Below are 41,825 nucleotides of genomic sequence, written 5' to 3'. Positions count from 1 at the left end.
GCGCGGCGGCGCCCGCCGCGCCGCGCCCCCCCCGGCCCGCCGCGCCGTCCCCCCCCCCCCCGCGGGCTGCCCCCCGCCCCCCCCCCCCGCCCCCCCGCGACTTTGCTGTGTGAGTGAGGAGACCCGGTGACCGACGCCGCACCCTGGCTGGTCGTGGGGCTGGGCAACCCCGGCCCCGAGTACGCGCGAAACCGCCACAACGTCGGCTTCATGGTCGCCGACCTGCTCGCCCAGCGGGCCGGGCTGCGCTTCGGCAAGCACCGCCGGGTCGTCGCCGACGTGGCCGAGGGCCGGCTGCGCGTCGGCGGGCCGCGCCTGGTGCTCGTGAAGCCGCTGACCTTCATGAACCTCTCCGGCGGCCCGGTGGCCGGGCTGGCCCAGTTCTACAAGGTGCCGCGCGAGCAGGTGATCGCCGTGCACGACGAGCTCGACATCCCGTGGACCCAGCTGCGGCTGAAGCAGGGCGGCGGCGAGGGCGGGCACAACGGCCTGCGCTCGATGTCGAGCTCGCTGGGGGGCAAGGACTACCTGCGGGTCCGCTTCGGCATCGGCCGCCCGCCGGGCCGGCAGAACCCGGCCGACTTCGTGCTGTCCGACTTCTCCGCGGTCGAGCGCAAGGAGCTGGACTACTTCGTGGACCGCACCGCGGACGCGGTCGAGATGATAGTCGACCAGGGTCTCGAGGCGGCCCAGAATCGTTATCACGCTGAATAGTCGCGCTGTTCGGCTATTTGATCCGGACCGTCACGATAACCCGTCGGCGTGACGAATGTCCGACTTGCACGTTGTACTCCAGGTTGCACCGTTTGATGGAAACGGTCCTTCTGAAGGAGGCAGCGTGGCGATCGACAGCGGACGAACGCGGGACGGGTTGCACCGCCCGGCCCATCTCCGCCGCGAGGATCGCCCGGCCGGCCTGCGCCGCCCCGACCGGACGGCTGAGGCCCGCCCCGAGCCCGAGGCCGCGCCCGTCCCGCCCCCCGTGTACGGCCGCCCGGCCGCCCCGGCGCGCGGCCGCCGCCCCAGCCCGGTGCGCAACCAGATCCGTCAGGTCTCCGCGAGGAAGCCGCGCCCGGTGACCGCCGGGGTGGCCGCGCCCGTCTCGCCCGCCCCCGCGCCCGGCGCCGCCGCGACCGCCGAGGTCGACCCGGCCCTGGCCGCCGAGGTCGAGGCGGCCGTTCGTGGTACGACCCCCTTCACCCGCACGCCGGTGCGCATCGCCGCGCCGGACATGTCCGCCGGGGCCGGCCGCACCTCCCGCCACCGCGCCCGGTGGGCGTGGGAGGGCCGCTACCTGCGCACCCTGCTCGTGCTCGATTTCGCCATCGGGCTCATGGCCGGCGCGGTGGCGTTCGAGGCCCGCTTCTCCGGCGGCCTCACGCTGTACAACGCCCGCTACGTCCTGCTGTCGGTCCTGCTGCCGATCGCGTTCACGGCCAGCCTCGCGGCCAACCGCGCCTACGAGAAGCGCTACCTGTTCGTCGGCACCGACGAGTACCAGCGCGTCCTGCGGGCGGGCCTGGCGCTGACGGCCGCGACCGTCTTCGTGGCGTACACCACCGAGACCCGCATCGCCCGCGTCTGGTTCTTCGTCGCGCTGCCGCTGGTCACCTTCGGCTGCCTGCTCGCCCGGTTCCTGCTCCGCCAGCTGCTGCACCGGGCCCGCAAGCGGCGCGGCGCGTGCATGCGCCGGGTCGTGGTCGTCGGCCACGAGCTCGCGGTCGAGGCCATGGCGCGGCAGCTGCGCCGCGAGCGGTACCACGGCCTGAAGGTCGTCGGCGCCTGCCTGCCCGGCGACGGCGAGGTCGCGGACGTGCCGATCCTGGGCCGCTTCGACGAGGTCGCGGGGGCGGTGCGCCGGGCCCGGGCCGACACCGTGCTGGTGCTGTCCTGCCCGGAGCTGGACGGCCACGCGCTGCGCCGGCTGGCCTGGCACCTCGAGCGCGACGACATCGACCTGATCGTCGCGAGCACCCTCATCGACGTGGCCGGCAGCCGCACCACCATCCGCCCGGTGGACGGCCTGCCGATGCTGCACGTCGAACACCCGACCCTGAACGGGGCCCGCCGACTCGTCAAGGCGCTCGTTGACCGGGCGGGCGCGGTCGCCCTGCTGGTGCTCGCCAGCCCCCTTCTGGCGGTTCTCGCCATTGCGGTTCGCATGGACTCCACCGGACCGGTACTGTTCCGACAGACGAGAGTGGGCAAGGACGGTCACGAGTTCGTGATCTTCAAGTTCCGTACGATGCACATCGATGCCGAGGCCCGCCTGGCGGAGCTACGGCACCTCAACGAAGTCGACGGCGCGCTGTTCAAACTGCGCAATGACCCGCGGGTGACCCGTGTCGGGCGGCTTCTGCGCAAGTTTTCGCTCGACGAGCTGCCGCAGCTGCTCAACGTGATCGGCGGCAGCATGTCGCTGGTCGGGCCGCGCCCGCCGCTGCCGGAGGAGGTCGCCGTGTATCCGGACGACGCCCGGCGCCGGCTGGCCGTGCGGCCCGGGATGACCGGCCTGTGGCAGGTGTCCGGCCGGTCGGACCTATCGTGGGACGAAGCGGTCCGCCTCGACCTGCAGTACGTGGAGAACTGGTCGCTCTCGCTCGACCTGGTCATCCTGCTGCGGACGTTGAGCGCTGTGACCCGAGGGGCTGGAGCGTACTGATGACCGACCTACCACCCGCCACCGACGGCGGATTCGCGCGCTGGCTGGCCCAGCGGGCCGGAGACATGCTGCTGAAGCTGCGCGAGGAGATGGGCTACTCGGACCCCGCCGCGCTGCGCAAGGCCGGCGACCGCCTCTCGCACGAGCTGCTGGTGGAGCAGCTCACGCGCTGGCGCCCGGCCGACGCGATCCTGTCCGAGGAGGGCGCCGACAGCGCGGCCCGGCTGCGGGCGGAGCGCGTCTGGATCGTCGACCCGCTCGACGGCACCCGCGAGTTCGGCGAGGAGGGGCGGGCCGACTGGGCCGTGCACGTGGCGCTGTACAGCCAGGCGACCCGTGATTCCCAGATGGCCCAGGACTCGTCGTCCGGGACCGAGCCGGCCCGCGGCGGCTCCGGCCGCCTGGTCGCCGGGGCGGTGGCCCTGCCCGCCCAGCACTGTGTGCTCGGCACCGACGTCCCGCCGCCGTTCCCGCCGATGCCCGGGGTGCAGGGCGAGCCGATCCGGATGGCCGCCAGCCGCACCCGCCCGCCGGCCTTGCTCGGCGCGCTCGCCGAGAAACTTCCCATCGAGCTGGTGCCGATGGGCTCGGCCGGGGCGAAGATCGCCGCGGTGATCGACGGGGCGGTTGACGCCTACGTTCACGCGGGCGGGCAGTACGAGTGGGACTCCGCCGCTCCGGTCGCTGTGGCTCTCGCCACGGGCCTGCACGCTTCCCGTATCGACGGGACTACGTTGGAATACAACCAGCCCGATCCCCGCCTGCCCGACCTGGTGGTGTGTCGGAAAGCATTGGCACCGTCACTGCTCGCCGCCATCAACGGCTGAAAGGTCCCGCCTACTCATGAGCCGGCCGCCCTACCGGGTCTCTCACCTGGATGCTCTCGAGGCCGAGAGCCTGTTCATCATGCGCGAGGTGGTCGCGGAGTTCGAGCGGCCGGTGCTGCTGTTCTCCGGCGGCAAGGACTCGATCGTGATGCTGCGGCTGGCCGAGAAGGCCTTCGCGCCCGCCCGCATCCCGTTCCCCGTGATGCACGTGGACACCGGGCACAACTTCGCCGAGGTGCTGCAGTATCGCGACCGGCGGGTGGCGGAGCTCAACGTGCAGCTGATCGTGGCCAGTGTGCAGGAGGCGATCGACGCGGGCACGGTCCGCGAGTCCGCCGACGGGATGCGCAACCGGATTCAGACGCCGGTGCTGCTCGACGCGGTGGAGAAGTATCGCTTCGACTCGCTGTTCGGCGGTGCCCGGCGCGACGAGGAGAAGGCGCGCGCGAAGGAGCGGGTGTTCTCGTTCCGCGACGACTTCGGCCAGTGGGACCCGCGCAACCAGCGGCCGGAGCTCTGGGCGCTGTACAACGCCCGGATCGCCCCGGGCGAGTCGATCCGCGTGTTCCCGCTGTCCAACTGGACCGAGCTGGACGTCTGGCACTACATCGCCCGCGAGGGCATCGAGCTGCCGAGCATCTACTACGCGCACGACCGCGAGGTCGTCGACCGCGGCGGGATGCTCTATGCGATCAACGAGTTCCTGCCGCTCAAGGCCGGCGAGACGCCGTTCACCGAGCGCGTGCGCTACCGCACGGTCGGGGACGCGTCCTGCACCGCCGCCGTCCGCAGCGACGCGGACACGATCGACAAGGTCATCGACGAGGTCGCGGCCACCCGCATCACCGAGCGCGGGGCGACCCGCGGCGACGACAAGGTGAGCGAGGCGGCCATGGAAGACCGCAAGCGTGAGGGGTACTTCTAAGCCATGACCTCCGTGCTGGAGACGCCGCAGCAGCGGCAGATGGACCTCCTGCGCTTCGCGACCGCGGGTTCGGTCGACGACGGCAAGTCGACGCTCATCGGGCGCCTGCTCTACGACTCGAAGGCGATCTTCGAGGACCAGCTGGAGGCGGTCGAGGCGACCTCGCGCTCGCGCGGCGACGAGTACACGAACCTGGCGCTGCTCACCGACGGCCTGCGGGCCGAGCGGGAGCAGGGGATCACGATCGATGTGGCGTACCGCTACTTCGCCACCCCCCGGCGCAAGTTCATCATCGCCGACACCCCGGGCCACATTCAGTACACGCGGAACATGGTCACCGGCGCCTCGACCGCCGACCTGGCGCTGATCCTGGTCGACGCGCGCAAGGGCCTGGTCGAGCAGTCCCGCCGGCACGCGTTCCTGTGCTCGCTGCTGCGCGTGCCGCACCTGGTGCTGTGCGTGAACAAGATGGACCTGGTCGACTACTCGCAGGAGGTCTTCGAGCGCATCGCCGACGAGTTCACCTCGTTCGCGGCCAAGCTCGAGGCGCCCGACCTCACGGTCATCCCGATCTCGGCCCTGCACGGCGACAACCTCGTCTCCCGCAGCGACAAGATGCCGTGGTACGAGGGCCCGTCGCTGCTGCACCACCTCGAGCACGTGCACATCGCCTCCGACCGCAACCTGGTCGACGTGCGGTTCCCGGTGCAGTACGTGATCCGCCCGCAGTCCACCACCGTGTCGGACTACCGCGGCTACGCCGGCCAGATCGCCTCCGGCGTGATGAAGCCCGGCGACGAGGTCATGGTGCTGCCGTCGGGCTTCACCACGAAGATCACGCACATCGAGACGGCCGACGGCGAGCTGTCCGAGGCGTACCCCCCGATGTCGGTCACGATCCGCCTGGCCGACGAGATCGACATCGCCCGCGGCGACCTCATCTGCCGGCCCAACAACGCCCCCCAGGTCGCCCAGGACATCGAGGCGATGATCTGCTGGATGGACGAGACCCGGCCGCTGACGGTCGGCGGGAAGTACGCCATCAAGCACACGACCCGCTCGGCCCGCGCCGTGGTGCGCGGGCTGCAGTACCGCCTCGACGTCAACACCCTGCACCGGGACGAGTCGGCGAACCAGCTCGCGCTCAACGAGATCGGCCGGGTCCGGCTGCGCACGACGGTGCCGCTGCTGGCGGACGAGTACCGCCGCAACCGCACCACGGGCGGGTTCGTCATCATCGACGAGCAGAGCAACCGGACGGTCGGCGCCGGGATGATCATCGAGGCCGGCTGACCGAGATGCGCGCCACGCGGCGGCCCTCCACGGTGCTCACCCGGAGGTGCCAGCCGTCGTGGCGTACCTGGTCGCCGACCTCGGGCACCCGCCCGAGCCGGGCCATGAGGAAGCCGGCCACGGTCTCGTAGGGGCCGCTGGGCAGCCGGAGCCCCATCCGCTCGGCGAGGTCGGCCAGGTTGAGCCGGCCGTCGACCTCGTCCACCCGGGCCGGGGCGGGCGGGGCGTCGTACTCGTCGTGGATCTCCCCGACGAGCTCCTCGATCAGGTCCTCCAGCGTGACGATCCCGGCCGTGCCGCCGTACTCGTCCACGACCACCGCGAGGTGATGGCCCTCGCGCCGCATCTCCGACAGCGCGGCCAGCACCCGCTTGCTGGCCGGCAGCCGCTTGACCTCGCGGGTCAGGCCGCGCAGCGACGCCGCCGGCTCGGGGTTCCCAGCCGCGGGCGTGAGCAGCAGGTCGCGCAGGTGCACGAAGCCGAGCACGTCGTCCGGGTCGGCGTCGATCACCGGGAAGCGGGAGTGCCGGGCCCCGCGCACGGCCAGGACGGCGTCGGCGACGGAGAGCGCGGCGTCGAGGAACACGACCTCGGTGCGCGGCACCATGACCTCGCGGACGTGCCCGGTGCCGGCCGTCACCGCGATGAGGGTGCGCAGCTGAGCCTCGGAGATGCGGGCCGGGGTCGCGGTAGCGTGAAGGCGCTCCGCCCAGCGGGTCAGCAGGGCGGCCGCAGCCTGCCGTAGGGTTCCGGGGCCACTCTGATGGCCGGGCTCCGGCATGGATGACAGTGTAGGCGCTTTTTCCATACCACTTTCGACGTGTAAATTTGTTGGAACGCGTCGACTTTTGGGAGGTTGTAGTGAAGCTACTCGTCACCGGTGGTGCCGGGTACATCGGCAGCATCGTGACCGCGCTGCTGCTCGACGCCGGGCACGAGGTGGTGGTGCTCGACGATCTCTCCACCGGCCACGAGGACGCGGTGCCCGCGGGCGCGGCCTTCGTGCGCGGGCGGGTCCACGACGCGATCGGCGACCTGCTGACGCCCGAGTTCGACGGGGTGCTGCACTTCGCGGCCTTCATCGCCGCGGGGGAGAGCGTGCAGAAGCCGGAGAAGTACTGGGAGAACAACGCGGTCGGCACGCTGCGGCTGCTCGACGCGATGCGGTCGGCCGGCGTCCGGCGGCTGGTGTTCTCGTCCACCGCGAACGTCTACGGCGACCCCGACACCGTGCCGATCCCGGAGACGGCGGCGGTGCGCCCGCCGAACCCGTACGCGACCTCCAAGCTCGCCGCCGACCACGCGCTGACCGGATTCGCCGTCGCGCACGGGCTCTCCGCGGTCAGCCTGCGGTACTTCAACGTCGCCGGAGCCCTGCGCCGGCCCGACGGCGGCATGATCGGCGAGCGCCACGACCCGGAGACGCACCTGATCCCGATCGCGCTGCAGGTCGCCGCGGGCAGGCGGGAGAAGCTGCAGATCTTCGGCGACGACTACGACACCCCCGACGGCACCAACATCCGCGACTACATCCACGTGGCCGACCTCGGCGCGGCCCACCTGCTCGCGCTCGGCACGATGGACGGGCCCGGTCACCGCGTCTTCAACCTGGGCAACGGCACCGGCTTCTCCAACCGGCAGGTCGTCGACGTCGTGCGCCAGGTCACCGGGCACCCGATCCCGGTCGAGATGGCGCCGCGGCGCCCCGGCGACCCGGCCCAGCTCGTCGCGTCCTCGGACAAGGCCAAGCGCGAGCTCGCCTGGACGCCGCAGTACGCCGACCTCGCCACGATGGTCGCCGACGCCTGGGCGTTCATGAACCGCTGAGGATCAGGCCCGCGGGGTCACTGCGCGTCGAGCTTCTGCCAGGTGACGCCGTCGACGGAGAACGCGGTGTAGATGGTCGTCATCTGGTAGGCGACGTAGCCGGCCTCGGTGCGCGCCAGCCGCATCGTCTGGTGCAGCCCCTCCAGCCGTACCCAGGACGCACCCCCGTCCTCCGAGACCAGCCAGTGGCCGTAGCCGTCGACGATGAGCAGGCGGCCGTCGGACAACGGGACCAGGTCGCCGCCGATGGTGGCCTGGCCCGCGGTCGGGTGGGGCGCCTCGAACGACGCCCCGCCGTCCGTCGAGGTCGCCACGGCGAGCAGGCGCTCCGGGGTCGCGGCCGCCTCCTGGGGGGCGACGATCGCGGCGAACACCGTGCGCCCGAGCATCGCCGCGCGGGCCGACGCGTTCGCCGGGAAGCCCGGGAACACGTGCGGTTCCCAGCTCACGCCGCCGTCGCGGGAGACCGCCACGGCCGGCGACCCGTCGGCGGCGCGCCCGCCGACCCACCACGAGCCGTCGCCGGCCTGGACGCGGGAGCGCCAGCACACGGCCAGGGGCGGCTGCTGCGGTACCGGGGCCAGGTCGGTCTTGGTGATCGAGCCCGTCGGTGCGCCGCACGCGTCGCCGGCCAGGGCGATCAGCCGGGAGTTGCCGGTCAGCGGCGCGGCCGGTCCCACCGGCGCGTTGTCGGTGTTCCACTGCACCCCGTCCGAGGTGGCCGCGCGCGGGTGCGCCGGGCCGGGGCCGACGAGCACGGCCCCGCCGGGGATCGTGATCAGCTCCGGGCGCCCGGCGATCGGCGAGCGGACGGTGCTCCAGGACCGGCCCCCGTCCGCGGTGCGGCTGATCCACGTGCCGGACCCGTCCGCGGTGAGCAGGAAGCCGTGGTCGGCGTCGAGGAACTCGGCGTCGCGCACGGTGCCCGGCAGGTCGGCCGGCAGGTGCGGCAGCCCGGTGATCGTGATGCCGTCCGCGCTCCACACCGCCGCCGGGTCGGACGCGGCCGCCGTCGGGGCCGGGTGGTCCCGGCGATCGAGCGCGACGGCGCCGACCCCGGCCGCGACCAGCGCGGCGATCGCGGCGGCCCCGGTCCGGGCGGCGAGCCGGCGCCGGCGCAGGGCGGCGGCCCGGGCCGCGATGACCTCCATCGGCGGTTGTTCGATATCGAGCCGGTCGCGCTCGGCCCGCAGCCGCGACGCCAGCTCGTCGCGCACGGGTTGCTCAGGCACGCGCCACCTCGTATCCGGGCAGCCGCGCGGCCAGGGCGGCGCGGCCGCGCGAGAGGCGCGACTTGACGGTGCCGGTGGGCACGTCCAGCGCGGCGGCGATCTCCTCCACGCTGAGGTCGGCGTAGTAGTGCAGCACGATGACCTCCCGGTAGCTGCGGGGGATGGCGTCGAGGGCGTCGGTCAGGTCGGTGCGGGTGGCGTCGGGCTGGTCCGCGTGCTGCTGCAGCGGCCGTTCCCGCAGCAGGACCCGGTCGAGGACGCCACGGCGGCGCCAGCGGCGGCGGACGACGTTGATCGCCACCGTGCGCAGCCAGGCCTCGGGGTTGTCGATGCCGGTGAAGCCGCGCGGGCGGGCGACGGCCCGCGCGAACGCCTCCTGCACCGCGTCGTGCGCCTCCTGCAGGTCCGTGGTGAACGCGTAGAGCTGCACCACGAGCCTGCCGTAACAGGCGTGGTACACCTCGCCGATGTCCCCCACGCTGACAACGATCCCCTGCGAACCCCGCGGGTTCCCAGAACTTTCCCGGACTTCAGTTGGGCTGGACGGTGCCGGACAGCACGGCGTCCTGCCAGGCCTTCGCGTCCTGTGACACCTTGGGCGGGTCGCCGAGCGCCGCGTAGCCGTTGTCGACCGTGGCGATCACCCCGCCCGGCCCCGGTACGACCGCGAAATGCTCGCCGTCGTTGCTGCCGAAGAAGAACGTCTCGGTGTCCGAGTGCACCCACATGAGCACCGAGCGGTCCGCGCGCACCAGCGCCCCGAGCGAGCGGTTGTCCAGCGTCTTGAGCTGCGCCGGCAGCTCGACCGCGCCGCGCACCTCGCGCCAGTTGAACCCGCCGTCGGTCGTGCGGAACACCCTGATCGCGTGGCTGTACGGCACGAAGGCCCACGCGCTGTGCCCGTCCGCCGAGGCCACCGCCGGCACGTCGCTGCCGGCCGGGGCGTCGAGGGTCCGCGCGAGCCAGCTCCCGCCCTGGTCGGCGCTGACGCTCACGGCCGGCGCCCCGGAGTGCAGGTCGGCGCCGGTGACCCACCAGCCGGCCTTGGCGGGCAGCCCCTGGGCGATCGTGCGCCGGGCCATGGGCGGCTGGCCGACGATGCTCAGCGTGCCGTCGCTCTCGCGAACGCCGAACAGGTCGCCGTACTGCACCAGCTGCACGCTGCGGTCGCCCGGCCCGAGCACGAGCCGGTCGCCGGGCCCCATCACCGGCGGGGTGTCCTGCGGGTTGAGCTGGGTCTGGGTGTCGGGCGTGAGCGCGAAGCGCACGCTGGCCCGCGACCCGGCGCCGACCTCGCCGCTGAGGATGAACGTGGACGCGGCGATCCGCAGCAGCTGGACGTTGGTGACCCGCTCCAGCGGGCTGGTGCGCAGCGCGTCCACGACGTAGGGGCTCGGCCGCTGGGTGGCGCCGCCGAGCCCGGTCACCTGCAGGCTGCAGCGGCGGGCCTGGGGGATCTCCACGCAGACGTCGACGGCGGCCACGAGGTTGGTCAGGTCCCCGGCGGCGGCCAGCACGGTGGTCGTGGACGGATACTTGCCCGGGGCCGTCGGCGTGTCCGAGACCGACGGGCTCCAGGCCTCGCCCAGGTCCGGGTTGGGGCCGAGCACCATCGGGCCGGGGCGGCCGTATACCCCGGCCAGCGCGACCGGGGCGAGCACCCCGAGCGTGCCCAGCAGCGCGCCCAGCACGGTCAGCCGGTCCCGCAGGCGCACGCGGCCGGCGCGGCGGTACAAGGTCACGAAGTCCGGCACCCAGGTGGCCGACTCGATCTGCTGCCGCAGGGTGCGGAAGTCCAGCTCAGGGCGCATCTCGCACCTCCTGGGGCTGGATCGGGCTCGGGGCGGGAGACGGGGCCGGGCGGCGGCGCGGGGCGCTCTGGTCGGACTCGACGTCGCTTAAGAGCTGCGCGAGCATGGCGCGGCCGCGCGACAGCCGCGCCTTGACCGTGCCCACCGGCACGCCCAGGGCGTCGGCGACCTCGTGGACCGACATGTCGGCCAGGTGGTGCAGCACGATCGTCTCCCGCGTGGCCTGCGACAGCTGTTGCAGGGCGGCGACCAGGGCGACCCGGTTGGGGTCGATGCCCGGCACGCTCTCCACCGGGCGGGCGACCCGGCCGCTGCGCACCAGTGTGTCGAACAGACGCCGCCGCCGCCAGCGCGTGCGTGCAAGGTTCATGGCGACGGTGCGCAGCCAGGCCTCGGGGTCGGCGACGTCGAGGAACTGCCGGGGCCGGGCCAGCGCCCGGGCGTAGGCCTCCTGCACGAGGTCCTGTGCCTCGGCGTGGTCGCCCGTCAGCGCGTAGAGGGCGGCCACGAGGCGGCGGTAGTGCGCCTGGTACGCATCGCGCACGGCCTCACGGGCCTCAAGCTCGTCGCCCACTCGTACACCTCCCTCTCCGACCGGCGCGGACTAGCACGCTATCCAGACAGACGCCTGTGTGAAGCATCCGGTTGCGCCTGACAGAATGGCGTCATGTCGTCTCCCGCCCGGCCCCGGGTCCTCTCCGGGATTCAGCCCACCGCCGACTCGTACCACCTGGGCAACTACCTCGGTGCCCTGCGTAACTGGGTGCCGATGCAGGAGACGCACGACACCTTCTACTGCGTGGTCGATCTGCACGCGATCACGATGGGCCACGACCCGGCGCTGCTGCGCAAGCGCACCCGGGTCGGCGTCGCCCAGCTGCTGGCCATCGGGCTCGACCCGGAGCGCTGCACCCTGTTCGTGCAGAGCCACGTGCCCGAGCACGCGCAGCTCGCCTGGGTGATGAACTGCCTGACCGGCATGGGCGAGGCCGCCCGGATGACCCAGTACAAGGACAAGTCGGCCAAGCAGGGGGCGGACCGCACCAGCGTCGGGCTCTTCACCTACCCGATCCTGCAGGCGGCCGACATCCTGCTCTACCAGGCCGACGCCGTCCCGGTCGGCGAGGACCAGCGTCAGCACCTGGAGCTGACCCGCGACCTGGCCCAGCGGTTCAACACCACGTTCGGCCAGACGTTCACGCTCCCGTCGCCGTTCATCATCAAGGACACCGCCAAGATCACGGATCTTCAGGAGCCGACGGCGAAGATGTCCAAGTCGGCCTCCACCCCCAACGGCCTCATCGAGCTGCTGGAGGACCCGGCCCGCGCGGCCAAGAAGATCCGCTCGGCGGTCACCGACACCGGCCGCGAGATCATCTTCGACCAGGAGAACAAGCCGGGCGTGTCCAACCTGCTCACCATCTACTCGGCGCTGAGCGGCCGGACGGTGCCGGAGCTCGTCGCGGCCTACGACGGCAAGGGCTACGGCGACCTCAAGAAGGACCTCGCCGAGGTCGTGGCCGAGTTCATCAAGCCGATCCAGCAGCGCACGAACGCCTACCTCGACGACCCGGGCCAGCTCGACAAGCTGCTCGCGATCGGGGCCGAGAAGGCGCGGGCGGTCGCGGTGCCGACACTGAAGACGGTGTACGACCGCATCGGCTTCCTCGCTGCCGGCGCGGCCTCGCACTGAGGTGCCCAAGACCACCATCGGCGTCGCGATCGACATCCCGCAGCCCTGGGGCGGCGAGCTCACCGCCGCCCGCCTGGCCGCCGGGGACCTGGTCGCGGAGCACGTGCCGGCCCACGTCACCCTGCTCGGCCCGACCGAGATCGACGCCGCCCGGCTGCCGGCGATCGACCGGCACCTGGGCGAGGTCGCCCGGGCGCACCGGCCCTTCGCCGTGCGGCTGCGCGGCACCGGCACGTTCCGGCCCGTCACCCAGGTCGTGTTCGTCGCGGTCGCGGCCGGGATAGCTTCGTGCGAGTCCCTGCACGCTGCGGTGCTGGACGGCTTCTTTCCGCCGACGCGCTATCCCTACCACCCGCACGTGACCATCGCGCACGACGTGCCGCCGGAGCAGCTCGACGCGGCGTTCGCGGACCTGGCCGGCTACGAGGCCTCGTTCACGGTCGGCGGATTCACGCTGTTCGAACACGAGGACGGCGGCCGGTGGCGTCCCCATGCGGAGTACCGCCTGACAGCGGACGATTGACGTGAGCGGTCCGGAGCGGAGCTTGCGGAGGTGACGGCGTGAGCGCTCTCGATCGGCTTGAGGCCGGTTTTGACCGCATGATCGCGGCGGCCCGGAGTCGCTCGCGGGTGTTCGACCACGTGTGGCGGGCCCAGGAGCGGTACTTCGACGTCGACGCCGTCCGCCTGGCCGCCGCGACCGCGTACTACGGCTTCTTCGCGGTGTTCGCGATGGTCGTCGTGCTGTTCTTCATCCTCGGCCGGGTGCTGGGCGGCAACAAGCTCGTCGTCGAGCGCGTGCAGATCTACCTGCAGGCCAACCTGCCGCAGCTGCAGAGCGACCAGATCTTCGCGGGCAGCCAGCAGATCGGCATCATCGCCCTGGTCGGCCTGGTCATCGCCGGGGTCGGCTGGGTGGAGAACCTGCGCTCGTCGCAGCGGGCGCTGTGGCAGCTGCAGGAGCACCCCGGCAACGCGGTGGTCCGCTGGCTGCTCGACCTCGCGGTGCTGGTCGGGCTCGGCCTGCTGCTGCTCGTCTCGATCGGCATCTTCGCCGGGATGCAGGAGCTGATCTACTGGCTCGCCGGGGACGTGGACCAGGACCCGGTGCGCGTCGCGCTGCGCGGCTTCTCGACCCTGCTCTCCGGGGTCGTGGACGTGTTCCTGGGCGCGGCCCTGCTCGTCGGCGTGCCCCGGCTGCGCATGTCGCTGCGGCGGCTGTGGCCCTCGGCGCTGCTCTTCGCGATCGGGCTGGGCCTGCTCAAGACGGTCGGGAAGTGGTACATCACCCGCACCGAACACAATCCCGCCTACCAGCTCGTGGCGGGCACGATCGGGTTGCTGCTGTACATGTACCTGCTGCACCAGCTCCTGCTCTTCGCGGCGGCGCTCTCGGCGACCAGCCCGCACGGGCGGATGCGCGACCTGGCCGGCGGGGCGCCCCGGGCCGATGTGCAGGCGGCCCGGCGGGCGGCGGAGCTGGTGGAGAAGGCGGCGGTGGCGACCGAGCACGCGGCGGAGGTGGCCGCTCACGTTGCGCCACCGGTGGCACCCCCGGTCGTGCCGTCCGGCGGTTCGGCGGGTGCGGAGCGCTCGGAACCGTCATGATGGGCGCCGTGGGTGCACTCGTGACTTTGGACCTGCCGGCCGACGCGCCGGCGCTGACCCTGCCGTGGATCATCACCTTCGGCCCGATGAACGACGAGGAGGAGTGGGAGCCGGTCGTGTGCGGCCCCTACGAGCGCGCGCACGCGCTCGCGCTCGCCGAGGCCGTGGTGGCCGACGAGGACCTGATGGCGGTCGTCGAGCCGCTCCAGCCGCACGTGACGGTGGCCCAGATCCAGGGCGACATCGCGGCGTCCCGGCTGGCGGCGGAGAACGAGGACGTGGAGACGGCGGCCCTGGACGCCGAGCTGGCCGGCTACGAGGAGTCGTTCCACGACCACGAGCACGGCGACGAAGACCACACGCACGAGCCGCCGTCGGTCGACGAGATCCGGGCGGGCTTCGCCAGGATCGCCGCCAAGCTGAACAGCTGACTACGCTTCGCAGTATCTGATTCGCCCTGGGTGAGATCGCAAGATCCAACTTTTTCGGGTTGTGTATGGTGCCAATAAGCGGAACGGGCACACACACCCGGTCGCCCTCTGTTCTCAGCTCTTCCTCGCGCGTCCTGTAATTCCCCCGTCGCCCTCGCCGCCAGGTTCCCTTCGCGGCGGTGGCGGCGGGGCTCGTCAGCCCGGTTCCATCCAGACCGTCGTGTCGGGCGGCAGCGTGCCGCCGACCGGCGAGCTGGCCAGCACCGGCTCCCGCGGCAGCGTGAACGCCGACCCGCCGAGGTTGGCCGCGACCAGGAAGCCCTCGGTCTCGAAGCACAGCACGTCCTCCGGGGCCGGCCGCCAGGTCAGCGAGGTGGCGGGCCGGCGGAGGCGGATCGCGTCGCGGTAGAGGTTGAGGATCGAGTCGGGATCGGCGCGCTGGGCGGCGACCGTGCGCCCGGCCCAGTCCGGCGGCATCGGCAGCCAGGCGCGCTCGCCCGGTCCGAACCCGAACGGCGGCTCGTCGCCCTCCCACGGCAGCGGCACCCGGCAGCCCTCGCGGCCCGGCTCGGCGCCGCCGGACCGGACCCACTGCGGGTCGGTGCGGACCTCGTCGGGCAGGTCGAGCACCTCGGGCAGGCCGAGCTCCTCGCCCTGGTAGAGGTACGCGGAGCCGGGCAGCGCGAGCATGAGCAGCGCGGCGGCGCGAGCCCGGCGCAGGCCGGCGACGCCGTCGCCGAAGCGGGTGACGGGCCGGCGCCGGTCGTGGTTGGAGATCACCCAGGTCGGCGGCGCCCCGACGCCGGCGGCCGCGGCGAGCGAGGCGTCGATGATCCGCCGCAGCTCGCCGGGGTCCCAGGGGGCCTCGAGGAAGTCGAAGTTGAAGGCCTGGTGCAGCTCGTCCGCGGCCACGTACCGCGCGACCCGCGCCGGCTCGGTGTCGAAGACCTCGGCCACGGCCATGCGCTCGCCCGGGTACTCGTCGAGGATCTTGCGCCAGCCGCGGTAGATCTCGTGGACGCGATCCTGGTCAAATACCGAAATAGGCGAAATGTCGGAAATGTCGGGCTTTATGAGGCCGTGGGCGACGTCTATCCGGAAGCCGTCCACGCCGCGAGCCAGCCAGAAGTGCAGGATGTCCTCGAACTCCGCCCGCACCTCCGGATTTTCCCAGTTCAGGTCGGGCTGCGACGGGTCGAAGAAGTGCAGGTACCAGGAGCCGTCCGGCAACTGGCTCCAGGCCGGGCCGCCGAAGAGGGACTGCCAGTCGTTCGGCGGGCCGGCGCCCCGGCCCTGGGCGAACATGTACCGGTCCCGCAGGCCCTCGGCGAACCAGGGGTGGGCCGAGGACGTGTGGTTCGGCACGATGTCGACGATCACCCGGAGGTTGAGGCGGTGCGCCTCGGCCAGCAGGGCGTCGAAGTCCGCCAGGGTGCCGAAGGCCGGGTCGACGTCCCGGTAGTCCGACACGTCGTAACCGCCGTCGATCATGGGGGAGCGGTAGAAGGGGGACAGCCACAGGGCGTCCACCCCCAGATCGGCCAGGTGCGGCAGGCGTGACGTGATCCCCGGCAGATCGCCGACGCCGTCGCCGTCGGAGTCGGCGAAGCTGCGGGGGTAGATCTGATAGATGACCGCGGTACGCCACCACTCCACGTGATCAACGCTACCGACGCTCCGGGGCGGGGGAGGGCGAAACCGGACCGGTGCTCAGGCCGGGAGCGTCGCTCGCAGTGCGGCCAGGAACCACGCCCAGCGGTGCATCGTCGCGGGGATCGGGGGCCAGCCGTTGATCACCGCCATCAGCTGCCAGTACCGCTCCGCCCGGGGCTCGACCGACAGTTCGATCGCGTCCGCCACCTCGCGGCGCAGCTCCTCGCCGTCGGTCCGGCCCGAGGCGGCGGCCCAGCGCGCCATCACCTGGTCCACCGTCGCGCCCGGGGACGGGGTGCCGCGCTCCTGGGCGTCCGTCACCAGGCCGATGAACCACTCCAGGCCGGCCGGGTCCGTCGGCACGACGCGGCGCGCGTCCGGGGCGAAGCTGCGCCGGCCCATCTCCCGCAGGCGCTCGCGGAAGTCCGGCGCCCGCAGCATCTCGGCCAGCTCGATCCACGCGTCCACCTGCTCGTCCGTCGGCTCGTCCGGCAGGTCCGCGGACACGCTGCGCAGGCCGGCGGTGAACTCGCGGGACTCCGACGAGTCCGCGATGCCGGAGAAGATGCTGTCGAAGAACTCGTCGATGATGCGCTGTCGTTCGTCCGCGCTCGCCTGGGCGATCCTGGCCAGGCGCTCCAGGTCGGCCGGGGTCGCGTCGCGGTCGGCCACCGCGCGCAGGGCCGCCCGGCGCAGGCGCAGGACCCGGATCTGGGTGCCCAGGGCCGCCGCGTGGGCCGCGGCCACCTCGCCCAGGTCCGCCCCCCGGTCGAGCACCCGGCGGATGGTGGCCAGGTCCAGGCCCAGCTCGCGCAGCGTGCGCACGAACTCCAGGCGCATGATCGAGCCGTGGTCGTAGCGACGGTACCCGGCGTTGGACCGTTCGGACTCGGGGACCAGGCCGACGTCGGAGTAGTACCGAATCGTCTTGACCGGCAGGCCCGTGAGGCGCGACAGCTCGCCGATGTTCATAGTGCGGATCCTCGACCCTCCAGCTGCGGGAGAGTCAAGGGGTCGCTAGGTTGCGCGGGTGGAACCTTTGCGGCTCATCCTCCTGTTCCTGCACCTGATCGGCTTCGCGATGCTGCTGGGCGGCTCGATCGCGCAGTACCTCACCGGGAAGCTCCGGATCAACCCGGCCATGCTCTGGGGCGCGACCATCCAGGTGGTGACCGGTCTCGGGCTCGCGGCTCCGCTGCGCGGCGGCGGGGATCACGAGCCGCCGAGCGCCAAGCTCGCCGTCAAGCTGGTGATCGGACTGATGATCTTCGTGATGGCCTTCTTCTCCCGCAAGCGGGACGAGGTCAACCGGGGTCATTTTCTCGCATTGGGCGGGTTAACGATCGTTAACGCCGCGGTTGCCGTGTTTTGGCGGTAACGGGGGTGTTACAAGATCGATCCCACGGGGCGGGAGCGCGCCCGGCACGTCACGGCCCTATAACGCACTCCTCCCAACCCGGCAGCAAACGGTGGTTCAGGACCGTCGAGGGCGTACGCTCCCGCCGTTGGGTTCACCGCGTTCGGGCGGTGCATTGGGAAGGGAGACCGTCTTGCGCCGAGTGCGTGGGATGAAGGTTCTCGCGGCCGCCGCGGTGGCGTTTGTCGCGTTGGGCAGCACTGCCGCTTGCGGTGACAGCAAGGACAGTGGCACTGGAGACAGCGGCAGCGCGCCGCCCGCGAAGAAGAGCGTCAAGGTCGGCCTCGCGTTCGACATCGGCGGCCGTGGCGACAAGTCGTTCAACGACTCCGCCGCCGCCGGTCTCGACCGGGTCAAGAGCGACCTCAACCTCGAGGTCAAGGACCTGGCCGCGGTCGCCGGGGAGAGCGAGAACGACAAGTACTCGCGCCTGAAGCTGCTCTGCACCAGCGGCTTCAACCCGGTCATCGCCGTGGGCTTCGTCTACGACGGCGCCGACGCCGCGAACGGGCCGCTCGCCCGCGCCGCCAAGGACTGCCCGAACACGAAGTTCGCGATCGTGGACGGCGGGACCCAGGCCGCCAACGTGGCGGACCTGACCTTCGCTGAGGAGCAGGGCTCCTACCTGGTCGGCGTCGCCGCCGCCCTGAAGACCAAGAAGGGCACCGTCGGCTTCATCGGCGGCTGCCAGGTCGACCTGATCAAGAAGTTCGAGGCGGGCTTCACCGCCGGCGCCAAGGCCACCAAGGCCGACATCAAGGTGCTGACGAACTACCTGTCGACCCCGGCCGACGCCTGCAAGGGCTTCAACGACCCGGCCGGTGGCAAGACGGCCGCCAGCGGCATGTTCGACCAGGGTGCGGACATCGTCTACGCGGCCGCCGGTGGCTCCGGCACCGGCGTCTTCGAGGCCGCCAAGGACAAGAAGGCCCTGGCCATCGGCGTCGACTCGGACCAGTACAACACCGTCTCCGACGCCTCGCTCAAGCCGGTCATCATGACCTCGATGCTCAAGCGGGTCGACAACGCGGTGTTCAACTTCGTCAAGGACTACGCCGACGGCAAGTTCACGGCCGGCGCGACCGTCTTCGACCTCAAGGTCGACGGCGTGGGCTACGCCACCTCCGGTGGTCAGGTCGACGACATCAAGGACAAGCTGGACGCGGCCAAGGCCGACATCGCCTCTGGCAAGATCACGGTGCCGTCCAAGTAACAAGTAGTACGTCCCGGTAGTAGACATCGGGTGTTCGGCGGGGGACTGTGATCCGGTCCCCCGCCTCATCTGTTAGGAGCCTGGATGACCGCGGAACCACCCGCCGTCGAACTGAAGGGGATCACCAAGCGGTTCCCCGGCGTTGTGGCCAACTCCGACGTCAACCTCACCGTGCGCAAGGGCACGATCCACGCGATCGTCGGTGAGAACGGTGCCGGCAAGTCGACCCTGATGAAGATCCTCTACGGCATGCAGCCCCCCGACGAGGGCGAGATCATCGTCGACGGGGGCGCGGTCAGGTTCTCCTCGCCGCAGGGCGCGATCGCGGCCGGCATCGGCATGGTGCACCAGCACTTCATGCTCGCCGACAACTTCACCGTGACCGAGAACGTGGTGCTCGGGGCGGAGAAGCTCTACGGCATCGGGTCGCGGGCCAAGGCCAAGATCACCGAGATCTCCCAGCGGTACGGCCTGGGCGTGCGCCCGGACGAGCTGGTCGAGAACCTCGGGGTCGGCGACCGCCAGCGCGTCGAGATCCTCAAGGTGCTCTACCGCGGCGCCCGGATCCTCATCCTGGACGAGCCGACCGCGGTGCTCGTCCCGCAGGAGGTCGACGAGCTCTTCGGCAACCTGCGCGAGCTCATCCGCGAGGGCCTGACCGTCCTGTTCATCTCGCACAAGCTCGACGAGGTGCGCGCGGTCGCCGACGACATCACCGTCATCCGCCGCGGCACCACCGTCGCCTCGGTCAAGCCGGCCGACGTGAGCGCCCGCCAGCTGGCCACCCTCATGGTCGGCAGCGAGCTGCCCAGCCCGGAGGCGCGCGAGTCGACCGTCACCGACGAGCCGGCCCTGGTCGTCGAGGGGCTCACGGTCCTCGGCGCGGGCGGCCGCCCGGTCGTGAGCGACGCGACCTTCACCATCCACCGTGGCGAGGTCGTCGGCATCGCCGGCGTCGAGGGCAACGGCCAGGCCGAGCTGGCCGAGGCCATCCTCGGCATGCGCGAGTCGACCGGCACCATTCGCCTCGGTGCCGACGACGTCTCCGGCTGGAGCACCCGGCGCCGCCGCGAGGCCGGCATCGGCTACGTGCCGGAGGACCGGCACCGCCAGGGCCTGCTGCTGGACGCGCCGCTGTGGGAGAACCGGATCCTCGGCCACCAGACCGAGCGGCCCAACGCCCGCGGCGTGCTCATCGACGTCGGCGGCGCCCGGCGCGACACCCAGCGCATCGTGGAGCAGTACGACGTGCGCACCCCCAGCATCGACGTGGCCGCCGTGGCCCTCTCCGGCGGCAACCAGCAGAAGCTCATCGTCGGCCGCGAGATGAGCCACGAGCCGAAGGTCCTCATCGCCGCCCACCCGACCCGCGGGGTCGACGTCGGCGCGCAGGCCGCGATCTGGGACCACATCCGCAACGCCCGCATCGCCGGCATGGGCGTGCTGCTGATCTCGGCCGACCTGGACGAGCTCATCGGCCTGTCCGACTCCCTGAAGGTCATCTACGGTGGGCGGCTGGTGGCCGACGCCGACCCGGCCACCGTCACCCCCGAACAGCTGGGCGTCGCGATGACGGGCGCCACGATCGAGGAGGCCTCCCAGTGAGCGCGGGAACCACCACCGCCTCCCCGCCGCCGTTCTGGCGGCGTATCGACCCGGCCAAGCTCCTGCCCCAGCTCATCGCGCCGGTCGCGGCGCTGCTGCTGGCCGCCGTGATCTCCTGGATCGCGCTCTCGCTCACCGGCAAGGACGCGGCCCAGGCCTTCAGCGACATGCTGGACTTCGGCACGCAGCCGGACTCGATCGTCGAGATCCTGAACAAGGCCAGCGAGTACTACATCGCCGCCGTCGCCGTGGCCATCGGCTTCAAGATGGGCCTGTTCAACATCGGCGTCGAGGGCCAGTCGAAGATCGGCGCGTTCATGGCCGGGGCCCTGGCCAGCGCCTCCTTCATGAGCTGGATGCCCGGCTCGCTGCGGATCGTGCTGATCATCGTGGTCGCGGCCATCGTCGGCGCGATCTGGGCCTCGATCGCCGCGCTGCTCAAGACCCAGCGCGGGGTCAGCGAGGTCATCTCCACGCTGATGCTCAACGCGATCGCCGGCCAGGTGGTGACCTGGCTGCTCAACGACCACTGGGGCGTGCAGCAGCCCGGCGCGCAGATCAAGACCACGGGCGTGCTGCCCGAGAGCTCCTGGATGCCCGGCCTGCCGATCGTCTCCGGCACCGACCAGAAGGTGCTGGGCTTCCTGGCCATCGCCGCGGTGCTCGGCGTCGTCTACTGGTTCACCATCAACCGCACCCGCTTCGGCTTCGACCTGCGGGCCACCGGCTACAACCCGTTCGCGGCCACGGCCAGCGGCGTGAGCGCCAAGAAGATGGTCATCACCGCGATGGTGATCTCGGGCGCCATCGGCGGCCTGGTCAACCTGCCGCGGATGCTCGGCGAGACGCACACCTACACCGAGGGCTTCGGCGGCATCGGCTTCACCGGCATCGCGGTCGCGCTGCTGGGCCGCAACCACCCGGTCGGCATGGCCCTGGGCGCGATCCTGTGGGGCTTCCTGGCCCGCTCCCAGCTCATCCTCGACCTCGACGGCATCCCGAAAGAGATCGTGGTGATCATGCAGGGCGTCGCCGTCCTGTCCGTGGTCGTCGCCTATGAGCTGGCCAACCGCATCGGCCGCCGCGCCCAGCAGAAGCGGGTCGGCGCCGCCACCGCGGCCCCGGTCGGCTCGGCCCCGCTGGCCACGGCATCGGAGGAGTCCAAGTGAGCACCGACGCGATGCTCTCCGCCGTCGCGGCGGGACCGGCCGCGCCCAAGCGGCGCCGCATGAGTACCTCCCGGATCCTGCTCATCATCGCCGGGACCCTGATCGGCCTGTCGCTGGTGCACCTGCTCACCGGGGCCGACGACGTCACCTCGCAGGGCGCCATCCAGGCCGCGCTGCAGGCCGCGGTGCCGATCGGGCTGGCCGGCCTCGGCGGTCTCTGGTCGGAGCGGGCCGGCGTGGTCAACATCGGCCTCGAGGGCCAGATGATCCTCGGCACCTGGTTCGGCGCCTGGGGCAGCCTCAACTACGGGCCCTGGGTCGGCCTGCTGATCGGCATCGCCGGCGGCGCGATCGGCGGCCTGCTGCACGCGCTGGCCACGGTGACGTTCGGGGTCGACCACATCATCTCCGGCGTGGCGATCACGCTGCTGGCGCCGGGCATCACGCGGTACCTCTCCTTCATCGTGTGGGGCAGCGGCGGCGCGACCCAGTCGCCCGCGCTCAAGCCCGACCAGACCGTGCCGCGGGTCTCGGTGCCGTTCGTCGACAAGCTCGCCGGGCTCGAGAAGCACCACTGGTTCCTGGTCAGCGACCTGGCGGGCGTGCTGCGCGGCCTGCTCGTGGACGTGTCGCTGGTGACGGTGCTCGCGGTGCTGCTGATCGTCGGGACCGGGCTGGTGCTGTGGCGCAGCCCGTTCGGCCTGCGCGTGCGCTCGGTCGGCGAGGACCCGCGGGCGGCCGAGAGCCTCGGCATCAACGTCTACAAGTACAAGTACTACGGCGTCGTCATCTCCGGCGCGATGGCCGGCCTCGGCGGCGTGTACCTGTCGACCGTCAGCTCGGTGATCTTCCGCGAGGGGCAGACGGGCGGCCGCGGCTACATCGGTCTCGCCGCGATGATCTTCGGCAACTGGCGGCCGGGCGGACTGGCGCTGGGCGCCTCGCTGTTCGGCTACACCGACGCGCTGCAGCTGCGCCGCGGCTCGGAGTCGGTGCACGCGCTGCTGATCCTCGTCGGGGCGCTGCTGCTGGCCCTGGCCGTGTGGGAGTTCGTGCGGCGCAACACCGTGGTCGGGGTGGCCGCGGGCGTGCTGGGCATCCTGTCGTACGTCATCTACTTCACCGTCGACAAGATCCCCACGGCGCTCGTGCAGGCCACGCCCTACATCACGGTGCTGGTGGTGCTGGCGCTGGCCGCGCAGCGACTACGGATGCCCGCGGCCGACGGCAAGACCTATCGCCGCGGCGGATGACCTTGGAGGACCTTGCCCAGGCACTATTGAGCCGTGAACTCTCTCGTGATTGATTGGGACGCGCTTCGGGGCGCGGCGGTTTCGGCCATGGAACGGGCGTACGCGCCGTACTCCAAGTTCCCGGTCGGCGCCGCCGCGCTGGTCGACGACGGCCGGGTCGTGGTCGGGTGCAACGTCGAGAACGCCTCCTACGGCCTCGGCCTGTGCGCCGAGTGCGGCCTGGTCTCGAGCCTGCAGGCCACCGGCGGCGGCCGGCTGCTCGCGCTGGCCTGCGTGGACGCCGAGGGCCGGCCGCTCATGCCGTGCGGGCGGTGCCGCCAGCTGCTCTGGGAGCACGGCGGGGCCACGCTGCTGATCGATCACGTGGGCGGGCCGCTGCCGATGTCGGCGCTGCTGCCGTACGCCTTCGACGACACCGACCTCGCCCGCGTCAACGAGCGCGAGGTGGATCTGGGCCCGACGGTCCCCGCCGCGCTCGCGCTGAAGGTCGGCAGCGGGACCGTCTTCGTGCACCCGGACGTCGCCGAGGGCCGGCAGGTCTGGACGTCGTACTGGGAACGTTCATCCGGCACCGGTGATGACGAGCCGACGGGCATCCTGGAAGAGGGCCCGATCTTCGCCACGGCCGCCGAGGCGGTCGACTGGGGCCGCATCCGCACCCCGCGCGTGGTCGTCGTCGACGCGCAGGGCACCGCGAGCTGGGCCGGGGACACCCCCCGCCCGGCCGGCATCGAACAGGACTGGAGCACGCGATGAGCTTCGCGGCCGTGGACGTCATCCGCGCCAAGCGCGACAAGGGCGTGCTGAGCGACGAGCAGATCGACTGGGTCGTCGCGGCCTACACCCGCGGCGAGGTCGCCGACGAGCAGATGTCGGCGCTGGCGATGGCGATCCTGCTCAACGGCATGACGCCGGGGGAGATCGCCCGCTGGACCGCGGCGATGATCGCCTCCGGGGAGCGGCTGGACCTGTCCAAGGTCGGCCGGCCGACCGTCGACAAGCACTCCACCGGCGGGGTCGGCGACAAGATCACGCTGCCGCTGACGCCGCTCGTGGCCGCGTGCGGGGCGGCGGTGCCGCAGCTGTCCGGCCGCGGCCTCGGCCACACCGGCGGGACGCTGGACAAGCTGGAGGCGATCCGCGGCTTCGGCACCAGGCTCTCCAACGAGGAGTTCACCGAGCAGCTGCGCACGGTCGGCGCCGCGATCTGCGCCGCGGGCGAGGGTCTGGCCCCGGCCGACCGCAAGCTCTACGCGCTGCGGGACGTCACCGGCACGGTCGAGGCCATCCCGCTCATCGCGAGCTCGATCATGAGCAAGAAGATCGCCGAGGGCACGTCGGCGCTCATCCTCGACGTGAAGTTCGGCTCCGGCGCGTTCATGCGCGAGGTCGCCGACGCCCGCGAGCTGGCCCGCACCATGGTGGAGCTGGGCAAGGCGCACGGCGTGACCACCGTGGCGCTGCTGACCGACATGGAGGTGCCGCTCGGCCGGGCCGTCGGGCACTCCGTCGAGGTCGAGGAGTCGCTGGAGGTGCTGGCCGGCGGCGGGCCGCAGGACGTCGTCGCGCTCACCCTGGCCCTGGCCCGGGAGATGCTCGACGCGGTCGGGCTCGGCGACGCCGACCCGCAGGACGCGATCGCCGACGGCCGCGCGATGGACTCGTGGCGGGCCCTGGTGCGCGCGCAGGGCGGCGACCCGGACGCCCCGCTGCCGGTGGCGAACGAGGTGGAGACGATCACCGCGGCGGCGGACGGGTTCGTGTCGGGGCTGGACGCGTACGCGGTCGGCGTGGCCGCGTGGCGCCTCGGGGCCGGCCGTGCCCGCAAGGAGGACCCGGTCAGCAAGTCGGCCGGCATCATCCTGCACCGCAAGCCGGGCGAGCCGGTGCACGCCGGCGACGTGCTCATGGAGCTGCGGGCCGAGGACGCCGCGAAGCTGCCGGCGGCGCTGGAGCTGGCCCGCGGGGCGATCACCCTCGCGGATGCGCCCCCGGCCAAGCGGCCCCTCATTCTCGACCGGATCTCCTGATGCGAAGTCTGGCCGAACGGACGGTTATGCGGACGGTTATTGTGCGCGGGTGACCACGACGGCGCCGGATCCGCAGCGGGTGCGGGAGGCGAGCCTCGAGGAGCTGCACCGCCTGCGGCTCCCCCTTCCCCCGCCCGACTTCCCGCTGGTCTGGGAGCCGGGGGACCATATCGAGCTGCGCCCCGGGCCGGAGATCGAGGCCCGGGCCGCATGCCTGAACGTGGTGCTCGCCCGGGCCTGGGGCATGCCGCCCGAGCTTGGCGTGCAGTGGCTGGCCGAGGCGCGGCTGATCGACCGGCTCACCCCGCCGGAGTGGCGGTTCGTGGCCGACGGCGACGGCGACGAGCGCGCGTTCGCCCTGCACGTGGAGGCCATCTTCGCCCTGGCGTGGCTGCTGGGCATCGCGATGGACCTCGACCCGCTGCGGGGCGCCGCCGACGGGCTCATGGAGCGGCTGCCCGGCCTGGCCCAGGGGGAGAGCTTCGCGGCCTGGCGCCGGCGCACGCTGGCCGCCCCGCGCCCGGTCGCCGACGCGGCCCGCCAGCTCGACCTGTATTACTGCCTGGACTGGTCGCTGCGGGAGTGCGCGCTGCGGCGCCTGCCCCTGCCCGGGCAGGTCGACGCGGGGGCGGCGGGGCAGCGGCGGTGGGCGCTGGAGTGGGCGGTGGTCTTCACCGGGCCATATCACGGGGCGGCGCCGAGCTGGGAACAGGTCGATCTCAGTACATAACAGCCCATGACTCGGGTCCGCGGGGGTGCGGACCGTCGCTCCCGCCAGACACCGCTCGGCGCTGGCGCGCCGTCGCTGCCAGGTCCGCCGCTGGTCACCGCGATCCAGCTTCAGTCCTTCGGGTGCGGGCGTGGGCGCCACACGGTGAGGTCGACGTCGAGGGTGGCGGAAATCGGCTCCGGCATCTCCTCCAGGGCCGCGCGGATCTTGTCCGGGTCGGTGTGCCACGCGCTCGGACCCATCCCGACCAGGGCGAAGGCGTCGGCGCGGCCGAGGGCGAGCGGGGTCCGGACCCGCCGGGCCTCGCTGCGGCCGAACCAGGGGTCGAGGCTGCGGTGCAGGCGCTCGCCCTTGGCCGGGTCGACGCGGATCAGGCCGAGCGCGTCGACGAGCTCGGCCAGGTGAGCGGCGGCCGGGGTGGCCACCACCAGGGCGCCGTCCGGGTGCAGGACGCGCGCGAACTCGGCCCCGGAGCGGGGCGCGAAGACGTCGAGGATGACCGCGGCGGCGTGGTCGGCGACGGGCAGGCCCTGCCAGATGTCGGCGCGGACGGCCCCGATGCGTTCGCCGGCCCGGGCGGCGCGGCGCAGGGCGGGCTTGGAGGTGTCGATCGCGAGCCCGTCGCGCCCGTCGGCGGTCGCGGCGGCGAGGTAATGGGCCGTACCGGCGCCGACCTCCACCACCAGGCCCGGCCGTTCGCGCCCGGCCAGCTCGGCCACGGCCGCGCTCAGGGCGCCGAAGTGGCCGGCGGCGAGCAGGGCCTCCCGGGCCGCGACCATCTCGGCCGTGTCGCCGGTGGGGGCGGGGCGGCCGGCGGTCAGATCGACGTACCCCTGCCGGGCGACGTCGAAGGAGTGCCCCTGCGGGCATCGCAGCGCCCGGTCGCCGGGGGAGAACGGGGCACGGCACACGGGACAGCGCAGATGTGTGATGAGAGCGGGTCGCACCCTACTAGTGTCGTTGCATGGCTTCACTGGCTGTACCAACCATCGACGAGATCCGTCGCGCGCCCAAGGCCCTGCTCCACGACCACCTCGACGGGGGCCTGCGCCCCGCCACGATCCTGGACCTCGCGGCCGAGATCGGCCACGAGCTGCCGGCCGCCACCCCCGACGGGCTGGGGGAGTGGTTCGTCGCCGCCGCGGACTCGGGTTCGCTGGAGCGGTACCTCACCACCTTCGCCCACACCGTCGCGGTGATGCAGACCGCGGACGCGCTGCACCGGGTCGCCCGCGAGTGCGCGCTGGACCTGGCCGCCGACGGGGTGGTCTACGCCGAGGTCCGCTTCGCCCCCGAGCAGCACCTGGAGGCCGGGCTCACCCTGCCCGAGGTCGTCGAGGCGGTGCTGGACGGGTTCCGGACCGGCTCGGCCGAGGCGGCCGAGGCGGGCCGCCCGATCCGGGTCGGCACCCTGCTCACCGCGATGCGGCACGCGGCGCGCTCGATGGAGATCGCGGAGCTCTCCATCCGGTACCGTGACGCCGGCGTCGTCGGCTTCGACATCGCGGGCGCCGAGGCCGGCTTCCCGCCCACCCGGCACCTCGACGCCTTTGAATACCTCCAGCGCGAGAACTCACATTTCACCATTCACGCCGGTGAGGCGTTCGGCCTGCCCTCGATCTGGCAGGCGCTGCAGTGGTGCGGCGCGGACCGGCTCGGGCACGGCGTGCGCATCGTCGACGACATCGCACACGACGACGACCAGAGCACCACGCTGGGGCGGCTGGCCGCGTACGTGCGGGACAAGCGCATCCCGCTCGAGCTGTGCCCCTCGTCCAACGTGCAGACCGGCGCGGCCGCCTCGATCCGCGAGCACCCGATCGGGCTGCTGCGCGACCTGCGGTTCCGCGTTACCGTCAACACGGACAACCGGCTCATGAGCGGCACCAGCATGTCGCGCGAGATGGCGCTGCTGGTGGAGGCGTTCGGCTACGGCTGGTCGGAATTGCAATGGTTCACGGTGAATGCGATGAAGAGTGCCTTCATTCCGTTCGATGAGCGCCTCGCGCTGATCAATGACGTCATCAAGCCGGCGTACGCGAAGCTGCTGTGATGTCCGCATTTGTCACCGGTGATCATCCGGCTGTAGTCCAACCTTCTTCGCAAGTTTCGATTAAACGGACATATCCGTAAAATTCGCACATAAGTCACAGCGGTAGACCTGGGCTTTCTTCTTGGCACGGGACATGGTGGAATCTCGGAGGTCTGGCCCAGTAGGGTCGGCCGGTCGCGGGTGCCTGCTGTTCCACAAGGCGCCGGTTCGGAGGGCGGTGAAGTGAGCAAACGGCCATCGACGCAAGAGCCGGTCTCGTCGCGTCTGCGTTTCCCGATCGGCCGGCTCCGGGACCTGCCGATCTGGTCGAAGCTCGGCCTCATCATGATCGTCCCGATCATCGCGACGATCGTGGTCGGCACCAACGGTCTCGTCGGCAACATCGGCGACGCGAACGACGCCGATCGGGCCCGCACCCTCTCCGGGCTGTCCGCCCAGGCCTCCGCCCTCGTGCACGAGCTGCAGAACGAGCGCGCGAACGCGACGATGCTGCTCGGCCAGCTCAACACCGACGCGGCCGTCGAGGCCCGCAGCGTCTTCGAGCGGCAGACCCAGAAGACCGAGGACGCGAGCCGGGACTACCAGCTGACCCGCTCCGGCCTGGCCGACCCGCCCGCGGACTTCCGCAAGCAGCTCGCCTCGATCGACACACAGCTGCAGGACCTGCCCGGCATGCGCAAGCAGATCACCGAGGGCAGCAAGGACATCCTGGCCAGCACCGTCGTGGCGCGGTACAAGTCGCTGATCGACGACCTGCTCAGCATCCGCGACAGCTCGGCCGAGCTGTCGAACAACCCGTCGCTGGGCGCCGACATGCGCGCCGCGGCCGCCATCTCGGAGATGAAGGAGCAGGTGGCCCTGGAACGGGTCGTCGGCATCCGGGCGCTCACGACGAAGGCGTTCACGCCGCAGCTGCGCAAGGAGTTCCAGGCCGCCCTGACCGGCCAGGAGCAGGCGGAGGAGCAGTTCCGCACCAACTCCCAGCCCTGGCACCGCGACGTGTTCGACAAGAAGCGCTCCGGCTCGGACCTCAAAGAGGCCGCCACCTTCGAGGGCATCCTCGGCCCGCTGACCACGGAGCAGCTGCCCGCCGAGGTCAACTTCACGGCCGCCGCGTGGGACAACGCCATGATCAACAAGGCGAACCTGCTGCGCGGCATCGAGATCGAGTTCGACGACCACAACATCGACAGCGCCACCGCGGCCCGCAACGACCTCCAGCGCCGGGTGCTCGTCACCGCCGGCGCGCTGCTGGGCATGCTGCTGCTGGCGATCCTCTTCGCCTGGATCGTGGCCCGGTCGATGGCCCGCTCGCTGCGCGAGCTGCGCCACGGCGCGCTCACGGTCGCGCAGTTCGGCCTGCCCCAGGCGGTGCAGCGGCTGCGGGACCCCTCGCTGGCCACCCAGATGTCGCCGCACCAGCTGGCCCTGCAGATCGCCGAGCCGCTGCCGATCCGCAGCCGCGACGAGTTCGGCCAGGTGGCCGAGGCGTTCAACGCGGTGCACCTCGAGGCCGTGCGCACCGCGGCCGAGCAGGCCGCCCTGCGGGCCAGCGTCGCGACCATGTTCGTCAACCTCGCCCGCCGCTCCCAGATCCTGGTCGACCGGCTCATCGGTCACCTGGACCGGCTGGAGCGCGGCGAAGAGGACCCGGACCGGTTGGCCGAGCTCTTCCAGCTCGACCACCTGGCCACCCGGATGCGCCGTAACGACGAGAACCTCCTGGTCCTCGCGGGCGCCGACTCCACGCGCATCCAGCGCGAGCCGGCCCCGCTGATGGACGTGCTGCGCGCCGCGCAGTCCGAGGTCGAGCACTACACGCGCATCGAGTTCGGCATGATCGACCGCGACATCGAGATCGCGGCGCACTCGGTCAACGACATGGTCCACCTGGTCGCCGAGCTGCTGGACAACGCGACCGCGTTCTCCCCGCCGGACTCGGCCGTCATCGTCGAGGCCCGCCGCGTCGGCGACCGCGCCGTGCTGCTGGTCGAGGACCACGGCATCGGCATCTCGCCCGAGCAGCTCGCCGAGCTCAACGACCGGCTCGCCAATCCGCCGATGGTCGACGTGGCCGTCTCCCGGATGATGGGCCTCGTCGTGGTCGCCCGGCTGGCGGCCCGGCACGGGGTCAAGGTCGAGCTGCGGGCGGCGCGCGAGCGCGGCACCATCGCCGACATGACGCTGCCGGCCGGCGTGCTCGTGCCGCGGGCGCTGTCCGGGCGCGCCGCCGCCGGGATGCCGACCGCCGGCATGCCCGCCGTCGGCCCCAACGACGTCGTGCAGGCCCGGCCGATCCCGTCGACCCCCGCGCCGCGCTCCCCGCTCGCCTCGCCGCTGGCGCTGGAGAGCGGCCCGACGCCTGGCGGTTTCGGCGGCGGCTTCGCGGGCGCCGGCACCGGCCCCTCCGGCGGCAACGGCGGCGGCCCGCGCTTCGGCACCCTGACCAGCAGCGGCCTCTTCAGCGGCGACCGGCCCGAGCGCAACGGCGCGGGCGGCCCCGGCACCGGGGAGCGCCCGACCGTCAACGGCTTCGCCAACGGCGCCCCGCCGCGCCCGGCCCCGCCCGCGCCCCCGGCCCGCCCGACGCTCCCGCCCTCGGGCGGCGACACCGGCGGCTTCCGGCGCGGCGACACCGACGGCAGCGGCTTCCGCCGGGGCGACACCGACGGCGGCGGCTTCCGCCGGGGCGACACGGGCGGCTTCCGGCGCGACGGCGCCGGCTTCGGCGGCCGCGACCCCGAGCGCGACACCGGCGGCCTGAGCCGCAACGGCTTCGGCGCGGACCGCCCGGCCGAGCGCAACGGCGGCCGCAACCTGCCGGCCTGGTCCGACCTCACCGGCGTCGGCGACGTCGGCGGCGAGGAGGCCTACCGGCGCGACCGCTCCGACGCGCCCGGCGGCCCGGACGGGCTCAACCCGCTGCCCCAGCGTCGCGCCAACGAGGCGTGGCCGACCGAGGGTGAGGTGACCGACGCCGAGGAGGTGGGCGGCCCGATCCCGCGGCAGCGGCCCGGCTTCGGCGGCGGGCAGTTCGACGGCGATCCCGCGTTCGGCGGCGCCCCCGCGACGCAGAACGGGTTCTCCACCCCGCCGGCCGCCCCGCCGCCGGCGCCATCGCCGTGGCCCGCGGCCGAGCCCGAGCCGCCGCTGCGGACCGCGGCCGAGGCCTACGCCCCGGTCGACATGACCGCGGAGATTCCGCGCGTCCGGCTCGACTGGGACCCGGCGCCGAACGAGACCGAAGCCCAAGACTCCCGGCAGCGCTTCGTCGACGAGACGATGGAGCTGCCGATCTTCCGGGAGCTGGAGTCCGCCTGGTTCACGACCACGCGCCAGCCCCTGGGAGACCCGACGCCCCAGGCGCCCGCCGCGGCCCCCGCTCCGGCTCCGGCCGCGGCTCAGCCGCCCACGTCCGGCCCCCGGCCGGTCGAGGTCACGTACAGTGAGGCGCCCTCCCCATACGTCCCGCCGCAGCGATTTGAAACCCGCACTCCGGGTGAACCTTCGCGAGGTTCGGCCGACCGGGCGTCGAGCGGTTCGACAGTAAACTGGCACACTGCGGCAGACGAAGGATGGCAAGCGGCAGCGGCAATCGCCGAGGCGCAGGAATTTGCGACGACCGACATGGGTTTGCCCAAGCGCGTGCCGATGTCGCAGCTGGTTCCGGGTGGCGTTGAGAAGAACACCACCGTTGCGCACAAGCGGACGCCGGAGTCCGTGCGCGGTCTGTTGTCGGCGTATCACCGAGGCGTTCAGCGCGGCCGCACGCGGTCCGACGACTCGACAACCCCGGAGCCGACTTCGGCCGGGCCTCAAAACTCGCAGGCTGGCAAGGAGCACGAGGCATGACATCTACGCAGGATCTCGGTTGGCTGCTAGCCAACTTCGCGGACCGAGTGCCGGGGGTCGCCCACGCGGTCGCCGTCTCGGCGGACGGTCTGCTGTTGGCTGCTTCTCGCGACCTGCCCCGCGACCGTGGCGATCAGCTCGCCGCGATCGCGTCCGGTCTGGTGAGCCTGACCCAGGGTGCGTCCCGCTGCTTCGAGGGCGGGGCCGTGCTGCAGACTGTGGTCGAAATGGACAATGGCTTTCTGTTCCTCATGTCGATCTCCGACGGTTCGTCGTTCGCGGTCCTCGCGGCCCGCGCCTGCGACGTCGGCCAGGTCGGCTACGAAATGGCATTGCTGGTCGACCGGGTCGGTGACGCTCTCACGCCACCGCCTCGCCCCACGGCCTCGATGCTCGGCTGAAGCTGAACTGAACTCGGTGACAGAGCAATATCCATTAGTGGCAACAACATACTCATTGGCTGCTTACGAGGCCCGACGAGTGAGGAGGTGAACGGCGAACATGGCCGAACGCGATGAGCCAACGGGCGCGTTGGTAAGGCCGTACGCCGTCACCCGAGGTCGCACCCGGCCCAAGCTGGAGATTGCGATCGAGGCGCTGGTCGAGACCACCGTGCGTGGCCGGGCGGCCAATACCAGGCCGGGTGGTGCTCACGGCCAGGAGCAGCAATACATTTCAACGCTTTGCGACGGGCGCCTGCAGTCTCTCGCCGAGATCGCGGCGCGCATGCAGCTTCCGCTGGGTGTCGCCCGCGTCATCGTGGCGGACATGGCTGCCGACGGACTGGTCGCGGTGTACGAGCCGACCTCGCTCGACGATAACGAGTCGGTGGGCACAGAACTGCTTGAGAGGGTGCTGAGTGGACTTCGGAGGCTCTGACGTGGCGCACCGCCCAGGGCGGGTCACGTCAGCGAAGATCGTCATCGCCGGCGGTTTCGGCGTGGGCAAGACCACACTGGTCGGCTCGGTCTCGGAGATCACGCCGCTGACCACCGAGGCCATCATGACCTCCGCCGGTGTCGGTGTGGATGACACCCGCAATGTGCCCGGCAAGACGACGACCACGGTCGCGATGGACTTCGGTCGTATCTCGATCGACCGGGACCTGATCCTGTACCTGTTCGGCACCCCGGGCCAGACCCGCTTCTGGTTCATGTGGGACGAGCTCGTGCGGGGCGCCATCGGGGCGGTCGTGATGGTGGACACCCGGCGTCTGGCCGACTGTTTCGCCGCGATCGACTTCTTCGAGCACCGGCGGCTGCCGTACCTGGTGGCCATCAACTGCTTCGACGGCGTGCAGTACCACAACGCCGACGACGTGCGGGAGGCGCTCGCGATCTCGAGCGACATTCCCGTGGTGTCGTGCGACGCTCGCTCCCGCGAGTCGACCAAGAACGTGCTCATCTCGCTCGTCGAGTACGTGCTGTCGATGCGCCGGACCCGGGCGACCACGCCGGCGTAACACCCCGCAACACCCCACTCAGCCGTGGACGCGCACCGAGCACCCGTGAGGGTCGCCCGGTGCGCGTTTGCGTTGGCGGACTTCACGCTGCGTACTGTTCCGAGTGCGGAACGCGCACGTTTCCGTTCTCCGGCCCGCTGGGCGATTCGTACCCCGTTCGGTGCACTCTCGGGGTGCCCCGGCCCGACCCGAGGCCCTGACGGCGCGCACAGGCCGTCTGCACGGGCATTCGCGCGGTCATCCTCCGCCACATCCGCACGGTCGCCGGCCCCGGGACGCGACAGCGAGGGCCGCCCCCGAGATCGGGAGCGGCCCTCGACGCGCTGTGCGGTGCGGTGCCGGCTAGCGGCGGGCGGAGCGGTACTCGTACTCCCGCTCCTGGTAGTCCCGGCTCGCCTCGCGGCTGAAGTCCCAGCCGCCCGCCGACTCGCGCCCCGGCCGGCCGCCGACCGCGAAGCCGCCGACCTCCTGGCCCCGGCGCCAGCCGCGGAAGTAGCCCGTCGTGTGCGCCGCGATCTGGGCGGCGTCGCGCACGATGCGCAGCGGCCGCTCCGGGTTGTTCACCGGGGCGCCCGGCACCAGGTTCTGCTGCGGCACGCGGCGCGGAAGGCCGGAGTGGGTCTCGTCGCCGATCTCCGGCGCGGCGGCCCGCTGGGCCGCCTGCCACGCCTGGTCGTTCGAGTTCTCCCAGCTCGGGGTCGCGCGCGGGGCCGCGGTCTCGCCGGTGGACTCGGCGTCCGCGTCCCAGTCGGTGAACCAGGCCGAGCGGGCGGCCGCGAAGATCAGCAGGTCGCCGTCGCCCTCGTCGGCCGGCTTGGCGGCCTCGCGGTCGGCGGCCTGGGCGCGGCGGCTGCGGCCGGCACCGGTGCTGCGTGCGGTCGCGCGCTCCGCCGGGCGGTCCGAGTCGACCAGGCGCAGGGCCGGGGGCTCGAACGGGAACTCGCCGCTGTACTCCCCGCTGAGCTCGTCCGGGTAGCCGGCCTTGAGCGCCGGGTCGGCCACCGGGGCCGGCTCGACGAGGCGCAGGCCCGCGGGCTCGAGCGGCAGCTCACCCGTCTGCCACGGCGGGGGCACGCGGCCCTCTCGCTGGCGGGGCAGCTCGACGTGGCGCTCGGCCGGCGCCGGCCGGGACCGCTCGCTGCGCGGGATCTCGGTGCGCGCCCGCTCGGAGCGGGGAATCTCGGTGCGGGGAATCTCGGTGCGGGGAATCTCCGCGCGGGGGGTCTCGGCGCGGGGGGCTTCGGTGCGCGCCCGCTCGGACCGCGGGATCTCCGTGCGCGAGGAGCGCGGGATCTCGGTGCGGGCCCGCTCGCTGCGCGCCGGCTGCTCGTCGTCCAGGCCGCGGTCGGCGTGGCGGGAGGCGGCACGGGTCGTCTGCGCGGCCTCCTGCTCGGCCCGGTCGCGCTCGGCGCGCCGCTCGGCCCGGGACAGCCCGGCGGAGGCGGCCGCCGCCGCGGACTCGGCCCGGGACCGGGTGGAGCGCTCGCCGTTGAGGGGCGGGAACTCGCCGGAGCCGAACGAGGACAGCGCGTCCGCCGCCGAGCCGCGCGAGGCCGGGGCCTCGGAGCCGCGGCGCGGGGGCAGGGCCGACTTGGCCGTGGCCTCGAGCGTCGCGTCCAGCGCCGAGAAGTCCGGCGGCTGCGGGATGTCGCTGAGCTTCGGCAGGCTGCTCAGCTCCGAGGGGGAGGCGAGCGGGTCGGCGCCGAACTTGTAGGCCGCGGCCGAGGTCTCCGTGGTGGGCGTGTCCGACGCGCCGAGCGGCCAGCGGGAGGACGCGGCGCTCGCGGTGCCGAGCGTCGGCGGCTCACCCAGCGCGGCGAGGTCGCTCAGGCGCGGGCCGCCGTCGAGGCCGCCGCCCGAGGTGGGCGCGGCCGGGGACGAGACCGAGGCGGCCGGCGGCGCGGAGGACGGGCCGGAGAGCGGGTCGTAGCCGTAGGAGTCGAAGCGCGGCAGCTCGTGCGGCTCGGATCCGCCGATCAGCGGGGCGATGCCCGGCGGCGGGGGCGGCATGAGCGACGTGAACTGCGGCTCGCTGGACGATGACGTCGGCTGCGGCGGGATCACCGGGGTCGGCGCGACCGGCGGCGGCGCGACCGGGGCCGGGGCCACCGGCAGCGGCGCGACGGGCCTCGGCTGCGGCGGTGCGGGCTGCAGCGGGACCGGGATCGACTGCATCGAGGCCGGGGTCGGCGCCTGCGGCTGGTAGGTCGGGGGCACGGGCGGCGCGGGCGCGTACATCGGCGTCGGCGCCTGGTAGGCGGCCGGCTGGTACGGCGGCGGGGCCGGCGTGTATCCGGGCGGCGTCGAGGTGACCGGCGGCGCGGAGGTGACACCGTAGGCCGGCGGGGCCGAGGGCACCGACCCGTAGACCGGCGGCGCAGACGGAACCGAACCGTAGACCGGCGGCGCGGACGGCACCGACCCGTAGGCGGGCGGGGCCGAGGGCACGTAGCCGGGCGGCGTCGAGACGACCGGCGGCGTGGAGAGCACGGCCGGCGGTCCGGACACGACGGCGGGCGCGGAGCCGATGGTCGCCGGAGGCGCCGACACGACGGGCGGCTGGGCCTGGGTCGGCATGGTCGGCGCGTTCTGGGCGCGGCGGCGGCCGCCGGCGGCGCGGGAGGCCGAGGACTCCTCGGTCCGGGCCACCTCGGCGGCGCGGGCGGCCTCGGCGGCCCGGGTCGCGGCGCGGGAGCGGGTCGGCTGGGCCTCGCTCGCGGCGGCGGCCGGCCGGGCGTTGGAGGCGACGGCGGCGGCCCGGGAGCGCGACGGCGCGTCGTGGGCGGCGGCCGGGCGCAGCGGGGTCGCGGGGGTCAGCGGGCCGGTCGGCGCGCCGAGCGGGGCGCCCTGGTTCAGGGCGGCGGCCGGGCTGAGCGGCGTGGCCGGGCGCTGCCGGTTGGGCAGCGTGCGCTGGGCGGACGGGCTCATCTTGTCGGCGAGCACCGCGACGAGCGCGGCGGCCGCGGCGTCGCCGGCCCGCACGGCCGCGACGGACTGGCGGATGGTCTCGGCGACCGCGGTGGTCACGGCCCGGTTGACGCCGGTGCGGCGCGGGGTCTCGGCGATCGCGACCCGCAGCGCGGTGATCGCCTCGCCCAGCGTGACGGCGTCGGCGACCCCGGCCGTGGCGAGCTCGGCGACGACCGCCTGGTCGCCCTTGCGGCCGGTGGCGCCGCCGCCGAGGATGCCCGGCTCGGGCAGCGCGTCGAGGATGGCCAGCGGGATCGACTCGGCCGGGTCCGGGTAGGCGCGCAGGGCCGCGGGGTAGAGCTCGCGGAGCACCTCGCGCAGCGTGGCCGCGGCGCTCTGCCGGCCGGAGACGACGGCGGCGTGCGCGGCGAGGACCGGCTTGAGCGGGAGCATGTCGCGCGGCGGGCTCTGGCCGACCGCGGAGAGGACACCGGCCTGCAGCGCCCGGGCGAGCCCGACCGCGCGGCGCTCGGCGGCGTTGGACTGGATCTCCTCCGGCGACTCGTCGTCGGCGAAGCGCTCGGCGTAGTCGTCGGCCGAGTCGTCGTCGGTGAACGCGAGGTTGCGGCCGGCCGCGGTGAGCAGCTGGGTGACGACGTGGTCGTCGCTCTCGGCCGCGACCGCCACGGCGGAGGTGCCGCCGGAGCGCTGCGCCAGCAGAGCGCTGAGCTCGGCGTAGCCGCCGGCGTCGTCGCTCACTTCGCAGATGTCGATGAGTCGGCCGGCGTCGTCGACGACCGCGACGGTCAACCAGATGTCGGAACCCGACTGCGGCTCGGCGGGGTCAGCCGACGCCAGACCGCAGTACACCCGAACGAGCGCCACCGCGTCGTCCTCCTCTCGGGACATCAGTTGAGCTTTCGTCACGTCGGCGGGGACTGTCCCGGCGCCCCGCCGTCGTGTTGCCGCAGGTCAAACTGAACGACCTCTAGTGAACAGGTTGACGGCCGGTGACGCGATCAGCCGAAACGGCTGAATGCCCCAGTGGCTGATCGTCGTGCACCGTCGCCACCCGTCCGGCTAGGAGCCGGGTCGGGCCCGCCGTGCCAAAATGCTCACGGCTTAGATCCTGTCGGTCACAAATCAATCACGCCAGTCCACGGCGGCAGAAATTTTGCCGATAATCGTCCGCCAGCCGAGGGCCGCCTGTTGTGCCCCGATTTTCTTGAGCCGGCGCTTGGCGAAGAAGCCGCCCATGCCGCCCGCCGCCGCAGCTCGCAGGCCCTCGTCGAGGTCGTCGAGCGGGGAGCCTGGGGACAGCGCCGTGCGGACCGGCTCGAGCCGCAGGGCGTAAGCAAGGTCACGTGCCGCCTCGCCCGCGGCGAGGAGCAGATCGGTGTCCCAGGCGTCCTGGCCGCCGCGGAGGTTCTCCACCACGAGGTCGAGCTCGTAGTGGTTCTCGTCGGTGGGCACGACCGCCGCGACCGTGATGCGCTTGCGCAGGCTCTCCCAGGTGTCGAGCTGGGTGAGGTCGTGCTCGGCGTCGCTCTTGACGAACTCGACCAGGCCCTCGACGGAGCGGAAGAGCAGCAGCTTGCCGCGGTGGGAGAGGAACGCCGGAACCTCCTCGGGCTCCTCCTCTTCCTCTTCCTCTTCGTCCTCGTCGTCCTCCGCCTCGGCGTCCTCGTCGTCGGTGTCGGCCGGCTTGTCCGAGTCCTTGTCGAGCTCCGCGGCCTCGTCGGATTCGTCAGATTCGTCGGAATCCGCGTCATCCTTCTTCGCCGGCTTCTTCCGGGACTTCGCGGATGAAGCTTCCACGGCGGCCGGCTCGGGCTCCTCGTCCTCGAACAGCTCCGCGTTCTCGAGGATGACGACGCGATCGTCCTCCTCGTCCTCCGCCGGGCGCCGGTGGAGGATCGCGAAGTCGTCCTCCTCCTCGTCGACCTCGGTCGGGGTCAGCTCGGTGTTGAGCCGGTAGGCCCGCAGCGTGAAGCCGACGCCCTTGAGCAGCGCGATCTCGACGGGCTCGATGCGCACGTCGTTCCACATCGCGTCGGCCTGGGCCGAGCGCTCGCGGCCGCCCTCCTCCTCGTCGAAGTCGGCGTCGTCCTCGGCGTCGGCGTCGTCCTCGATGTCGCCGTCCTCGACGGCATCGTCGTCGATCTCAGTGTCGGCCAGGGCATCGACGTCGGCGTCGGCGTCGGCCGAGGCTTCCTCGATGTCCTCCTCCACCGGCTCGGGCTTGGCCGGACGCGAGGATGCGGGCCGGGAAGACCGGGAAGACTGGCGGGCCACTGTGACCTCCGTAGTCGGGCTCGGCGTGCGGGCACACCAGGGCGTGTGTGGCCTCGCGCACAAAACACCCTAGTGTGCACCGTCTGTGGCGGTCAGACCCCCTTGGGGTGCCAGACCGTCTTGATCTCCAGCAGCGAGACCATGCGGGAAACGCCGGGGTCGGCGCCCCAGTCCGGAGTGCTCGGCCGAATCACCCGCTTCAGGTTCTCCGCCGCGGCCGCCTCCAACTCCCTCGCCAATGTGGCGTCCGTCACACCAGTGAGATCGATGGCGTTCACGTCCATGTGCGCGGCGAGCCAGGGCGCCATCTCCGCGACCGAGCCCGTCAGCAGGTTGACCACGCCGCCGGGCAGGTCGGAGGTGGCGAGCACCTCGGCCAGGGTCACGGCCGGCAGGGGCCGGTCGGGCGCGGCGAGCACGACGACCGTGTTGCCGGTCACGATCGCGGGCGCGATCACGCTCACCAGCCCGAGTAGCGACGAGTCGGCCGGCGCGACGATCCCGACGACGCCGGTCGGCTCCGGGGCGGAGAGGTTGAAGTAGGGTCCCGCGACCGGGTTGGCCCCGCCGTGCACCTGGGCGATCTTGTCGGCCCAGCCCGCGTACCAGACCCAGCGGTCGATGGCGGCGTCGACGAGGGAAGCGGCGTCGTCCTCGAACTGCGCCACCTCCTCGGCGAACTGCGAGCGGCGACCCTCCAGCATCTCCGCGATCCGGTAGAGGATCTGCCCGCGGTTGTACGCGGTCGCCCCGGACCACTTGCCCACGGCCGCCCGGGCCGCCTTCACGGCGTCACGGACGTCCTTGCGGGAGCCGAGCGCGGCGTTGGCGAGGAACTCGCCCGAGGCCGACTGCACCTGGTAGGACCTCCCCGACTCGCTGCGGGGGAACGCGCCCCCGATGAACAGCTTGTACGTCTTGCGGACGGCCAGCCGGCCTTCAGTGCTCAAGGTAGGCCTCCAGCCCGTGCCGGCCGCCCTCGCGGCCGTAGCCCGACTCCTTGTACCCGCCGAAGGGCGAGGTGGGGTCGAACTTGTTGAACGTGTTGGCCCACACCACGCCGGCCCGGAGCCGGTCCGCGATCTGCAGGATGCGCGAGCCCTTCTCGGTCCAGACGCCGGCCGAGAGCCCGTACGGCGTGTTGTTGGCCTTCTCGACCGCCTCGTCCGGCGTGCGGAACGTCAGCACCGACAGCACCGGCCCGAAGATCTCCTCGCGGGCGATCCGGTGCGCCTGGGTGACCCCGGTGAAGATCGTCGGGGCGAACCAGAACCCGCGCTCGGGCAGCTCGCACGGGGCCGACCAGCGCTCGGCCCCCTCCTGCTCGCCGACCTGCGACAGCTCGCGGATGCGGGCCAGCTGGGCGGCGGAGTTGACCGCGCCGACGTCGGTGTTCTTGTCCAGCGGGTCGCCGACGCGCAGCAGCGCCATGCGGCGCTTGAGGGCGGCGAGGAAGTCCTCGGCGATCGACTCCTGCAGCAGCAGCCGCGAGCCCGCGCAGCACACGTGGCCCTGGTTGAAGAAGATGCCGTTGACCACGCCCTCGACCGCCTGGTCGACGGCCGCGTCGTCGAAGACGATGTTCGCGGCCTTCCCGCCCAGCTCGAGGGTCAGCCGCTTGTCCGTGCCGGCGACCGCCCGCGCGATCGCCCGCCCGACCTCGGTCGAGCCGGTGAAGGCGACCTTGTCGACGCCGGGGTGCTCGACCAGCAGCCGGCCGGTCTCGCCCGCCCCGGTGACGATGTTGACGACGCCCGGCGGCAGCTCGGCCTGGCGGCAGATGTCGGCGAAGAGCAGCGCAGTCAGCGGCGTGGTCTCGGCCGGCTTGAGCACGACCGTGTTGCCCGCGGCCAGCGCCGGGGCGATCTTCCAGGCGAGCATGAGCAGCGGGAAGTTCCACGGGATGACCTGGGCGGCGACGCCGAGCGGGCGCGGGTCGGGCCCGAAGCCGGCGTAGGGGAGCTTGTCGGCCCACCCGGCGTAGTAGAAGAAGTGCGCGGCGACCAGCGGGATGTCCACGTCCCGCGACTCGCGGATCGGCTTGCCGTTGTCCAGCGACTCCAGCACCGCCAGCTCGCGGCCGCGCTCCTGGATGATCCGGGCGATGCGGAAGAGGTACTTCGCCCGATCCCGCCCGGGCATCGGCCCCCACACGGTGTCGAAGGCGTGCCGGGCGGCGCTGACCGCGGCGTCGACGTCGGCCGCGTCGGCGCACGCGATCTCGGCGAGGGTCTCCTCGCTGGCCGGGTTGATCGACTTGAACGGCTCGCCCTTGCCGTCGACGAACTCGCCGCCGATGAACAGGCCGTAGGACGAGGCGATGTCGACGATGGCGCGCGATTCGGGCGCCGGGGCGTAGGAGAAGTCCATCGCTAGTCCAGGGTGAAGTAGTCGGGGCCGCTGTAGTGGCCGGTGGTGAGCTTGGTGCGCTGCATGAGCAGGTCGTTGAGCAGCGTGGAGGCGCCGAAACGGAACAGGTCCGGGTCGAGCCAGTCGGGCCCGGCGGTCTCGTTGACCATCACGAGGTACTTGATCGCGTCCTTGGCGGTCCGGATGCCCCCGGCCGGCTTGACGCCGATGACCCGCCCGGTCTCGGCCCGGAAATCGCGCACCGCCTCGAGCATGACCAGCGTCACCGGCATGGTCGCGGCGGGCTGCACCTTGCCGGTGGAGGTCTTGATGAAGTCGGCGCCGGCCAGCATCGCCAGCCAGGAGGCGCGCCGCACGTTGTCGAGCGTGGCCAGCTCCCCGGTCTCGAGGATGACCTTGAGGTGGGCGTCCCCGCAGGCCTCCTTGACCGCCGCGATCTCGTCGTGGACCTCGGCGTAGCGGCCGGACAGGAACGCGCCGCGGGAGATCACCATGTCGATCTCGTCGGCCCCGTCGGCGACCGCGGCCCGGGTGTCGGCCAGCTTGACCGCGAGCGGAGCCTGGCCGGAGGGGAACGCCGTGGCGACGCTGGCCAGGTGGACCTTCGAGCCGCGCAGGGCCTCCGCGGCGGTGGCGATCATGGCGGGGTACACGCAGATGGCAGCGGCGCTCGGGCAGCTCGCGTCGGCCGGGTCGGGGCGCATCGCCTTGGCGCACAGGGCGCGCACCTTGCCCGGCGTGTCCGAGCCCTCCAGCGTGGTGAGGTCGACCATCCGGATCGCCAGGTCGAGCGCCTGGGCCTTGGCCGTGGTCTTGATCGATCGGGTGCCCAGCATCGCGGCGCGTTGCTCGGCGCCGACCTGGTCGACTCCTGGCAGGCCGTGCAGGAAGGTCCGCAGCGCGCCTTGTGAACGCGGCGTGACCTCGGCGGTGAGGCTCATGGGGAAAATACTAGGCTCTCGCATCGTGGACGTACTCGTGGTGGATCACCCCCTGGCCAAGTCGCGGCTGACCGCGATGCGCGATGAGCGCACCGACAACGGCTCCTTCCGGGCCGCGCTGCACGAGCTCACGACGATGCTCGTGTACGAGGCGGCCCGCTCGTTCGCCACCGAGCAGTTCCCGGTCAAGACGCCGGTCGCGACGACCGAGGGCACCCGCCTGGCCAACCCGCCGCTGCTCGTGCCGGTGCTGCGGGCCGGGCTGGGCATGTCCGACGCCGCGCTGGCGCTGCTGCCGGAGTCGTCCATGGGGTTCGTGGGGCTGGCGCGCGACGAGCACACGTTCGAGCCGCGCGCCTACATGGAGTCACTGCCCCGCGACCTGTCCGGCATCCCGGTGCTGGTCCTCGACCCGATGCTGGCCACCGGCGGCTCCCTGGAGCACTGCGTGCGGCTGCTGGTCGACCGCGGTGCGACCGACATCACGGTGCTGTGCGTGCTCGCGGCCCCGGCCGGCATCGAGCGCCTGGCCAACTCCGGGCTGCCGATGCGCCTGGTCACCG

At 72.5% G+C, this 41,825-nt stretch carries 37 protein-coding genes (1 of these 37 running past the window's edge); 24 read left to right on the top strand and 13 right to left on the bottom strand.

The window, feature by feature from the left end; genetic code table 11:
• Positions 1-126 precede the first annotated feature (126 nt).
• The 5 genes from pth to cysN all read left to right on the top strand — a co-directional run bounded on the left by pth (position 127) and on the right by cysN (position 5,707).
• The gene (gene pth, locus ABT369_RS12600; protein ID WP_350611858.1) at positions 127-714 is read left to right on the top strand and encodes an aminoacyl-tRNA hydrolase; all 588 of its coding nucleotides are present in this window, start codon (positions 127-129) and stop codon (positions 712-714) included.
• A gap of 124 nt (positions 715-838) precedes the next feature.
• Positions 839-2,662 (top strand): sugar transferase, encoded by a 1,824-nt coding sequence (locus ABT369_RS12595; RefSeq protein ID WP_350611857.1) that lies wholly within the window; start codon positions 839-841, stop codon positions 2,660-2,662.
• Entirely contained in the window at positions 2,662-3,489 is an 828-nt protein-coding gene (locus tag ABT369_RS12590; RefSeq protein ID WP_350611856.1) for a 3'(2'),5'-bisphosphate nucleotidase CysQ, read from the top strand. The genes ABT369_RS12595 and ABT369_RS12590 overlap by 1 nt, the downstream gene beginning before the upstream one ends.
• A gap of 16 nt (positions 3,490-3,505) precedes the next feature.
• The gene (gene cysD / locus ABT369_RS12585) at positions 3,506-4,414 is read left to right on the top strand and encodes a sulfate adenylyltransferase subunit CysD (RefSeq protein WP_350611855.1); all 909 of its coding nucleotides are present in this window, start codon (positions 3,506-3,508) and stop codon (positions 4,412-4,414) included.
• A gap of 3 nt (positions 4,415-4,417) precedes the next feature.
• Entirely contained in the window at positions 4,418-5,707 is a 1,290-nt protein-coding gene (cysN, locus tag ABT369_RS12580; protein WP_350611854.1) for a sulfate adenylyltransferase subunit CysN, read from the top strand.
• On the opposite strand, the gene ABT369_RS12575 is transcribed toward cysN, so the two are convergent.
• The gene (locus ABT369_RS12575; protein ID WP_350611853.1) at positions 5,691-6,488 is read right to left on the bottom strand and encodes a hemolysin family protein; all 798 of its coding nucleotides are present in this window, start codon (positions 6,486-6,488) and stop codon (positions 5,691-5,693) included. The two genes, cysN and ABT369_RS12575, sit on opposite strands and share 17 nt — an antisense overlap.
• 80 nt (positions 6,489-6,568) lie before the next feature.
• On the opposite strand from ABT369_RS12575, the gene galE reads away from it, so the two are divergent.
• A complete protein-coding gene (gene galE, locus ABT369_RS12570) occupies positions 6,569-7,534 on the top strand; it encodes a UDP-glucose 4-epimerase GalE (RefSeq protein ID WP_502891735.1) in 966 nt (321 codons plus the stop codon).
• Between the two features lie 17 nt (positions 7,535-7,551).
• Here galE and ABT369_RS12565 read toward each other — a convergent pair whose 3' ends face one another.
• Genes ABT369_RS12565 through ABT369_RS12550 form a run of 4 tightly spaced genes read right to left on the bottom strand, consistent with a single transcriptional unit; the run spans position 7,552 to position 11,151 of the window.
• A complete protein-coding gene (locus tag ABT369_RS12565; protein ID WP_350611852.1) occupies positions 7,552-8,766 on the bottom strand; it encodes a sialidase family protein in 1,215 nt (404 codons plus the stop codon).
• Positions 8,759-9,244 carry an RNA polymerase sigma factor gene (locus ABT369_RS12560; protein ID WP_350611851.1) on the bottom strand — a complete coding sequence of 162 codons (486 nt, stop codon included), beginning with the start codon at positions 9,242-9,244 and terminating at the stop codon, positions 8,759-8,761. The genes ABT369_RS12565 and ABT369_RS12560 overlap by 8 nt, the downstream gene beginning before the upstream one ends.
• 52 nt (positions 9,245-9,296) lie before the next feature.
• Positions 9,297-10,577 carry a beta propeller repeat protein gene (locus ABT369_RS12555; protein ID WP_350611850.1) on the bottom strand — a complete coding sequence of 427 codons (1,281 nt, stop codon included), beginning with the start codon at positions 10,575-10,577 and terminating at the stop codon, positions 9,297-9,299.
• Positions 10,567-11,151: an RNA polymerase sigma factor gene (locus tag ABT369_RS12550; RefSeq protein ID WP_350611849.1), complete on the bottom strand. Its 585-nt coding sequence runs from the start codon at positions 11,149-11,151 to the stop codon at positions 10,567-10,569. Before ABT369_RS12550 ends, ABT369_RS12555 begins: the two co-directional genes overlap by 11 nt.
• Positions 11,152-11,244: 93 nt before the next feature.
• Between ABT369_RS12550 and trpS the strand changes: the two genes are divergently transcribed.
• The 4 genes from trpS to ABT369_RS12530 are packed head-to-tail and all read left to right on the top strand — an operon-like array spanning position 11,245 to position 14,309.
• Positions 11,245-12,270, top strand: coding sequence for a tryptophan--tRNA ligase (gene trpS, locus ABT369_RS12545; protein ID WP_350611848.1), 1,026 nt, complete (start codon positions 11,245-11,247; stop codon positions 12,268-12,270).
• Positions 12,248-12,793 carry a 2'-5' RNA ligase family protein gene (locus ABT369_RS12540; RefSeq protein WP_502891737.1) on the top strand — a complete coding sequence of 182 codons (546 nt, stop codon included), beginning with the start codon at positions 12,248-12,250 and terminating at the stop codon, positions 12,791-12,793. Before trpS ends, ABT369_RS12540 begins: the two co-directional genes overlap by 23 nt.
• A 38-nt stretch (positions 12,794-12,831) precedes the next feature.
• Positions 12,832-13,878, top strand: a complete 1,047-nt coding sequence (locus tag ABT369_RS12535) for a YihY/virulence factor BrkB family protein (protein ID WP_350611846.1) — start codon at positions 12,832-12,834, stop codon at positions 13,876-13,878.
• Positions 13,879-13,886: 8 nt separating this feature from the next.
• Positions 13,887-14,309, top strand: coding sequence for a hypothetical protein (locus ABT369_RS12530; protein WP_350611845.1), 423 nt, complete (start codon positions 13,887-13,889; stop codon positions 14,307-14,309).
• A gap of 195 nt (positions 14,310-14,504) precedes the next feature.
• Here ABT369_RS12530 and ABT369_RS12525 read toward each other — a convergent pair whose 3' ends face one another.
• On the bottom strand, positions 14,505-15,965 hold the full coding sequence (locus tag ABT369_RS12525; RefSeq protein ID WP_350611844.1) for a glycoside hydrolase family 13 protein: 1,461 nt from the start codon (positions 15,963-15,965) through the stop codon (positions 14,505-14,507).
• Between the two features lie 54 nt (positions 15,966-16,019).
• Positions 16,020-16,934: a MerR family transcriptional regulator gene (locus ABT369_RS12520; protein WP_350611843.1), complete on the bottom strand. Its 915-nt coding sequence runs from the start codon at positions 16,932-16,934 to the stop codon at positions 16,020-16,022.
• A gap of 58 nt (positions 16,935-16,992) precedes the next feature.
• Here ABT369_RS12520 and ABT369_RS12515 point away from each other — a divergent pair, with 58 nt between their 5' ends.
• The 8 genes from ABT369_RS12515 (at position 16,993) to ABT369_RS12480 (ending at position 25,379) form a co-directional block, all read left to right on the top strand.
• The gene (locus ABT369_RS12515) at positions 16,993-17,340 is read left to right on the top strand and encodes a hypothetical protein (protein WP_350611842.1); all 348 of its coding nucleotides are present in this window, start codon (positions 16,993-16,995) and stop codon (positions 17,338-17,340) included.
• Between the two features lie 190 nt (positions 17,341-17,530).
• Positions 17,531-18,592, top strand: coding sequence for a BMP family lipoprotein (locus ABT369_RS12510; RefSeq protein ID WP_350611841.1), 1,062 nt, complete (start codon positions 17,531-17,533; stop codon positions 18,590-18,592).
• 84 nt (positions 18,593-18,676) lie between these two features.
• Entirely contained in the window at positions 18,677-20,197 is a 1,521-nt protein-coding gene (locus ABT369_RS12505) for an ABC transporter ATP-binding protein (protein WP_350611840.1), read from the top strand.
• Entirely contained in the window at positions 20,194-21,366 is a 1,173-nt protein-coding gene (locus ABT369_RS12500) for an ABC transporter permease (RefSeq protein WP_350611839.1), read from the top strand. The genes ABT369_RS12505 and ABT369_RS12500 overlap by 4 nt, the downstream gene beginning before the upstream one ends.
• Positions 21,363-22,619 carry an ABC transporter permease gene (locus tag ABT369_RS12495; RefSeq protein ID WP_350611838.1) on the top strand — a complete coding sequence of 419 codons (1,257 nt, stop codon included), beginning with the start codon at positions 21,363-21,365 and terminating at the stop codon, positions 22,617-22,619. The genes ABT369_RS12500 and ABT369_RS12495 overlap by 4 nt, the downstream gene beginning before the upstream one ends.
• A 45-nt stretch (positions 22,620-22,664) precedes the next feature.
• Positions 22,665-23,375 (top strand): cytidine deaminase, encoded by a 711-nt coding sequence (locus tag ABT369_RS12490; protein WP_497986627.1) that lies wholly within the window; start codon positions 22,665-22,667, stop codon positions 23,373-23,375.
• On the top strand, positions 23,372-24,649 hold the full coding sequence (locus ABT369_RS12485) for a thymidine phosphorylase (protein WP_350611836.1): 1,278 nt from the start codon (positions 23,372-23,374) through the stop codon (positions 24,647-24,649). The genes ABT369_RS12490 and ABT369_RS12485 overlap by 4 nt, the downstream gene beginning before the upstream one ends.
• 49 nt (positions 24,650-24,698) lie before the next feature.
• A complete protein-coding gene (locus ABT369_RS12480) occupies positions 24,699-25,379 on the top strand; it encodes a DUF4272 domain-containing protein (protein ID WP_350611835.1) in 681 nt (226 codons plus the stop codon).
• A 110-nt stretch (positions 25,380-25,489) separates the two neighbouring features.
• Here the strand turns inward: ABT369_RS12480 and ABT369_RS12475 are convergent, their stop codons facing one another.
• Positions 25,490-26,326, bottom strand: a complete 837-nt coding sequence (locus ABT369_RS12475; protein WP_350611834.1) for a putative RNA methyltransferase — start codon at positions 26,324-26,326, stop codon at positions 25,490-25,492.
• 17 nt (positions 26,327-26,343) lie between these two features.
• Here ABT369_RS12475 and ABT369_RS12470 point away from each other — a divergent pair, with 17 nt between their 5' ends.
• From ABT369_RS12470 to ABT369_RS12450, 5 genes are all read left to right on the top strand, one after another.
• Positions 26,344-27,432 carry an adenosine deaminase gene (locus ABT369_RS12470; protein ID WP_350611833.1) on the top strand — a complete coding sequence of 363 codons (1,089 nt, stop codon included), beginning with the start codon at positions 26,344-26,346 and terminating at the stop codon, positions 27,430-27,432.
• A gap of 222 nt (positions 27,433-27,654) precedes the next feature.
• Entirely contained in the window at positions 27,655-31,284 is a 3,630-nt protein-coding gene (locus ABT369_RS12465; protein ID WP_350611832.1) for a sensor histidine kinase, read from the top strand.
• The gene (locus tag ABT369_RS12460; protein WP_033358336.1) at positions 31,281-31,685 is read left to right on the top strand and encodes a roadblock/LC7 domain-containing protein; all 405 of its coding nucleotides are present in this window, start codon (positions 31,281-31,283) and stop codon (positions 31,683-31,685) included. Before ABT369_RS12465 ends, ABT369_RS12460 begins: the two co-directional genes overlap by 4 nt.
• Positions 31,686-31,785: 100 nt before the next feature.
• A complete protein-coding gene (locus ABT369_RS12455; protein WP_350611831.1) occupies positions 31,786-32,163 on the top strand; it encodes a DUF742 domain-containing protein in 378 nt (125 codons plus the stop codon).
• Positions 32,144-32,746 carry a GTP-binding protein gene (locus tag ABT369_RS12450; RefSeq protein WP_350611830.1) on the top strand — a complete coding sequence of 201 codons (603 nt, stop codon included), beginning with the start codon at positions 32,144-32,146 and terminating at the stop codon, positions 32,744-32,746. Before ABT369_RS12455 ends, ABT369_RS12450 begins: the two co-directional genes overlap by 20 nt.
• Positions 32,747-33,088: 342 nt before the next feature.
• On the opposite strand, the gene ABT369_RS12445 is transcribed toward ABT369_RS12450, so the two are convergent.
• The 5 genes from ABT369_RS12445 to deoC form a co-directional block, all read right to left on the bottom strand.
• Positions 33,089-36,565: a hypothetical protein gene (locus tag ABT369_RS12445; protein WP_350611829.1), complete on the bottom strand. Its 3,477-nt coding sequence runs from the start codon at positions 36,563-36,565 to the stop codon at positions 33,089-33,091.
• Between the two features lie 234 nt (positions 36,566-36,799).
• Complete coding sequence (locus ABT369_RS12440; RefSeq protein ID WP_350611828.1) at positions 36,800-37,888, bottom strand: SatS C-terminal domain-containing protein; 1,089 nt, start codon at positions 37,886-37,888, stop codon at positions 36,800-36,802.
• Positions 37,889-38,043: 155 nt separating this feature from the next.
• On the bottom strand, positions 38,044-38,901 hold the full coding sequence (locus tag ABT369_RS12435; protein ID WP_350611827.1) for an aldehyde dehydrogenase family protein: 858 nt from the start codon (positions 38,899-38,901) through the stop codon (positions 38,044-38,046).
• Positions 38,891-40,321 carry an aldehyde dehydrogenase family protein gene (locus ABT369_RS12430; RefSeq protein WP_350611826.1) on the bottom strand — a complete coding sequence of 477 codons (1,431 nt, stop codon included), beginning with the start codon at positions 40,319-40,321 and terminating at the stop codon, positions 38,891-38,893. The genes ABT369_RS12435 and ABT369_RS12430 overlap by 11 nt, the downstream gene beginning before the upstream one ends.
• 2 nt (positions 40,322-40,323) lie before the next feature.
• Complete coding sequence (deoC, locus tag ABT369_RS12425; protein ID WP_350611825.1) at positions 40,324-41,262, bottom strand: deoxyribose-phosphate aldolase; 939 nt, start codon at positions 41,260-41,262, stop codon at positions 40,324-40,326.
• 25 nt (positions 41,263-41,287) lie between these two features.
• Here deoC and upp point away from each other — a divergent pair, with 25 nt between their 5' ends.
• On the top strand, positions 41,288-41,825 hold the 5' portion of the coding sequence (upp, locus tag ABT369_RS12420; protein ID WP_350611824.1) for a uracil phosphoribosyltransferase. Its footprint extends 104 nt past the window's final position; the window shows 538 of its 642 coding nt (coding positions 1-538); its start codon is at positions 41,288-41,290; the stop codon falls past the right edge of the window.

Origin of the sequence: Dactylosporangium sp. NPDC000244, from assembly GCF_040300725.1 — a bacterium.
Lineage (GTDB): Bacteria > Actinomycetota > Actinomycetes > Mycobacteriales > Micromonosporaceae > Dactylosporangium.
This window is presented reverse-complemented; position numbering and strand designations above follow the sequence as displayed.

Bases quoted from the DNA above. Each gene is read 5' to 3' on its own strand.
- ABT369_RS12505 (WP_350611840.1), top strand. From the start codon at position 18,677: ATGACCGCGGAACCACCCGCCGTCGAACTGAAGGGGATCACCAAGCGG.
- ABT369_RS12485 (WP_350611836.1), top strand. From the start codon at position 23,372: ATGAGCTTCGCGGCCGTGGACGTCATCCGCGCCAAGCGCGACAAGGGC.
- ABT369_RS12510 (WP_350611841.1), top strand. From the start codon at position 17,531: ATGAAGGTTCTCGCGGCCGCCGCGGTGGCGTTTGTCGCGTTGGGCAGC.
- ABT369_RS12555 (WP_350611850.1), bottom strand. From the start codon at position 10,577: ATGCGCCCTGAGCTGGACTTCCGCACCCTGCGGCAGCAGATCGAGTCG.
- deoC (WP_350611825.1), bottom strand. From the start codon at position 41,262: ATGAGCCTCACCGCCGAGGTCACGCCGCGTTCACAAGGCGCGCTGCGG.
- ABT369_RS12430 (WP_350611826.1), bottom strand. From the start codon at position 40,321: ATGGACTTCTCCTACGCCCCGGCGCCCGAATCGCGCGCCATCGTCGAC.
- ABT369_RS12520 (WP_350611843.1), bottom strand. From the start codon at position 16,934: ATGAACATCGGCGAGCTGTCGCGCCTCACGGGCCTGCCGGTCAAGACG.
- ABT369_RS12590 (WP_350611856.1), top strand. From the start codon at position 2,662: ATGACCGACCTACCACCCGCCACCGACGGCGGATTCGCGCGCTGGCTG.
- cysN (WP_350611854.1), top strand. From the start codon at position 4,418: ATGACCTCCGTGCTGGAGACGCCGCAGCAGCGGCAGATGGACCTCCTG.
- ABT369_RS12455 (WP_350611831.1), top strand. From the start codon at position 31,786: ATGGCCGAACGCGATGAGCCAACGGGCGCGTTGGTAAGGCCGTACGCC.
- trpS (WP_350611848.1), top strand. From the start codon at position 11,245: ATGTCGTCTCCCGCCCGGCCCCGGGTCCTCTCCGGGATTCAGCCCACC.
- ABT369_RS12470 (WP_350611833.1), top strand. From the start codon at position 26,344: ATGGCTTCACTGGCTGTACCAACCATCGACGAGATCCGTCGCGCGCCC.
- cysD (WP_350611855.1), top strand. From the start codon at position 3,506: ATGAGCCGGCCGCCCTACCGGGTCTCTCACCTGGATGCTCTCGAGGCC.
- ABT369_RS12445 (WP_350611829.1), bottom strand. From the start codon at position 36,565: ATGTCCCGAGAGGAGGACGACGCGGTGGCGCTCGTTCGGGTGTACTGC.
- ABT369_RS12460 (WP_033358336.1), top strand. From the start codon at position 31,281: ATGACATCTACGCAGGATCTCGGTTGGCTGCTAGCCAACTTCGCGGAC.
- ABT369_RS12575 (WP_350611853.1), bottom strand. From the start codon at position 6,488: ATGCCGGAGCCCGGCCATCAGAGTGGCCCCGGAACCCTACGGCAGGCT.